The 57,671-nt window shown below is 63.9% G+C and carries 37 protein-coding genes and 3 rRNA genes (2 of these 40 running past the window's edge); 34 read left to right on the plus strand and 6 right to left on the minus strand.

Annotation, left to right across the window (positions count from 1 at the left end; translation table 11 throughout):
• Positions 1 to 2,143, plus strand: partial view of a phenylalanine--tRNA ligase subunit beta gene (gene pheT, locus FB389_RS00745; RefSeq protein WP_142110926.1) — the 3' portion only. It extends 446 nt beyond the left edge of the window; only the last 2,143 of its 2,589 coding nucleotides appear in the window; its start codon lies off the left edge, out of view; its stop codon occupies positions 2,141 to 2,143.
• Positions 2,144 to 2,314: 171 nt separating this feature from the next.
• On the plus strand, positions 2,315 to 6,718 hold the full coding sequence (locus FB389_RS00750) for a beta strand repeat-containing protein (protein ID WP_170207807.1): 4,404 nt from the start codon (positions 2,315 to 2,317) through the stop codon (positions 6,716 to 6,718).
• On the opposite strand, the gene FB389_RS00755 is transcribed toward FB389_RS00750, so the two are convergent.
• Positions 6,715 to 7,731 carry a quinone oxidoreductase family protein gene (locus FB389_RS00755; protein ID WP_142110928.1) on the minus strand — a complete coding sequence of 339 codons (1,017 nt, stop codon included), beginning with the start codon at positions 7,729 to 7,731 and terminating at the stop codon, positions 6,715 to 6,717. The genes FB389_RS00750 and FB389_RS00755 overlap by 4 nt on opposite strands.
• Positions 7,732 to 8,432: 701 nt before the next feature.
• Here FB389_RS00755 and argC point away from each other — a divergent pair.
• Genes argC through tyrS form a run of 9 tightly spaced genes read left to right on the plus strand, consistent with a single transcriptional unit; the run spans position 8,433 to position 18,491 of the window.
• Positions 8,433 to 9,497 carry an N-acetyl-gamma-glutamyl-phosphate reductase gene (argC, locus tag FB389_RS00760; protein WP_142110929.1) on the plus strand — a complete coding sequence of 355 codons (1,065 nt, stop codon included), beginning with the start codon at positions 8,433 to 8,435 and terminating at the stop codon, positions 9,495 to 9,497.
• On the plus strand, positions 9,494 to 10,717 hold the full coding sequence (argJ, locus tag FB389_RS00765) for a bifunctional glutamate N-acetyltransferase/amino-acid acetyltransferase ArgJ (protein ID WP_142110930.1): 1,224 nt from the start codon (positions 9,494 to 9,496) through the stop codon (positions 10,715 to 10,717). The genes argC and argJ overlap by 4 nt, the downstream gene beginning before the upstream one ends.
• On the plus strand, positions 10,714 to 11,715 hold the full coding sequence (argB, locus tag FB389_RS00770) for an acetylglutamate kinase (protein ID WP_142110931.1): 1,002 nt from the start codon (positions 10,714 to 10,716) through the stop codon (positions 11,713 to 11,715). Before argJ ends, argB begins: the two co-directional genes overlap by 4 nt.
• A complete protein-coding gene (locus FB389_RS00775) occupies positions 11,712 to 12,992 on the plus strand; it encodes an acetylornithine transaminase (protein ID WP_142110932.1) in 1,281 nt (426 codons plus the stop codon). The genes argB and FB389_RS00775 overlap by 4 nt, the downstream gene beginning before the upstream one ends.
• On the plus strand, positions 12,989 to 13,933 hold the full coding sequence (gene argF / locus FB389_RS00780) for an ornithine carbamoyltransferase (protein WP_142110933.1): 945 nt from the start codon (positions 12,989 to 12,991) through the stop codon (positions 13,931 to 13,933). Before FB389_RS00775 ends, argF begins: the two co-directional genes overlap by 4 nt.
• On the plus strand, positions 13,930 to 14,445 hold the full coding sequence (gene argR / locus FB389_RS00785) for an arginine repressor (RefSeq protein ID WP_142110934.1): 516 nt from the start codon (positions 13,930 to 13,932) through the stop codon (positions 14,443 to 14,445). Before argF ends, argR begins: the two co-directional genes overlap by 4 nt.
• Before the next feature lie 59 nt (positions 14,446 to 14,504).
• Positions 14,505 to 15,734: an argininosuccinate synthase gene (locus FB389_RS00790; protein ID WP_142110935.1), complete on the plus strand. Its 1,230-nt coding sequence runs from the start codon at positions 14,505 to 14,507 to the stop codon at positions 15,732 to 15,734.
• Positions 15,735 to 15,738: 4 nt separating this feature from the next.
• Entirely contained in the window at positions 15,739 to 17,157 is a 1,419-nt protein-coding gene (gene argH / locus FB389_RS00795) for an argininosuccinate lyase (protein WP_142110936.1), read from the plus strand.
• A gap of 53 nt (positions 17,158 to 17,210) precedes the next feature.
• Positions 17,211 to 18,491, plus strand: coding sequence for a tyrosine--tRNA ligase (tyrS, locus tag FB389_RS00800; RefSeq protein ID WP_281282009.1), 1,281 nt, complete (start codon positions 17,211 to 17,213; stop codon positions 18,489 to 18,491).
• A 141-nt stretch (positions 18,492 to 18,632) separates the two neighbouring features.
• Here the strand turns inward: tyrS and FB389_RS00805 are convergent, their stop codons facing one another.
• Together FB389_RS00805 and FB389_RS00810 are read right to left on the minus strand one after the other, a co-directional pair.
• Positions 18,633 to 22,010 (minus strand): hypothetical protein, encoded by a 3,378-nt coding sequence (locus tag FB389_RS00805; protein WP_142110938.1) that lies wholly within the window; start codon positions 22,008 to 22,010, stop codon positions 18,633 to 18,635.
• A gap of 176 nt (positions 22,011 to 22,186) precedes the next feature.
• Positions 22,187 to 25,951, minus strand: a complete 3,765-nt coding sequence (locus tag FB389_RS00810) for a hypothetical protein (protein WP_142110939.1) — start codon at positions 25,949 to 25,951, stop codon at positions 22,187 to 22,189.
• A 1,205-nt stretch (positions 25,952 to 27,156) separates the two neighbouring features.
• Here FB389_RS00810 and FB389_RS00815 point away from each other — a divergent pair.
• The 17 genes from FB389_RS00815 (at position 27,157) to FB389_RS00890 (ending at position 47,681) form a co-directional block, all read left to right on the plus strand.
• Positions 27,157 to 28,675, plus strand: a 16S ribosomal RNA gene (locus FB389_RS00815).
• Positions 28,676 to 29,053: 378 nt separating this feature from the next.
• Positions 29,054 to 32,172 (plus strand): 23S ribosomal RNA (locus FB389_RS00820).
• A 90-nt stretch (positions 32,173 to 32,262) separates the two neighbouring features.
• Positions 32,263 to 32,375, plus strand: a 5S ribosomal RNA gene (rrf, locus tag FB389_RS00825).
• The 16S, 23S and 5S rRNA genes sit together here, the layout of an rRNA operon.
• Before the next feature lie 152 nt (positions 32,376 to 32,527).
• Positions 32,528 to 34,006, plus strand: a complete 1,479-nt coding sequence (locus FB389_RS10630; RefSeq protein WP_142110940.1) for a beta strand repeat-containing protein — start codon at positions 32,528 to 32,530, stop codon at positions 34,004 to 34,006.
• Entirely contained in the window at positions 33,940 to 34,404 is a 465-nt protein-coding gene (locus FB389_RS10635) for a hypothetical protein (protein WP_142110941.1), read from the plus strand. Before FB389_RS10630 ends, FB389_RS10635 begins: the two co-directional genes overlap by 67 nt.
• Positions 34,405 to 34,411: 7 nt before the next feature.
• On the plus strand, positions 34,412 to 35,455 hold the full coding sequence (locus FB389_RS00840; protein WP_142110942.1) for an HAD-IIA family hydrolase: 1,044 nt from the start codon (positions 34,412 to 34,414) through the stop codon (positions 35,453 to 35,455).
• Positions 35,456 to 35,561: 106 nt separating this feature from the next.
• Complete coding sequence (locus FB389_RS10360; protein ID WP_170207809.1) at positions 35,562 to 35,714, plus strand: hypothetical protein; 153 nt, start codon at positions 35,562 to 35,564, stop codon at positions 35,712 to 35,714.
• Positions 35,704 to 36,588: a TlyA family RNA methyltransferase gene (locus FB389_RS00845; RefSeq protein ID WP_142110943.1), complete on the plus strand. Its 885-nt coding sequence runs from the start codon at positions 35,704 to 35,706 to the stop codon at positions 36,586 to 36,588. Before FB389_RS10360 ends, FB389_RS00845 begins: the two co-directional genes overlap by 11 nt.
• Positions 36,585 to 37,451 (plus strand): NAD kinase, encoded by an 867-nt coding sequence (locus FB389_RS00850; protein WP_142110944.1) that lies wholly within the window; start codon positions 36,585 to 36,587, stop codon positions 37,449 to 37,451. The genes FB389_RS00845 and FB389_RS00850 overlap by 4 nt, the downstream gene beginning before the upstream one ends.
• Positions 37,448 to 39,187: a DNA repair protein RecN gene (recN, locus tag FB389_RS00855; RefSeq protein ID WP_142110945.1), complete on the plus strand. Its 1,740-nt coding sequence runs from the start codon at positions 37,448 to 37,450 to the stop codon at positions 39,185 to 39,187. Before FB389_RS00850 ends, recN begins: the two co-directional genes overlap by 4 nt.
• Positions 39,184 to 40,368 carry a putative cytokinetic ring protein SteA gene (gene steA, locus FB389_RS00860; protein WP_142110946.1) on the plus strand — a complete coding sequence of 395 codons (1,185 nt, stop codon included), beginning with the start codon at positions 39,184 to 39,186 and terminating at the stop codon, positions 40,366 to 40,368. The genes recN and steA overlap by 4 nt, the downstream gene beginning before the upstream one ends.
• 52 nt (positions 40,369 to 40,420) lie before the next feature.
• The gene (locus tag FB389_RS00865) at positions 40,421 to 41,512 is read left to right on the plus strand and encodes a copper transporter (RefSeq protein ID WP_170207810.1); all 1,092 of its coding nucleotides are present in this window, start codon (positions 40,421 to 40,423) and stop codon (positions 41,510 to 41,512) included.
• Positions 41,509 to 42,366: a hypothetical protein gene (locus tag FB389_RS00870; RefSeq protein ID WP_142110948.1), complete on the plus strand. Its 858-nt coding sequence runs from the start codon at positions 41,509 to 41,511 to the stop codon at positions 42,364 to 42,366. The genes FB389_RS00865 and FB389_RS00870 overlap by 4 nt, the downstream gene beginning before the upstream one ends.
• Positions 42,367 to 42,388: 22 nt before the next feature.
• Positions 42,389 to 44,011 carry a murein biosynthesis integral membrane protein MurJ gene (murJ, locus tag FB389_RS00875; protein ID WP_170207811.1) on the plus strand — a complete coding sequence of 541 codons (1,623 nt, stop codon included), beginning with the start codon at positions 42,389 to 42,391 and terminating at the stop codon, positions 44,009 to 44,011.
• Positions 44,008 to 45,180 (plus strand): glycosyltransferase family 4 protein, encoded by a 1,173-nt coding sequence (locus FB389_RS00880; RefSeq protein ID WP_142110950.1) that lies wholly within the window; start codon positions 44,008 to 44,010, stop codon positions 45,178 to 45,180. Before murJ ends, FB389_RS00880 begins: the two co-directional genes overlap by 4 nt.
• Before the next feature lie 135 nt (positions 45,181 to 45,315).
• Positions 45,316 to 47,010, plus strand: a complete 1,695-nt coding sequence (locus FB389_RS00885) for a CTP synthase (protein WP_281282041.1) — start codon at positions 45,316 to 45,318, stop codon at positions 47,008 to 47,010.
• Positions 47,007 to 47,681, plus strand: a complete 675-nt coding sequence (locus FB389_RS00890; RefSeq protein ID WP_246043452.1) for an NUDIX domain-containing protein — start codon at positions 47,007 to 47,009, stop codon at positions 47,679 to 47,681. The genes FB389_RS00885 and FB389_RS00890 overlap by 4 nt, the downstream gene beginning before the upstream one ends.
• A gap of 58 nt (positions 47,682 to 47,739) precedes the next feature.
• Here the strand turns inward: FB389_RS00890 and FB389_RS00895 are convergent, their stop codons facing one another.
• Positions 47,740 to 48,678 (minus strand): COX15/CtaA family protein, encoded by a 939-nt coding sequence (locus FB389_RS00895; RefSeq protein WP_170207812.1) that lies wholly within the window; start codon positions 48,676 to 48,678, stop codon positions 47,740 to 47,742.
• 348 nt (positions 48,679 to 49,026) lie between these two features.
• Here FB389_RS00895 and FB389_RS00900 point away from each other — a divergent pair, with 348 nt between their 5' ends.
• From FB389_RS00900 to pflA, 3 genes are all read left to right on the plus strand, one after another.
• A complete protein-coding gene (locus tag FB389_RS00900; protein ID WP_142110952.1) occupies positions 49,027 to 51,135 on the plus strand; it encodes a pyruvate formate lyase family protein in 2,109 nt (702 codons plus the stop codon).
• Entirely contained in the window at positions 51,132 to 51,392 is a 261-nt protein-coding gene (gene grcA2 / locus FB389_RS10805) for an autonomous glycyl radical cofactor GrcA2 (RefSeq protein ID WP_281282010.1), read from the plus strand. The genes FB389_RS00900 and grcA2 overlap by 4 nt, the downstream gene beginning before the upstream one ends.
• A 246-nt stretch (positions 51,393 to 51,638) precedes the next feature.
• Positions 51,639 to 52,442, plus strand: coding sequence for a pyruvate formate-lyase-activating protein (gene pflA, locus FB389_RS00910; RefSeq protein WP_246043631.1), 804 nt, complete (start codon positions 51,639 to 51,641; stop codon positions 52,440 to 52,442).
• A gap of 69 nt (positions 52,443 to 52,511) precedes the next feature.
• Here the strand turns inward: pflA and FB389_RS00915 are convergent, their stop codons facing one another.
• Both FB389_RS00915 and FB389_RS00920 read right to left on the minus strand, forming a co-directional pair.
• Entirely contained in the window at positions 52,512 to 53,717 is a 1,206-nt protein-coding gene (locus FB389_RS00915; protein WP_142110953.1) for an HRDC domain-containing protein, read from the minus strand.
• Complete coding sequence (locus FB389_RS00920) at positions 53,714 to 54,316, minus strand: DUF3000 domain-containing protein (RefSeq protein ID WP_246043453.1); 603 nt, start codon at positions 54,314 to 54,316, stop codon at positions 53,714 to 53,716. The genes FB389_RS00915 and FB389_RS00920 overlap by 4 nt, the downstream gene beginning before the upstream one ends.
• Positions 54,317 to 54,499: 183 nt before the next feature.
• On the opposite strand from FB389_RS00920, the gene gndA reads away from it, so the two are divergent.
• The 3 genes in view from gndA to zapE are tightly spaced (at most 45 nt apart) and all read left to right on the plus strand, a layout consistent with a single transcriptional unit that may run on beyond the window.
• A complete protein-coding gene (gene gndA, locus FB389_RS00925) occupies positions 54,500 to 55,939 on the plus strand; it encodes an NADP-dependent phosphogluconate dehydrogenase (protein WP_142110954.1) in 1,440 nt (479 codons plus the stop codon).
• On the plus strand, positions 55,936 to 57,183 hold the full coding sequence (locus FB389_RS00930) for a carboxylate--amine ligase (protein WP_142110955.1): 1,248 nt from the start codon (positions 55,936 to 55,938) through the stop codon (positions 57,181 to 57,183). The genes gndA and FB389_RS00930 overlap by 4 nt, the downstream gene beginning before the upstream one ends.
• 45 nt (positions 57,184 to 57,228) lie before the next feature.
• Positions 57,229 to 57,671: the 5' portion of a cell division protein ZapE gene (gene zapE, locus FB389_RS00935; RefSeq protein WP_246043454.1), read on the plus strand. 610 nt of this gene lie beyond the right edge of the window; 443 of the gene's 1,053 nt are visible here — the first part of the coding sequence; the start codon lies at positions 57,229 to 57,231; its stop codon lies off the right edge, out of view.

Below are 57,671 nucleotides of genomic sequence, written 5' to 3' on the forward strand. Positions count from 1 at the left end.
CGTGTGGAGCCGGGGCGCGGAGCCATCCGATTCCGACCCCGCGCCCGGTTCGGACGCGCTGGGGCCGCTGGGACTGGCGGATGAGGTCCTGGAAATCAACGTCACCCCGGACCGCGGGTATTGCTTCTCGATGCGCGGGATTGCGCGTGAATACGCCCTCGCGACCGATCGCGCATTCGCAGATCCGGGCTTGGCCCAGGCGCCATTGCCGACTGCAACCGCAGACGGTTTCGACGTGCGCGTTCTCGATGATGCGCCGATTCACGCAACGGTTGGGTGCGACAGGTTCGTTACGCGGATTGTGCGCGGTATCGATCCCCACGCGCAGACGCCTGAATGGATGGCCAAGCGCCTCAAGCAAGCCGGGATGCGACCAATTTCGTTGGCTGTCGATGTCACCAACTACGTGATGCTGGACCTGGGGCAGCCGCTGCATGCCTACGATCTGGACCACGTAAGCTCGCCGATCGTTGTGCGCCGCGCGCTGCCCGGCGAGGTTCTTACAACTCTCGACGATGTCGCCCGCAAGCTCGATTCCGAAGACCTTCTCATAGCGGATTCCCCCGATGGCGACGAAGGGTCGAGAGTACTCGGGATCGCCGGAGTCATGGGGGGAGCGTCCAGCGAAGTCACGGACAATACCCGTGACATTCTGATCGAAGCGGCGCACTTTGACGCAGTTTCTGTGGCGCGTTCGTCGCGGCGTCACAAGATCCCTTCCGAAGCGGCAAAGCGCTTCGAGCGCGGTGTGGATCCGCAGCTGGCGCCGGTGGCCGCGCAGCGCGTGGTCGACCTACTTGTCGAGTATGGCGGCGGTGTGGCCGATAGCGCGGTCAGCGATTTGGACAACGTCGCCGCCACCGCGGTCATCGAAATGGCAGCATCCGAACCGCAACGACTTACCGGGGTGGCTTACACCCGGACGCAAATCACCTCGGTTCTGGCGGCGATCGGATGCTCGGTAGAAGGGGACCGGGACTCGTCCTCCGTGCTGCTCGTGACGCCTCCCTCGTGGCGTCCCGACCTTGCTACCCCCGCCGACCTGGTCGAAGAGATCGCCAGGATCGTCGGCTACGACGCGATCGAACCGGTACTCCCGACAGCGCCCGCGGGCCGCGGTCTCACGCCTGCGCAACGACTCCGCAGATCGGTGGCGCGCACGCTAGCGGAGCGTGGACTGACCGAGGTCCTGACGTATCCGTTCGTGGCCACCGAGGTGCACGATGTGCTGGGAGAGGACCCCGACGATGGGCGTCGGTCGGCGGTGCGCCTCGTTAACCCGTTGGCGGACGACCGGCCCGAACTGCGAACTTCCATCCTCGCCACGCTCGTGGAGGCCGCGAAACGCAACATCGGTCGCGGCATCGACGACCTGGCGATCTACGAATCGGGCCTGGTGTTCCTGCGGGGGACCAGCACCCTGGAGGCGCCTTCCTTGCCGGGGGCGGCGCGGCCAGGCGACGAATCGCTTGAGGCACTCGCGGCAGCCGTGCCCGCACAGCCGCGGCACGTAGCCGGGATCTTTGCGGGGAAAATCGAACGGGCCGGATGGTGGGGCCCAGGTCGGGTCGCCGACTGGACGGATGCGCTGGGCGCGGCCCTCGACGTTGTCGACGCGGCGGGGCTAGCAGTCCAGGTGTCAGCGGCCGAGATGGCACCGTTCCACCCGGGCCGTTGCGCCGCGCTGGCAATTGACGAGGCGACCGGCGCGGGTGCCACCATCGTTGGCTATGCGGGCGAGTTGCATCCGAAGGTGTTGGCGCGGCTCGGGCTGCCCGCGCGATGCGTAGCGTTCGAGATCGATCTCGATGCGCTGTGCGCGCAAGCCGATGACTCCGCGGTGCAGGCCGAACCCGTATCGACCTTCCCGGTCACCAAGGAAGATCTGGCCCTGGTGGTCCCGGAGGACCTGCCCGCGGAGGCCGTTGCGGCGGCACTGCGTGTGGGCGGCGGGGATCTGGTGGAGTCGGTGCGACTCTTCGATGTTTACCGCGGGGAGCAACTGGGCGAGGGCAAGAAATCACTCGCCTTTGCGCTGCGGCTGCGGGGCACCGATCGGACCCTGACGGCGGAAGATGCCGCCAGGGTGCGAAACTCCGCGATCAAGGCGGCAGGGGTCATCGGCGCGGAGTTGCGAGCCTAGGGAACCTAGGCCTCACCTCGATGCGGGCGTATAGCGCGTGCACTTCAAATCCATTGGTGGTGATGTCCGTACACTGTGGTGCATTGGGACGTTTGTCCCGCTTTCGCGCCGTGGTAAAGGAAGTTTCCGATGGGGTCACGAGTTAGTGCAAAGATAGCTGGTTTTCGTGGCGTGCGAGCAGCTGCGGTTGCTACCGCTCTCGCGATTGTGGCGACCGCGGGCGTTGTGCTTGCTCCCGCCGCGCAAGCGGCTGCGGTGGTAATTGACGACTTCAACGGATCGACGCTCGGCACTCGTAACGTAACCGCGTTGCCCGTCCCGGACACGTCCACAACCGCGCCCGGGACTTTCTCGCAAAGCGGGGGTTTCGGCACCGCCGTCATGGGTGGAAATGGAAACGGAATCGGGGGAGTGCAACTCACCTACGATTTCCCGGCGGGCAAGGACCTGACCAGCGGTGGCCTGAACAAGCAGTTCTACCTGGAGTTCCAGAGCATCCAACGCCTTCCCAACCCCACCAACTATTCGACGGCGCTGACGGTATCGATCAGCGCCCGTGACACCGCGGGCACGACCGGCACCTACAACACGGGAATCAACTCCGGTGTCGGCCAGAACGTGGCGCTGAACCTCGATTGCTCCGTGAACTCCGTCTGCTTCTCACCGCAACCGAACTTCGCCGCGATCAACCAGGTCACCGTGACGCTCAAGTTCCCGCAGAACAAGGAGTCGGTATCGACGACGACGGCGATCCTGGACGTCATCCGCACTACCCCGCTGGGCGGCGCCACGCCCGACGCCCCGGCGGTGAGCTTCGTCGTGCCGACGGCAACCCCGACCTACGGCACCCCCGCGACCCCCATCAGCGTCTCCATCCCGGTCTCGACCACGCAGACGATCACCGACCACCTCGCGGCCTCCGAGATATCCCTGACGACGACCGGCACGGTCAACACCACCGTCGGATCTGTGACGTGGAACTCGTCCACGAAGACCTACGCGGTGTCCCTGACCAACACGACCGGCAACGGGACCATTCAACTCAAGGTGCCCGCCGGCGCGATCGTTGATTCGTGGGACCAGGGGAACGCGGCTGCTCAATCGACGCCATTTGAATACCGCACGGTGACGCCTCCCGTGTTCATCGGACCGGCCAGCTTGATCCTGCTCAAGGGGCAGGCATCGACGGCGGCCGTGACGGCCACGAATAACGGCCCGTCTATCGAATACGCAGTGAGCGGCGGCTCGCTCCCGGAGGGGATCGCGCTCAATACGGCCACCGGCGCGCTGACGGGAACCCCGACCACGACGGGAATCTGGGCGGTTCAGTTCAGTGCCACGAACCTTGGCGGCATCACAACGGCTAACTGCGTCATCATGGTGTACCCCGCGCCGACGTTCACCTCGCCGGACACGGCCGACTTCGCCGTCGGCGCTCCTGGAAGCTTTGCTATCACGGCAACCGGGCAACCCGCCCCCACCCTCACGTTGGTGTCGGGGTCCGTTCCCGGCCTGACTTTCTCCCCGGGTTCCGGCGGCGCGACGCTATCCGGCACGGCGACCACCCCTGGGCTGTACACGCTCACTGTCAACGCCGCGAGTGCCGGCGGAGTCGCCACGCAAACGCTGGCGGTCAGCGTCACGAGCAAGGCTCAGTTCATCGCGCCGCCGGCGCAGGTGAGCGCGCAGGTGGGGGAACAGACGTCGATGCAGTTCCCATTCATCGGATACCCCAAGCCGACCCTGACGATTGGCGGCGACGGTTTGCCCGCCGGACTGACGGCCAGCGTCAGCGATAGTGCGGTCACCATCTCCGGCACCCCTGAAAGCTCCGGGGCGGGGATTCGCTCGGTGACGCTGTCGTTGACGAACAGTTCCGGTACGGCGACGCACTCCTTCCAACTCACCGTGGGTAGCCCCGCGGCGATCACCTCCGCAGCGGCCACGACGGTGACGGTGGGGCAATCGCTGAGTTTCCCCGTGACGGCGACGGGCGTGCCAACCCCCGTGGTGACCGTAACGAATCTGCCGATGGGCTTGACCTACAACTCCGGCACGGGAGTCATCGGCGGAGCGGTCGCGACCCCCGGCACCTACACCGTGACCGTCACCGCGTCCAACGCCTCCGGGCCCGCGGCAACGCAGACCCTGACGATCAGGGTGGTGCAGGGTCCGGCGTTCACCAGCCCGGCGGAGGCGCCGTTCCGCACCGGCACGGCGGGCAGCTTCACCGTGACCACCAGCGGCTACCCGGCCGCGGCGATTTCGTCAGCCGACCAACTGCCCGCCGGGCTCACTCTGACCGACAACGGCGATGGCACGGCCACGATATCCGGCACGCCGACGCAGTTCGGACTGTTCATTGTCATGCTCAGCGCCGACAACGGCGACTTCCCGAGCGCGTCGCAGTGGTTGGCGCTCACCATCAACAGAGCCCCGACCGTCACGGCCTCGGATCAAACCGCGCAGGTCGACAAGGCGACATCGTTCACTATCAACGCCAGCGGCTATCCGGTGCCGACGCTCACGGTGACAGGGCTGCCCGCGGGGCTGACTGCGTCGACCACGGGATACGGCGGGGTCACCGTGTCGGGGACGCCGGCCAACGGGACGGGAGGGGTGTACACCATCGACGTGACGGCGAGCAATAGCGTCGACTCGGTCTCCACCTCGCTGACCCTGACGGTGGAACAGCCGCCAGCATTCACCAGCGCTGACGGGGTCACGTTCACGCTCGGCCAGAGCGCTTCCTTCGCGGTCGCATCCACGGGATACCCGGCCGCCGCGCTCAGCATCAGTGGCACCCTGCCGCAAGGCGTGGACTTTGTCGATGCCGGTGACGGCAGCGCCACCATCGCGGGTGCGCCCAGTGAGGACGGCGTTTTCCCCATTACGATCACCGCCGACAACGGGATTGGTGACAAAGTCTCCCAATCGTTCACGCTAACGGTGTTCGGCGACGCGCCGTACACCGGTGATCTGAGCATCGTTGGAGACGGCACGGCGGGCGCGGAGCTGTCGGTGTCGTCGTCGATAGCCGGAACCCTCACGGGGTCGCAGGTTACGGGGCAGTGGCTGCGCGACGGGGTCGAAATCCCCGGCGCCACCGCGGCTACCTGGACGCCGACCAACGCGGATGCGGGCGCGACGATCACCTACCGGGCCTTCGTCGCGGCGCCGCAGCACGTGACGGCGACGGTGGATGCGCAAAACTCCGTGGCCGTGGTCGGGAACATCTCGGTCGGTGAGCTGACGGTGTCGGGCAGCGCGGTCGTGGACGGGGTGTTGCAGGCGAACCTCGCGGGCGTCGATCCGGCCGATGCCGACGTTACCTACGCGTGGAAGCGCGGGGAGACGACGGTTTCCACCGAGGCCGACTATTCGCCCGTAGCGCAGGACGTCGCGAACAGCCTGACGGTTACCGCAACGGTCACGGCCGCGCACTTCCACACCCGCACCGTCACGAAGAGCGTCGGGCCGGTTATTCTTGCCGACTTCCTTGCGGCACCGACCGTAGCAATCGTGGGAACCGTGCAGGTTGGTGACGTGCTTGAAGCCTCGGTAACCGATGCGGTTCCCGCCGCGACAGGGCTCTCGTACCAATGGTTGGCCGATGGCAAGGAAATCGCCGCCGCCGATGGTGCAACCCTGCAACTGAAAGCTGCCCAGAAGGGCGCGGCGGTCTCGGTGCGGATCACCGCAACTCGCCTGGGGTACGCCCAGGCGGTCGTTACCTCATCGGCTACCGCCGCGGTCGCGACGAATGAGGCACCGCGCATTGACTTCACAGCTAGTCGGTCGCAGTTGCGGCGCGGGCAAAGCGCCACCTTGACGTGGAAGGCAACGGACGCAGTGACCGTGCGGGCGACCGGTGCCTGGGCGGGTGCGCGCGGCGCCAGCGGTTCTGTGTCCGTTGCTCCCGTGGCGATCGGTAGCAACGTCTACCGAATCGCAGCGACCAACCACATCGGGACCACGACCGCGCAGGTGGTCATCGGTGTGCGCCGCAGCGCCGCAGCACTCAAAGTCAAGGTGTCGAAGCGAAGGGTCGTGACCGGGCGCAAGGCTTCCGTGCGGGTGTCGAACCTGGACGCGAACGAACACTTCACGGTGCGGATCGCGGGGCGGGTCGTCGGGAAGGGCCGGGCCAAGGCGAACGGCACGGCACGCATTACGGTGCGCGTTCCCAAGACAGCGAAGTCGGGCGCGAAGGTCGGACGCCGGGCCACCGTCAAAGTCGTAGGGGAGATTGCCGACCGCAAGGGGAAGGCAAAGATTGCGACCCTTCCCGCTTCGTCCGGCAAGAAGCTGCGCGTCTCGGTATCCAGCCCGTATGTTCGCGCCTCCTCACGGCAGACGGTGACGATCCGCAACCTTGCGCCGCGCGAGCGGGTTCGTGTGAGGGTCGGGGGAACCAAGGGATTCACCCGCACGGTTCGTGCCCGCAAATCCGGGACCGCGAAAGTGACCATCAAGAACGTCGGGATCTATTGGGGCAAGCGCACGGTGAAGGTCCGAGCCGTCAAGTCGAAGCGTACGGGTTCGGGGTCGTACACGGTCGTTTCGCGCTTCTAGCTCGGGTATGTGCCATCGAGGTGCGGCGCCACCGCGAGCAACACCTTTCCGGTGGTCTTGCGGGACTCCAGCGCCTCGTGAGCCTGCCTGGCGCGGGAGAGGGAGAACTCGTCGCCAATGCGTATCTCAAGGTCGCCGGATTCGATCCAGGTGAACACCTCGCAGGCGCGGCGAGCTAGCTCCGCGGGCGTCTCGATGTAATGCCACAGGCTTGGGCGCGTGATGTACAGCGAGCCGCCCGCGTTGAGGCGTTGCAGGTCGAAGGGTGGGACGGGCCCGGAGGATGCGCCGAATAGCACCATCATTCCGCGGGTCGCGAGGCTGGCCAGTGAGCCGTCGAATGTCGTCAAGCCGACGCCATCGAAGACCACCTGCACGCCCGCGCCGCTGGTGAGCGCGCGCACGGCAGCGGGCAGATCGGTGGCGATGTCCTCGAATTCGGAGTAAATGAGGGTGTTGGTGGCCCCGGCCTGCCGCGAAAGTTCGGCCTTTTTCGGCGTCGATGTGGTGGTGATGATAGTACGAGCGCCGAGTAGGCGTGCCATCTGTGTGGCCAGCAGGCCCACGCCTCCGGCCCCCGCGTGGATCAGTACGTCGTCGCCGGGCCCGACCGGGAATGTCGATGTCACCAGGTAGTGGGCGGTCAGGCCCTGCAACGCGGCCGCCGCCGCTTCGCGCAGCGTTATCTCGGCGGGGACGCGGATCGCGCGGTCGGCGCTGATCACCGCGTACTCGGCGTAGGACGATCCGCCGTCGACCCACGCGACGCGGTCACCTGTACTAAACCCGTCGACTCCGTCGCCCACGGATTCGACCACCCCGGCGCCCTCCGTGCCGGGAATGTGCGGGAAGGCCATGGGGTACAGCCCGGCGCGGCGGTAGGTATCGATGAAGTTGACCCCCGCGTAGGCCACGCGGACCAGCAACTGGCCGGGGGCGGCGGTGGGCCGGGGGCGGTCGGCGGGGAAAAGGACCTCGGGTCCTCCGGCGTGGATTGCTTCGATGGTATGCATGTCTCTAGCCAAGCACACTTGGCACCGCATGTCAGGGTTGGGTTCGTCCACGAATGCACGACCAATTTGCCCCGGGAGCGCGTGGCAGGTTCACTTGTTCGGCGAGTTCGAGGGCTCATCACGTATGAGCAGTGCTCGCCGTCGGTTCTGGACAATCCGTCTCTGCCGAATTCGACACTTGACGCATTCCTGAAGCGCCCGGCCCGCCACCGTGCCGCGTGGTACGCCCAACGGGTCGGCCCCCGGCGTGTTGCTAGGTGCGCGGTCGGCGCGCGTGGGGCTGTGGGATCTTGTCGAGTGCGGGGTTTTGGTTCGGGTGCGATGGTTTGTGCAGGGGTTCTGACTGAAAGGGGCGCGGTCGGCGCGTGTGGGGGTGCTCGTACTCGTCGAGTGCGGGGTTTTGGTTCGAGCGCGGTGGTTTGCGCAGGGGTTTTGACTGAAAGGGGCGCGGTCGGCGCTTGCGGGGGTGTCCGGGGTCGTCGAGTGCGGGGTTTTGGTTCGAGTGCGGTGGTTTGTGCAGGGGTTTTGACTGAAAGGGGCGCGCTCGGCGCGTGCGAGGGTGCCCGGGGACGTCGAGTGCGGGGCTTTCTGCGGGGGCGGTATCGATACGCCAGCTGTGCTGGCCACTCGCCCTGCGGAACCGGGCGCCGCTCGACCGGCGCGCCCAGTGACCCGACCGTTATGCGCCCTGGTGTATTGTTATGCGCATGAGCTATTCGGTAGCAGTCACTGGTGCGAGCGGTTACGCGGGCGGGGAATTCCTGCGGCTCGCCGCGGCCCACCCCGAACTTACGATCGGTGCTCTCACGGCGAACTCGAGCGCCGGCACGAAGCTGGGCGACCACCACCCCCACATTCGCTCGCTCGCCGACCGCGTCATCGAACCGACGACGCCGCAGCGACTGGCCGAACACGACATCGTGGTGCTCGCGCTCCCACACGGCACCTCCGGACCGATCGCCGACCAGCTGCCTGCTGACACCATCGTTGTCGACCTTGGGGCGGATCACCGGCTCGAACGCGCGGGGGACTGGCAGGAGTACTACGGCGGGGACCACCCCGGCACGTGGCCCTACGGGATGCCGGAGCTGATTCGCGCCGCCACCGCCAGCAAGCAACGCGAATCCCTCACCGGCGTGCGGCGGATCGCGGTGCCCGGCTGCAACGTCACCGCGGTTTCGCTGGGGTTGCAACCCGGCATCGCCACGGGGATAGCCGATCCCACCGATATCGTCGCCGTTCTGGCGGTCGGGTACTCCGGTGCAGGCAAGGCGGCGAAACCTAACCTCATGGCGGCCGAAGCATTGGGGAGCGCCGCGCCGTACGCGGTCGGCGGGACGCACCGGCACATTCCGGAGATTGCGCAGAATCTGCGTGCGGCGGGAGCCGCCGAAGTGTCGCTGTCTTTCACCCCGGTACTGGTTCCGATGAGCCGCGGGATTCTGGCGACTTCGACTGCGAAACTGGCCCCGGGCGCCGATCCTGTCACCACCGCGCAACTGCACGCGATATGGTCCGCGGCATACCAGGACGAACCGTTTGTTCAGGTGCTTCCCCCGGGGCAGTGGCCAACAACCGCCATGACGCTCGGCGCGAACACGGCCCTCACGCAGGTTGCCTTCGACCAGCGCGCCCAGCGGATCGTGACTGTCACAGCCATCGACAACCTGGTCAAGGGCACCGCCGGCGGCGCTATCCAGTCCCTAAACGTTGCGCTTGGCCTGCCCGAAACATTAGGACTCATGACGGACGGAGTAGCACCGTGACCGATTACTTAGGCGAAGCCGTCGCACGCACAGCCACCAACGGGCAGGGCCCGACCGCGGCCGCGGGTTTCCGCGCGGCTGGCGTCACCGCCGGCCTGAAGGCATCCGGCAGGCCCGATCTGGCTCTGATCGTCAATGACGGACCGCGCCACGCGGGCGCGGCGGTGTTTACCACCAACCGCGTCGTGGGAAACCCGGTGTTGTGGTCGCGCCAGGTAGTCAGCGACGGGACGATCCGCGCCGTTGTGTTGAACTCGGGCGGGGCGAACGTGTCGACTGGTCCCGAAGGATTCCAGGACACGCACGCGACGGCAGAACGGGTCGCCGGCGGACTCGGTATCGGGGCGGGCGACGTGGTGGTGTGCTCGACGGGCCTGATCGGCGAGAGACTGCCGATCGAAAAGCTGCTGGCGGGCGTCGACGACGCGATATCGAAGCTCCACCACGATGGCGGTCGCGATGCCGCCCAGGCAATCATGACCACCGACACCGTCGTCAAGGTTGCCCAGGTTAGCGTCAACACCGCGGAAGGAAAGTTCACCGTCGGCGGCATGGCCAAAGGCGCCGGGATGCTGGCACCGGCGTTGGCCACCATGCTGTGCGTCATCACCACGGACGCCGATATCGCGGCGGAGGCCTTGGACCGCACCCTGCGGGCCGCCACATCCGTGACGTTCGACCGCGTGGATTCCGACGGGTGCATGTCCACATCCGACACGGTCGTGCTGCTGGCCTCCGGCGCAGCCGGCGTGACGCCTGCGGAAGATGCGTTCCTTGACGCCGTGCGCACCGTATGCGCGTCGCTGGCGCGCCAACTCGTTGCCGATGCGGAAGGAGCGAGCCACGACATCGCCGTGCACGTGGAAGGAGCCAGCGACGAAGACGCGGCCGTTGCGGTCGCGCGATCCGTCACGCGGTCGAACCTGTTCAAGGCTGCGATCTTCGGCAACGATCCCAACTGGGGGAGGGTTCTCGCCCAGGCAGGAACAGTCCCGACAGAAGTAGCGCCCTTTGAGGCGGACAACATCGATGTATCGATCAACGGTGTCATGGTGTGTCGCGGCTCTCGTCCCTACGAAGAACGCGGCAAGGTCGACATGGCCGCCGCACGCGACGTGCATGTCACCGTGGATCTGCACGCCGGGGACGCGAACGCCACCATCTGGACCAACGACCTGACCCACGCCTACGTCGAAGAGAACAGCGCCTACTCAACATGAGCGAAAACACGAACGACACCGCGGACGACTTCGTATTCAACACCCGCACCGACCTGCGCCCCGACCAAAAGGCAGAGGTTCTCATAGAGGCGCTGCCGTGGCTCCAGCAGTTTCACGGCGCGCTTGTGGTCGTGAAGTACGGCGGCAATGCCATGGTCGATGATGAACTCAAGGCCGCATTCGCGCAGGACATGGTGTTCTTGCGGCAGGTCGGGCTCAAGCCGGTCGTGGTGCACGGCGGCGGCCCGCAGATTTCGGAAATGCTGACCCGGCTCGGCATCGAGTCGGAATTCCGCGGAGGTCTGCGCGTGACCACCCCCGAGGCGATGGACGTGGTGCGCATGGTCCTCACCGGCAAGGTGTCGCGCGAACTCGTGGGGTTGATCAACGCGCACGGCCCGTTCGCGGTGGGCATGTCTGGGGAGGACGGCGGGATGCTGCGGGCGCGGCGGCGCCGGGCGATCGTCGACGGCAAGTCGGTCGACGTCGGGCTGGTGGGCGACGTGGTTGAGGTCGATTCGCGGGCCGTGCAGGATTTGCTCGACGCAGGGCGCATCCCCGTGGTCTCCACGATCGCGCCGGATGTTGAGGACCCGACCCAGGTCCTGAACGTCAACGCCGACACGGCTGCGGCCGCGCTCGCGGTTGCCCTCGGGGCGCGTAAGATCATTGTCTTGACCGACGTCGAGGGGCTGTACCTGAACTGGCCCGACAAGTCGTCACTGGTTCGGCAGATCTCAACGGCCGCGCTCGCGGACCTGCTGCCTAGCCTGGAATCGGGCATGGTCCCGAAGATGGAGGCGTGCCTGCGCGCCGTCCATGGCGGTGTGCGGCAGGCGCACATCATCGACGGCCGGGTCGCGCACGCGGTCTTGCTGGAGGTTTTCACCCGACAGGGCGTCGGCACGATGGTGCTGCCCGAATCCGATGGTCGGCTCCAATCGCGGCACGGCATCGATACCACCGGGGCCCTGCGCACAGTTGAGGATTTGGTATGAGTAACAACGATGTCCAGGCGGCACATTGCGCACACGTAGCCAGCGTTGCGCAGTGGCAGGACCGTTACAACAGCGCGCTGTTGGGGGTCTTTGGGACGCCGCAGACCGTGCTGGTTCGCGGCGAGGGGCCGTGGGTGTTCGACGCGGACGGCGGGCGCTACCTGGACCTCTTGGGCGGCATCGCCGTCAACGCACTGGGGCACGCGCACCCCGCACTGACCGGCGCGGTGAGCGGCCAATTGTCGACGCTCGGGCACGTCTCGAATTTCTTCGCCACCCCGACGCAGATCTCCCTGGCGGAAAAGCTCTTGGAGATTTCGCAGGCACCCGCCGGGTCGCACGTGTTCTTCACCAATTCCGGCACCGAGGCCAACGAGGCCGCTTTCAAACTCGCGCGACGCAACAACGGCGATGGCACCCGCACCCGGATACTTGCCTTGACGCAGTCGTTCCACGGGCGCACCATGGGCGCGCTGGCACTGACATACAAGGACGCATACCGGGCACCCTTCGCCCCCCTTCCCGGCGGCGTCGAATTCATACCGGCGGGCGACTTGGGTGCGCTCCAGGAGGCGTTCGCGGATGGTGACAGCGTCGCGGCCGTGTTCCTTGAGGTCATCCAGGGCGAGGGGGGCGTGCGTCCGCTTCCCGCGCAATACTTGCGCGCCGTTCGCGACATCACCTCCGAACACGGCGCATTGATGGTTGTCGATGAGGTACAAACCGGCATCGGACGCACGGGTGCTTGGTTAGCGCATCAGAATCCCGCACTCGCGACCGGCATCACCCCGGACGTCGTGACCCTGGCCAAGGGGCTTGGCGGTGGCATCCCGATCGGTGCCATGATCACGTTCGGTGAGCGCATTTCCTCGCTTCTGAGCCCGGGGCAGCACGGCACAACATTCGGGGGCAACCCCGTTGCGTGCGCGGCCGGGCTGGCAACGCTGCACGTCATTGAGCGCGACGGCTTGCTCGATCACGTCAGCGAACTTGGGCGATGGTTGCAGGACGAGGTCGCCGCGCTGATCGCGCGGCGAGACTCCGTGGTCGCATCCGTGCGCGGGCAGGGTTTGCTTGTGGGGATCGAGCTGCGCGGACCATGGGCGCCCGCGGCCGTGGATCGGGCCCGAGAGGCCGGTTTCATCATCAACGCCGTAACCCCCACCACTATCAGGTTGGCGCCTGCGCTCATTATCACGCGCGACCAACTCGCATCATTCGTCGAATTCTTGGCAACCCTGGAGCCACACTCACTTTCGGAAGGATCGCATCAATGATTCGCCATTTCCTGCGCGACGACGACGTGACGCCGGCAGAGCAAAGAGAGATCCTCGAACTTGCGCTCGCGTTCCGGAGGGACCGGCACGTCCGCACCCCACTGGCGGGACCGCGTTCGGTGGCGGTCATCTTCGACAAGCCGACCCTGCGCACCCAGGTGTCCTTCACCACGGGGATCGCGGAATTGGGCGGATACCCGCTTCTCGTCGATGGCAACCTAGCGAAGATCGGCGCACGCGAATCGATTTCGGACGTCGCAAAGGTGCTGGGTCGGCAAGTTTCCGCCATCGTGTGGCGCACATTCCACCAGTCCGCACTCGAGGAAATGGCGGCGATCTGCGGGGTTCCGGTCGTCAATGCCCTGACGGACGATTTCCACCCGTGCCAAGTTCTGGCCGACCTGTCGACGCTGGCCGAGCACTGGGGCGGCGTCGATCGCCTGGCCGGCAAGACTCTCGCCTACGTCGGTGACGCGGCCAACAACATGGCCCATTCGTACCTGCTCGCCGGCGCGACGGCGGGCCTCCACGTGCGCATCGGCGGACCCGGCGGCTACCAGCCCGCCGGCGATATCGTGAAGGCGGCCTCAAGAATCGCCGCCGCCACGGGCGGATCCGTCACCGTGACCGAAGACGCCGTCGCCGCGGTGACCGGCGCTGACGCGGTTGCCACGGATACCTGGGTTTCCATGGGAAGGGAGGAGGAATACGAGCAGAGGTCTCGTCCGTTCATCCCGTTCCGCCTCGATGCTGCACTTTTGTCCAAGGCCGCGCCAAACGCCCTGGTGCTGCACTGCCTGCCCGCCTACCGTGGCCAGGAAATCACCGCCGAGGTCATCGATGGCCCGCAGTCAGTGGTGTGGGATGAGGCCGAATACCGATTGCACGCCCAAAAGGCGCTGCTGACCTTCCTGCTAGATCGATCGGCCGCAGCGGCGTGAGCCGAGACCAAGCCATCCCCGGCACCAGAGCCGCCCGCCACGGCCGCATCCGGCAGCTCTTGGCCCACGGCGAATACTCGTCCCAGGGGCAGATTGTGCAGGCCCTGGCCGATGAGGGCATGACGGTGACCCAGGCGACGCTGTCGCGGGATCTGGACGAGCTGAAGGCGTTGCGCGTGCGCGGGGCGCGCGGAAACCTTGCCTACCGGATCCCCGACCCGGCCGAGCGCGGACAGGACCGCAGCGAGGTCGTCGAGCAAATCGCGAACCGACTGGCGCGGGTCTGCACGGAGCTCTTGGTGTCGGCGCAGGCGGGCGGCAACCTTGTGGTGCTGCGCACGCCCCCGGGAGCGGCGCAGTACCTGGCCTCCGCGCTCGACGATTCGGTTTTCGCGGGCGTGCTGGGTACGGTCGCGGGGGACGACACCGTCATGGTCGTGGCCCAGGACGCGGAGGGGGCGAGGGACATCGCTCGCAAGCTGCTGGTCTTGGCCAACGGCCAGGACACCTAAGACGAGCCAAGTTTTTACGATTGACTATGCAAGACCAACACAAAAAGGAACGATGAAAGATGACTGAGCGGATCGTTTTGGCCTACTCCGGGGGCTTGGACACGTCAGTGGCTATTGGTTGGATCGGTGAGGCGACTGGCGCCGAGGTCGTGGCTGTGGCCGTCGACGTGGGCCAGGGCGGGGAGGACCTTGAGGTCGTCCGCCAGCGGGCGTTGGACTGCGGCGCGGTCGAGGCTTACGTCGCGGACGCCCGCGAGGAATTCGCCGCGGAATACTGCATGCCGGCGCTCGCGGCCAACGCGCTCTACATGGATCGCTACCCGCTGGTGTCCGCGCTGTCCCGACCCGTTATCGTCAAGCACCTGGTGCGCGCCGCGCGCCAGTTCGGTGCGACCACCGTTGCCCACGGCTGCACGGGCAAGGGCAATGACCAGGTCCGTTTCGAGGTGGCGACCACGTCGCTGGCCCCGGAACTCAAGACGATTGCACCGGTCCGCGACCTGGCACTGACCCGGGAAAAGGCGATCACTTACGCGGAGCAGAACAATCTTCCGATCGCCACGACCAAGAAGAACCCGTTCTCGATTGACCAGAACGTGTGGGGGCGCGCGGTGGAAACCGGGTTCCTGGAGGACATTTGGAACGGGCCGACCAAGGACGTATACAACTACACGGACGACCCGACGTTCCCGCCCGTCGAGGACGAGGTTACGATCCAGTTCGTGCGCGGTGTACCGGTTGCCATTGATGGGGTCGCGGTAACCCCACTGCAAGCAATTCAAGAGATGAACCGCCGCGCCGGAGCACAGGGCATCGGCCGCATCGACATCGTCGAGGATCGCCTGGTCGGTATCAAGTCGCGCGAAATCTATGAGGCCCCCGGGGCGATGGCACTGATTGCCGCCCACTCGGAGCTCGAGAACGTGACGGTCGAGCGCGAGCAGGCGCGTTTCAAGAAAATCGTCGACCAACGTTGGACCGAACTCGTCTACGACGGCATGTGGTTCTCGCCGCTCAAGAAGTCTCTCGACACGTTCATTGCCGACACGCAGAAGTACGTGACCGGTGAGGTTCGCATGACGCTGCACGGCGGCCGCGCGACCGTGACCGGCCGCAAGTCCGATGCAAGCCTGTACGACTTCAACCTGGCGACCTACGACGAAGGCGACTCGTTCGACCAGTCGCAGGCACGCGGTTTCATCGAGATCTACGGATTGTCGGCGAAGCTCGCCGCGGCACGCGATGAGAAATTCGGCAACGGTGTCGATTTTGGCGTAGGGAGCCTGTGATTTCATGACGAACGCTTCGGATTCCGCGGCATTGTGGGGCGGCCGGTTCGCGGGGGGGCCGTCCCGAGCGCTGGCCGCGCTGAGCAAATCAACGCATTTCGATTGGCGGCTCGCGGCGCTGGACATTGCCGGTTCCAAGGCTCATGCCCGCGTGCTGCGCAAGGCCGGTCTTCTCACCAGTGACGAACTGGACGCGATGGAAGCAGCGCTGGATTCGCTGGCTGGGGACGTGGAATCCGGGGCGTTCGTCCCGCTGGAATCGGATGAGGACGTGCACACCGCCCTGGAGCGGGGGCTGATCGAGCGCGCGGGCGCGGAACTGGGCGGCAAGCTGCGGGCCGGGCGCTCGCGCAACGATCAGATCGCTACCCTGATCCGCGCTTACCTGCGCGAACAGGCCAAGGAAATCGGGCACCTGACCCTCAACGTGGCTGATGCGCTGATCGGGCAGGCGGATCGGGCCGGTACCGCGATAATGCCGGGACGCACGCACTTGCAGCACGCGCAACCGATTTTGGTGGCGCACCAGCTCTTGGCGCACGTGTGGCCGCTGCTGCGCGACGTTGACAGGCTCCTCGACTGGGATGCGCGCGCCGGGCGTTCCCCCTACGGTTCGGGTGCCCTGGCGGGATCGTCCCTGGGCCTGGATCCGGAGGCTGTTGCGCTGGAACTCGGCTTCGACGGTCCCGTCGAGAACTCGATCGATGGAACGGCATCTCGCGATGTCGTCGCCGAATTCGCCTTCGTGTGCGCGATGCTCGCGATCGACCTTTCGCGCTTCGCCGAAGAGGTGATCATCTGGAATACCAAGGAGTTCGGTTTCATCACTTTGGCCGACGAGTTCTCAACGGGTTCCTCGATCATGCCCCAGAAGAAGAATCCGGACATCGCGGAACTCACCCGCGGCAAGGCCGGGCGCATCATCGGTGATCTGACGGGGCTCTTGGCAACGCTCAAGGCGCTGCCGCTGGCATACAACCGTGACCTGCAAGAGGACAAGGAACCGGTGTTCGATCAGGTCGATACGCTCGCCGTCTTGCTTCCGGCGATTGCGGGCATGATCGAAACCGCGACGCTAAACCTTGCGCGGATGGCCGAACTAGCCCCGCAGGGTTTTTCCCTCGCGACCGACATCGCGGAGTGGCTGGTAAAGGCCGGGGTTCCCTTCCGCAACGCCCATGAGATCTCGGGGGCGTGCGTGCGCGCGTGCGAACAGCGCGGAATCGAACTGTGGGATCTCAGCGATGACGACTTGGCAGCCATCGATCCGGCACTGACCCCGCAGGTCCGCGATGTGCTGAGCGTCGAGGGATCCGTTGCTTCCCGCGACGGCGTGGGCGGAACTGCGCCGTCGCGCGTCGCCGAACAACTGGAGCAGGCTCGCGACAAGGTTGTCGAGTACCGTGTATGGGTGAACGGTTAGGCGCGCCACCGACGGTGCGACCTGCGAAAAGATACGACGAAGGGGAATGGGTCGTGAGCGGCGACATTGTGGACGAACTTGAGTGGCGCGGATTGGTTGCGCAGGCGACCGACATGGACGCGCTGCGCGAGCGTTTGGCCGCGGGGCCGATCACGGTCTATGCGGGGTTCGATCCGACGGCACCGTCGCTGCACCACGGCCACCTGGTGCAGCTCGTATTGCTGCGTCACTTGCAGCGCGCCGGGCATCACGTCATCGCGCTCGTGGGCGGGGCAACGGGCCTGATCGGCGATCCGCGCCCGACAACGGAACGCGCGCTCAATACCCGCGAAACCGTCAAGGAATGGACCGAGCGACTCGGCAGGCAGATCTCGTCGTTCCTCGATTTCGGCGGCGAAAATCCTGCCCGGATGGCGAATAATCTCGATTGGACGGCGGACCTTACCGCGATCGATTTCCTGCGCGACATCGGCAAGCACTACCGGCTGGGAACAATGCTCGCGAAGGACATCGTTGCGCGGCGACTTGCCAGCGACGAGGGAATCAGCTTCACGGAGTTCAGCTACCAGATTCTGCAGGGCATGGACTTCCTGGAACTGAATCGGCGGTACGGCTGCGAGCTGCAAACCGGCGGCAGCGACCAGTGGGGGAATCTTCTGTCCGGCGTTGAACTGGTGCGCAAGGCGGACCAAAAGCGCGTCTTCGCGATGACGACGCCGCTGATTACCAAGTCGGACGGGACCAAGTTCGGCAAGACCTCCGGTGGGGCAGTCTGGCTGGACCCCTCGATGATGTCGCCGTACGCCTTTTACCAGTTCTGGTTCAACACTGCCGATCAAGACGTGATCGGATGGCTCAAGACGTTCACGTTCCGCAGTCGCGACGAGATCGCGGAGCTCGAAAAGGCGATGGTAGACAGTCCGTTCGCGCGGGCGGCGCAGCGGGCGCTTGCCCACGACGTCACCGCGCTGGTGCACGGCGAAGAGGCCACCAATCAGGCAATTTTGGCCGCGCAGGCGTTGTTTGGTCGCGGAGACATCGCCGAACTTGACGAATCGACCTTGCTCGCGGCGGTGGCCGAGCTGCCTCATGCGTCGGTCCGCGTGCCAACGCCGCTGGTTGACGCGCTGGTTGCGGTTGGGATCGTCAAGGGCAAGAACGAGGCCCGCCGCGCGCTTTCCGAGGGCGGCATCTACATCAACAACGTCAAGGTCGAAGGCGGTCCGGACGCGGTCCTGGATTCCGCGCAATTCTTGCATGGCAAGGTAGCGCTAGTGCGCCGCGGAAAGAAGTCGTTGGCGGCGCTTCACCGCGATGATTCGCCGGCCACCTAGGTTCTCCTGAAGGTCCCCGCCGGCGGCTCTAGGCGGGGCGCCTTACGCACCTGAGTGGAGCGCCGGGCGTCGCTCTGCCGGGTCCCGCGCGAGTTCGCCGGTCAAGTCCGCTGGCGGACTTGACCGGCGAACCGCCTTACCCTATCGCTTCACCCTCTTCGCCGCAGACTTCACGACCTTGGTGGTGTAGCCGGATTTCTTCCCGGTGACGCGCACCTGGATCTTCTTGCCGCGCTGCTTGGCCTGGACGCGCAGCGTCTTCTTGGTGGCTCCCTTGATGCGCTTGCCGTTCGCGTACCACCGGTAGCTCAATTTGACGGGTGCGGGGCCCCATGCCTTGCTGACCGCCTTGATCTTCTTGCCCACGCGCGCCGAGCCGCGCACCTTGACCTTCTGCGAGACGAGTTCGCCCCGCAGGACCTTCGCGGTGGCGGCGGACGTCCGCACGACGGTGACCAGCCCAGCCTTCGTCCCGGAGACGCGAACCGACACTGCCTTGCCCACGTGCGCGGCGCGCGGCACAAACGTTGCGGCATTAGCTCCCGGCACGGGCACGCCGTTGGCAAGCCATTGGTAGGACAGCTGCACCCCGGTCGGGGTCCAAGATCCCGCCTTAGCACTAAGCGGACGTCCGACCTGTGCCTTCCCGGATATCGCGGGGACGGTGCCGGCTATCTTGACCGCCGGGTGATCGTCGTCATTGCCGCCGGCGGGCGGGTTGTCGTCGCCGCCGCCGGGGGCGGCGGTGACGGCGGCGGTCGGAATCGAGGTAAGCCTGGCAGGTTCGTAGCCGGACTTCGATCCGGTGACCACCACGGTGATCGTCTTGCCCAGCTGGGCGGAGGTGAGGACCAGGCTGTCGGTCGTGGCCCCGGCAATCGCGTCGCCATCGGCCTGCCATTCGTAGGTGAGCGCGGCTCCGGCCGTCCAGGTGCCGGGCTCGGCAACCAGGGTCGAGCCAACCTGGGCCCTTCCGGACACCACCGGAACCGCGCCAGCAACAGTGCGCGGGTACGCGGCTAGCATACCGAGAACCCACCACGATCCCTGCTCCTGGTTACCCACGTCGGACGGGCCCTGGGCATAGTAAAACTCGCCCAAGACATCGCCGGGGGTGTGGACATCCAGGAAGTGCGCGATCGTCGCCAGGCGGTCTTCGCGAGCGAGCTTGCGTGCGGTCATCAGCTCCCAACCCACGCCCTTACCGATCACGGCGTATCGTTCGTAGTACCACACAGCCGGTGGATCGGCAGGCTCCCAGGTGTTTTCCTCCGTATCCATCAGCAGCATCCGATCGACCTGGCTGTCGGTGGTGTTAGTCCATTCGATAGATCCGTGCTCCAGGTAGGCATCGTAGGTGTCCGCCATGATGCTCCAGTCCAGGGCGTACCAGTCGGCGGCCACCGGGGCGAAGTTCACCCATGAGTAGCCGGGAATGAGGGTCCGCTCGGAGTAGTCCTTGCCGGCATCCCAGATCAGTTCGCCGTAAATGGTCTTCCGCTGGCCTCCCACGGTGACCTGCGTGATCAGGTTTTGCTTGATCCCCTGCTCCAGCCACGCTGACTTCTGCGCCCAGTTCTCGGCCCGCGTGCTTTGCCCCGGCAGGTCGGCGGCCAGCTTGGACAGTTCGTGCAATGCCTGCGAGGCGAACACATTCGTCATCAGATCGAACGTCGGGATGTGGTAGTGCCGACGGGAGTGTTCGAAGTCCTTGTTGAACATGAGTTGCAGATCGCTATCGAGGTAACCCGCGGTGAGGTAGTAGTCGGCCCAAGACGCAATTGTCGGATACGTGTCAGCGAAGAACTGGGAGTCCTGCGGGTTGTTCTGCACATATCGCGCCCACGCGTCGATAAGCATGTAATTCCCGTCGGGCTGATCCGTCATCATTTCCCCGGAGTACACCAAAGACAGCGCCTGGTACCCCATTTGCGAGCCGACTCCGTATACCCGGACGGAGTCTGCCGCCGATGACGGTGCGGAGACGGAAATCTTCAGTGTCCCATTGCCTCCACGACCCACGGTGGGGAACCGGAACCGGTGCCAGGAACCCGCTGCGGAAAGCTCAGCGGCAGGGATGGAGGCGGCGCTCGTTCTTCCAACGGAGTCGGTCACGGCCACCTGCACCTCGCCGGATGCGCCCGCTGCGGCGCCGAGGTAGAGGTCGAGCCCGCTGATCGATCCCGAAGCTGATATGGTTCCCTCCACGCTGGCGGCGGATCCGGCGCTTCCCACCAGGTCGGTCGCGGGCGCCGTGAACGCGGGCAACGATGTGGGCACGGACGACGCATTCAATGCGAATCCGAGGCTGTGGCTTTCCGCGTGCCAGCCGCCGTAGGCGGTCGTGTCGTAGTTCCATCCGGCGCCAACCGCACTCGCCACGCTTGCCGCTCCGTACCACACGACTTGCTTGCTCGCATCAGGCACCGTTGCGCGCGGCACGATCCAGTAAGTGGCGCCGACCGTCAGGGCAGCGCCCTGATTGACGACGAGCGGCACGTTGACCCACGTGCGTGATGTCCGCGCGTGCGCAAGATCGGCGGTCCCGATGGCTACGGTCGTGCCGGCGTTGGTGTAATCAGTCTGGATGCTGACGGTCACCTGTCCGTTAGGGGCGGCCGATGTCAGCGGCAACCACACGTTGGACAGCGAATTGTCTCCGAGCCGGAACGACTGAGCTGCCTGATGCGTTTCTCCCTGTATCTGGAAAAGCGCCTTCGCTGCGTCGACCTGAGTCTGGCCTTCGGCGACGGGCAAGCCGTGGACCGTATACACCTTAAACAAGCCGCGTCCGGGGATCGGTCCCGATCCCCACCCGCCGTCGTAGTTATAGGTGCGCTGGACGCCGCTGCCACCCTGCTGCGCACCCCACAACTGCATGACGGTGTCGGGTTCCGCACTCGATTGGACCAAAACGTAGTACGTTGACCCGGCCGGCAGCGTCGCGGGGGAGTCGAATGCGAAGGTCTGCCAGCTCGGTGTGCCGTCCGCACTGTACGAGTCCGCGGACGGCCTGGTCGCCGACGCGAGCACGGGAGCATCCCAATTGGCGGCAGCGCGGATGGTGACGGTCGTCGTACCTGCCGCATTGCTCAATGCCTTGAGTCCGAGTTCCACCTTCGTCACTGCGGAACCGTCCGCGACGAATGCCATTGCCGCGCCGTGGTTCGGGCCATTGATCTTCAGCAGTGCCGTGGAGCTGGCCAGGTCGCTGTATGACGCGATGGGCGCAGCGGGATTTCCGGCGGACAGCGGCAGCGCTGCCTTTGCCTGGTACGCCTCTGCAGGCAGGTAGCGCGGGGGCCGCGCCAGTTCCTTCTCGGTTCCGTATCCGATGAGGTACTGCAGAATCGAACGCGCCGATTCGGTCTGCCCGGCAGCCAACATGGCATTTGCCTGGATGGCGGAATCGCGCACAAACATACCCTCATACGCTCCAGTCAGTGAAGTGGGCGTGTAACCGGAGGGCTCGAGGCGGTCCGACAGGCTGGCGTACGTGCCATCGAGCATGTCGGACATCCGTGACGCCAGGGCGCGATCTTCGGTGAGATTTAGTGCGTCGCCGAATGCACTCGCCGGGGCAACAGCTCCCAGAGTAATTGCGGCCGCAGCGACACCCGCGACGGCACGACTGTACCGCCGCGCGAGGGATGGGATAGGGGACATCGGTATACCTCGATGCTTGTTCATAGTTGTTACCGGCGTGCCTTCTTGGCCGCAGAGACCCTGACAATGTCGGCGTAGCCGGGCTTCTTGCCGACGACCCGAACGGTGATCTTCTTGCCGTGCTGCTTGGCCTTGATGCGCAGCGTCTTCTTTGTGGCGCCCTTGATGCGTTTCTTATTCGCGTACCAGCGGTAGGTGAGCTTGACGGGTTTGGGTGCCCACGCTCGTGTCACAGCCTTGACCTTCTTACCCACGCGAGCCTTCCCGCGAATGGTGACCTTGCGTGATGTCAGTTTGCCCTTGGCAACCCTGGCCGTCTGGCTCGATTCGCGGCTCACCGGCCGCGCGCCAGCGAGCACGCCGGTCACAGTAACGGAAATTCGTTTGTTGACCTGTCCGGGAGCCAAGACGAGGCTGGACCTTGTCGCGCCCCTGACCGCGTGCCCGTCTTGGTACCACTGATAGGTGAACGTGATACCGGTCGGGGCCCATTTTCCGGTCTGTGCGGTTAGGGTCTCGCCGACCTGCGCGGTTCCGGCGATAGTGGGGATCGATCCGCTGATCTCCTTGCTAGGGGTTGTGGGCGGTGCGCTGACGGCGGGCGTTTGCGTGGACTGGAGCGTGAGTGGGGTAAAACCATCCTTGCTGCCGGTAACTTCGACACGGATCTTCTTTCCCGTGTGGTTAGCGGTCAGCAGCAATTGCGATGACGTCGCCCCGGCGATGGGGGACTCGTCCGCAAACCACTGGAACGCGAGATCCGCACCCTGCGTCCAAGTGCCCGCAACCGCTGTCAAAGTCTCGCCGACCTGCGCGGTTCCGGCGATAGTGGGGATCGATCCGGCGACAGCGGTTGGGCCGACGGGTTCGGTCGCGGCCGACTCCCTGATGAGATGGTCGTGCCCTGCGAGTGAACCCACAATGCGTATGCTCACACGCTTGCCGATGGCCGCGGCCGGTATCACCAGACTCGACGACGTGGCACCTGGGATCGCGACGCCGTCGGCGTACCACTGATAGGCGAGGTTGACACCGCTGGGCCCCCACGCGCCGGAGTCAGCGGTGAGGGTTTGCCCGAGCGCCGGGATGCCCTCGATGGTCGGGGTTGCGCCGGTGACGGAAGCGCGCGGATACGCTGCCAGCGCCCCCCAAATCCACCACGAGGTCTGCTCCTGGTTGCCGGCGTCCTTAGGGCGGCCATCTGGGTAGAACGATTCCTGCAACAAGCCGCTGGGAGTCTTGGCCACGACAAAGTCCGTGACAACGGGGAGGCGCTGCTGCTCGACGGCGCCCCCGATCTTCTTGATCATCGCGAACTCCCAGCCGAGCCCCTTGCCAATCACTTCGGCAGCGTCATTGCAGGTGCCGCCGGAATCGGGGCCGGCGCTTGAGCACGCATTGAGCATCTGCCATGCGCCGCCGTCCGGCTTTTGCCACGTGTAGGAGCCCTCCTCGAGGTAGGCCTCGTAGGTGTTCGCCATAATCTGCAGGTCGAGGTCGTACCAGCCGGCGGCGATCGGCGCGAGGTTGACCCACGTGAAACCGTCATAGGCGCTGAGCGCCCCCAGCTTTTGGGGATTCGCGCCGTCCGCGACCGCGTAGAGTTCGCGGTAGATCTTCTTGGATTCGCCGTTGACCGTCCTGGTGACGATCAGGTTGTCCTCTATGCCCTGGGTGATCTTTTTCGACCACCCATCCCAATCGGCAGCGGCAGCCTCCTTGCCTGGCACATCGCGCGCCACGATGGCAAGATCGTGCAGTGCCTGAGAAGCAAAGACGTTGGTGATGAGGTCGTACGCGGGGAAGTGCACCTTCTTGCGGGAATGCTCCAGCAGGGGGTTGAACAAGAGGTTCAGCGGTTTGTCTGTCTTCGGGTTTATAGAGTCGTTCCAATACTCGTCGGTGAGGTAATAGTCTGCCCACGACGAAACGATGGGAAAGGTCTCGTTGCGGAATGCGACGTCGTTGGGGAACGCCTCGATGTAACGCGCCCACGCGAGTAGATACATGTAGTTGCCATCAGGCTGGTTCTCCATGCTCTCGCCTTCATACACCAAGGAGAGCGCGTTGAAGGCGATGGTGGCATCCTGCGTCGTGGCGGTGCTCGCCGCGTCTAATGTGAGCTCGATAGCTGCGCCTTGCCCAGCCTGGTTAACGCCGAACACCTCGATGGAGCCTGCCGACGACTTCGGCGCCGCAATAGTGACCTTGTAGTGATCGTTTCCGCGGACCCCCACGGTCGGAAACTCGACGCGGTGCCACGCACCGCTGGTCGTCAGGTCGCTTGCAGCGATGACGGCTGTGCGCGACCATGATGCGTCGTCCTCGATGGTCACCTGGATCTCTCCGGTTGCACCGGTCCCTTTAGCGAGATACACGTCGAGTCCGCTCAGGGGGGAGCCCACGGCCAGCGTCTGGGTGAGGGAATCTGCCTGCCCAACCCGGGCAACGATGTGCGATGGCTTCGGTGCAGTCTCGGCTTGTTGACCATCGGAATTGATAGCGAAGGCCAGTGTCTTGTTGGATTCGGACCACTTCGAGTTCTCGTAATTCCACATGGCGCCCGGGGCCGCTACTACGTGACTTGATCCATCCACCGCTATTCGAGCCGATGAATTGGTGGATTCGACATGCAAATAGTAGGTGCTTCCGGCAGTGACGCAATCCTTGTCGGTGACGGTTAGTGGAACTGATGTCCAGGCGGCGTTGGGCTCAGTACCGAGTGCGGAACCGGCGAGTATGCCGTAGGCCACCTCGCCGCCATCGCGCGACGTGCGGATTGAGACGCGGGCCGTGCCTGTCTCACCGGCATCTGCCCATGCATGGAGGGCCACGGATGAAAGCGTCGAGTCCGTGAGTGTGAAGGGCTGCGCGACCCGGTTGCCGGAACTGACTCGAAACGCCGACCCATCGAAATCGAGTTGAGATTGGGCGCCTTCTACGCTGCCGCCAGAGGGAGTGAAAATGCGGAATGCGCCGCGGTCTTGGGTGCTACGCCAGCCGCTGTCGAAGTTGAGCGAGCTTGACGAGGCCGTCGAGCCGCCAACTGAACCCCAATACTGTACGTCGCCGGCCGCTGCCGCTGCGGCTTGGATCACGAGATAGTAGGTGCGTCCAATCACGAGGTGTTCCGCTGCGGGGAAACTGAAGGAGACCCAGGAGGGCGCCGAGCCGCTGGGGGCCACGCTGGCCTCCGACTCAGCGACCGTCGAAGTGTCGTCCGAGTAGGCGCTGCGCAAGCTAACTGCGACTTTGGCTTCGGAAGGGCCCAGGTTAAGTAGAGCGAATTCAGCTTTGCTGATGTTGTTATCCGTTGCGACAAACGACTGCGACGCGCCATGGCTTGGCGCATTGAGTTTGAAAAGGGCTGTGTCAGTGGATTCGTACCGGAGCGTCGGAATGTCGGGGTTTCCGCTTGGCACTGGGACGGCTGCTCGGATCTGGAACTGTTCGTTCGGCAAGTAGCGAGGTGCTCGTTCGAGTCCCTTCACAGCGCCGTATGAGGCGATGTATTGCAGGACTGAGCGGGCTTTGTCTGTTTCCCCGGCCGATTGCATTGCCATGGCCTGTATTGAGGAGTCCCGCACGAACATCCCTTCGTAGCCGCCGTTGACCGAGGTCGGAGCGTACCCGCTGGGACGGACTCGGTCCGACAGGGATTGGTATGTCTTGTCGATGATGTTCGCAAGAGCGCCGACTCCCGGGCGCCCGTCCGACAAGGATCCGCCGGGTATGCCCTCCCATCCGGATGCGGGGGCGGCCACGAGCGTGACCAGGAGTGCTGATGAAGTCATGGCGGCTGCGAGGCGCGCACCAAAACGGCGTGTGAAGTGTGCCACGGGAATTGTCCTTCTCGGTCTACTCATTCCGCCGGAGCGGGTGACAACGTTGTCAGTGAGTTGGACGAAACCATAGTCCGCCGCTGAGGGGCGCGTCAACGCGCGGAAACGTTTCGGTGATGATGTTCGTGACACTATTCACCTGAATTTGCGGTGAGATTCAACTGAGAACTTATTTAGGGTGGTTGGCGCGCCCCGAGTGCTTCCGCGTGCCACGGGTGGCTAGCTGCGGCGTCAGCATTCACTAAGGGGGCAGGCTGGCCAACGCCGGCCACACCATTCGGCCATGCGCGCTTTGTCGCGACGGCCACCCTCGGCTCCGTTGTGATGGACCTGCGTGTTTTGTCTTTCCCGATCGCGAGTTTGCAGGCGTCGACGTCGTGGTCGTGATGACCCACGCCCGAAGCCGCGCCTGCACTCGTTCTCGGCCCCGCGCCCGTTCGCGCACTGGCCCGGGTTGCGAGTCGATCCTTGCAGGCCGCATCTCCCCGCAACTCGGAGAACGCCGCGGGGGTCGATAGCGCCATGCCTGGCAACCCGGAAGCGCCCAGCGGCGCAAATTAGACCGACGGGATCGAAACGAACTGTATGCCGCGCCGTGCCTTGCTGAGCAAGGTCACGCGCGGCCCGTAGTCGAACGGCGTGGATGCGGTTGCGGGCAGCGAACGTGCGTGGTGGGTGGGTTTGCGTTCTGTGTTGGGGGTGTGTATTGTTTTATCTCGTTGCCCCGGGAGGTTGGCGGGTGGGAACGTTGATTTATCAGGGTTTCTGGCCGTTTTTTGGTGGTGATGTGACCGGTTTGTTGGCGTGTTTTTTGCGTTGATGGGCTAGCTGTTCGTGTCTTGTGGGTGCGGATGGTTCTTGCTGGTTTTGCCTGGTGGTTTGACTGGGTGGGGTTGGTGGGGTAGGGTTGTTAGGTTGCCTCGTGGCTGGTTGGGACTGTTTGGTTCTGGTTGGTTGTGGGTGTGGTGGTTGTTTGAGAACTCAATAGTGTGTTTGATAGTTGATGCCATGATGGTTGGATGGCTGGGCTGCTTTTGTGGTGGTTTGGTTGTTTGATTGTCTTTTGTTTGTCCTGGCGCTCTTTTTGGGGTGTTGGGTTTTTTGGAGCTTTGGTTCCTTCGTATTGTTGTTACACCTGTGGGTGTGGCGATTTGTTTTTTACGGAGAGTTTGATCCTGGCTCAGGACGAACGCTGGCGGCGTGCTTAACACATGCAAGTCGAACGATGAAGGAAAGCTTGCTTTCTGGATTAGTGGCGAACGGGTGAGTAACACGTGAGCAACCTGCCTTTCACTTTGGGATAACAGTTGGAAACGGCTGCTAATACCAGATATGACCTTCTTCCGCATGGTTGGGGGTGGAAAGTTTTTCGGTGGAAGATGGGCTCGCGGCCTATCAGCTTGTTGGTGGGGTAATGGCCTACCAAGGCTTCGACGGGTAGCCGGCCTGAGAGGGCGACCGGCCACACTGGGACTGAGACACGGCCCAGACTCCTACGGGAGGCAGCAGTGGGGAATATTGCACAATGGGGGAAACCCTGATGCAGCGACGCCGCGTGAGGGATGACGGCCTTCGGGTTGTAAACCTCTTTCAGTAGGGAAGAAGCGTAAGTGACGGTACCTGCAGAAGAAGCGCCGGCTAACTACGTGCCAGCAGCCGCGGTAATACGTAGGGCGCAAGCGTTGTCCGGAATTATTGGGCGTAAAGAGCTCGTAGGTGGTTTGTCGCGTCTGGTGTGAAATCTCACGGCTCAACCGTGAGCTTGCATTGGGTACGGGCAGACTAGAGTGCGGTAGGGGAGACTGGAATTCCTGGTGTAGCGGTGGAATGCGCAGATATCAGGAGGAACACCGATGGCGAAGGCAGGTCTCTGGGCCGCTACTGACGCTGAGGAGCGAAAGCATGGGGAGCGAACAGGATTAGATACCCTGGTAGTCCATGCCGTAAACGTTGGGCACTAGGTGTGGGGCTCTTTCCACGAGTTCTGCGCCGTAGCTAACGCATTAAGTGCCCCGCCTGGGGAGTACGGCCGCAAGGCTAAAACTCAAAGGAATTGACGGGGGCCCGCACAAGCGGCGGAGCATGCGGATTAATTCGATGCAACGCGAAGAACCTTACCAAGGCTTGACATACACCGGAATCGCTCAGAGATGGGTGCGTCTTCGGACTGGTGTACAGGTGGTGCATGGTTGTCGTCAGCTCGTGTCGTGAGATGTTGGGTTAAGTCCCGCAACGAGCGCAACCCTTGTCCTATGTTGCCAGCGGGTTATGCCGGGGACTCATGGGAGACTGCCGGGGTCAACTCGGAGGAAGGTGGGGATGACGTCAAATCATCATGCCCCTTATGTCTTGGGCTTCACGCATGCTACAATGGCCGGTACAAACCGTTGCGATCTCGTGAGGGGGAGCGAATCGGAAAAAGCCGGTCTCAGTTCGGATTGGGGTCTGCAACTCGACCCCATGAAGTCGGAGTCGCTAGTAATCGCAGATCAGCAACGCTGCGGTGAATACGTTCCCGGGCCTTGTACACACCGCCCGTCAAGTCACGAAAGTCGGTAACACCCGAAGCCGGTGGCCTAACCCTTGTGGGGGGAGCCGTCGAAGGTGGGACTGGCGATTGGGACTAAGTCGTAACAAGGTAGCCGTACCGGAAGGTGCGGCTGGATCACCTCCTTTCTAAGGAGCTTTTGATCGCCCCGGTTTTTGGGGTGGTGGCTATCTTTCGGTGCCGAGTGTGTGCCGGGGTAGTTGCTCATTGGGTGGAACATCAACTATTGCTGTTATCGCGTTGTTCGAGTTTCTAGTACCGGTCCTCATTTTGGTGGGGGTTGTGGAGGGTGCTTGGGTGGTGTGGTGGTGGTGTGGACACACTATTGGGTCCTGAGGCAATCACGTGTGGTTGTTTCTTGGCGGCGTGTTGGTCTTGCTTCCTTTGTTTTTGGGGGTGGGGCTGGTTGGTTCGTTGGTTGTTTGAGAACTGTATAGTGGACGCGAGCATCTTGTTTTTGTGTGATCGAGTTTGATGACATGTTTTGTTGTTGTTTTCTTGGTTTTGTTGAAGTTTTTAAGAGCACAGGGTGGATGCCTTGGCACTAGGAGCCGATGAAGGACGTTGTAGCCTGCGATAAGCCTCGGGGAGTTGGCAAACGAACTGTGATCCGAGGGTGTCCGAATGGGGGAACCCAGCTAGGGTTATGCCTAGTTACCCTTACCTGAATATATAGGGTAAGTGGAGGGAACGTCGGGAAGTGAAACATCTCAGTACCGGCAGGAAGAGATATTCCGTGAGTAGTGGCGAGCGAAAGCGGATCAGGCCAAACCATGCGCGTGTCAAGTTGTCAGGCGTTGCGTGTGTGGGGTTGTGGGACTTGATTGGGTGATCTGACAGTTACCCGTGGAGTGAGAAAGTCGTGTTGATAGTTGAACGGTATTGAAAGGCCGACCATAGAGGGTGGTAGTCCCGTAAACGAAATCTCATGGCCTCCTTTTGAGGATCCCAAGTAGCACCGGGCCCGTGAAATCTGGTGTGAATCTGCACAGACCACTGTGTAAGCCTAAATACTACCTAGTGACCGATAGCGGACTAGTACCGTGAGGGAAAGGTGAAAAGTACCCCGGGAGGGGAGTGAAATAGTACCTGAAACCGTGTGCTTACAATCCGTCGGAGCCTTCTTAGTTGGGGTGACGGCGTGCCTTTTGAAGAATGAGCCTGCGAGTTAGTGCTCAGTGGCGAGGTTAACCCGTGTGGGGAAGCCGTAGCGAAAGCGAGTCCGAATAGGGCGTTATAGTCGCTGGGTCTAGACCCGAAGCGGAGTGATCTATCCATGGGCAGGTTGAAGCGCGGGTAAGACCGCGTGGAGGACCGAACCCACCTAGGTTGAAAACTGGGGGGATGACCTGTGGATAGGGGTGAAAGGCCAATCAAACTCCGTGATAGCTGGTTCTCCCCGAAATGCATTTAGGTGCAGCGTCACGTGTTTCTTACCGGAGGTAGAGCTACTGGATGGCTAATGGGCCTCACCAGGTTACTGACGTCAGCCAAACTCCGAATGCCGGTAAGTGAGAACGTGGCAGTGAGACTGCGGGGGATAAGCTTCGTAGTCGAGAGGGAAACAGCCCAGATCACCGGCTAAGGCCCCTAAGCGTGTGCTAAGTGGGAAAGGATGTGGAGTTGCATAGACAACCAGGAGGTTGGCTTAGAAGCAGCCACCCTTGAAAGAGTGCGTAATAGCTCACTGGTCAAGTGATTCCGCGCCGATAATGTAGCGGGGCTCAAGTACACCGCCGAAGCCGTGACATTCACGCGTATGCTAGGCCTTTGTGGTCCAGGTGCGTGGATGGGTAGGGGAGCGTCGTGTGGGCAGTGAAGCTGCGGGGTAACCCAGTGGTGGAGCCTACACGAGTGAGAATGCAGGCATGAGTAGCGAAAGACGGGTGAGAAACCCGTCCGCCGGATGACCAAGGGTTCCAGGGTCAAGCTAATCTTCCCTGGGTAAGTCGGGACCTAAGGCGAGGCCGACAGGCGTAGTCGATGGACAAGCAGTTGATATTCTGCTACCGGCGAAGAACCGCCCATACCAAGGCTTGTGATACTAACCACCTCACCGCGTCAGGTACTTCCCTTCGGGGTTGTTCTTGTTGTGGTGGGCTGGGAACTGAACTTGTAGTAGGTAAACGTGTTAACAGTGGTGACGCAGGAAGGTAGTCCGTGCCTGGCGATGGTTGACCAGGTCTAAGGTTGTAGGGCGAATGGTAGGCAAATCCGCCATTCATGTGCCTGAGAACTGATGGGGAGCCCCATTGGGGGGTGAAGCGGGTGATCCTATGCTGCCTAGAAAAGCCGCGACGTGAGGTTCTAGCCGCCCGTACCCTAAACCGACACAGGTGGTCAGGTAGAGAATACTAAGGCGATCGAGAGAATCGTGGTTAAGGAACTCGGCAAAATGCCCCCGTAACTTCGGGAGAAGGGGGGCCCGGACCGTTACCATCCATGCGGTGGGAAGCGGGTAAGGGCCGCAGAGACCAGGGAGAAGCGACTGTTTACTAAAAACACAGGTCCGTGCGAAGTCGCAAGACGATGTATACGGACTGACGCCTGCCCGGTGCTGGAAGGTTAAGAGGACCGGTTAGCTCTCTTGAGAGCGAAGCTGAGAATTTAAGCCCCAGTAAACGGCGGTGGTAACTATAACCATCCTAAGGTAGCGAAATTCCTTGTCGGGTAAGTTCCGACCTGCACGAATGGCGTAACGACTTCTCTACTGTCTCAACCACGAACTCGGCGAAATTGCATTACGAGTAAAGATGCTCGTTACGCGCAGCAGGACGGAAAGACCCCGGGACCTTTACTATAGCTTGGTATTGGTGTTCGGTCCGGTTTGTGTAGGATAGGTGGGAGACTATGAAGCGGCCACGCCAGTGGTTGTGGAGTCAATGTTGAAATACCACTCTGATCGGGCTGGGCTCCTAACCTCGGACCATGATCTGGTTCAGGGACAGTGCCTGGTGGGTAGTTTAACTGGGGCGGTTGCCTCCCAAAGAGTAACGGAGGCGCTCAAAGGTTCCCTCAGCCTGGTTGGCAATCAGGTGTTGAGTGTAAGTGCACAAGGGAGCTTGACTGTGAGACTGACAGGTCGAGCAGGGACGAAAGTCGGAACTAGTGATCCGGCCACGGCAAGTGGAAGCGTGGTCGCTCAACGGATAAAAGGTACCCCGGGGATAACAGGCTGATCTTGCCCAAGAGTCCATATCGACGGCATGGTTTGGCACCTCGATGTCGGCTCGTCGCATCCTGGGGCTGGAGTAGGTCCCAAGGGTTGGGCTGTTCGCCCATTAAAGCGGTACGCGAGCTGGGTTTAGAACGTCGTGAGACAGTTCGGTCCCTATCCGCTGCGCGCGTAGGAAACTTGAGAAGGGCTGTCCCTAGTACGAGAGGACCGGGACGGACGAACCTCTGGTATGCCAGTTGTCACGCCAGTGGCACGGCTGGTTAGCTACGTTCGGAAGGGATAACCGCTGAAAGCATCTAAGCGGGAAGCCTGCTTCAAGATAAGGTTTCCACACCAGTAATGGTGGAAGGCACCCAGCTAGACCACTGGGTAGATAGGCCGGACGTGGAAGCAGGGACTAACGACCTGTGGAGCTGACCGGTACTAATCAGCCAACAACCTCAACACAACACAAAACAAACGTAAGCGTCCACTATACGGTTCCCAGAGAACCACCAAACCAAACACAAACATGGTTTGCTACACTCTGACAAATGTTACGGCGGTCATAGCGAAGGGGAAACGCCCGGCCCCATTCCGAACCCGGAAGCTAAGCCCTTCAGCGCCGATGGTACTGCCCCTAGGGGTGGGAGAGCAGGACACCGCCGAACACTAACCAAACACGAAGGCCCACCACACACTGGTGGGCCTTCGCGCATCCCACAACAAAACACACCACCCACGACAGGCACCAACATGGCAGATAGAAATTTTGAGCACCGAGATGAATCGCGTGATCGCGGTTCATCTAAGGGCGGACGCCGTGACGGATCACGTCGGGACGGGGAACGTCGGGACGGGGAACGTCGGGACGTTGGCCGCGGGTTCGAGCGCCGCGATGGAGAGCGTCGGGATAATAACCGTGGGTTCGACCGTCGGGACGGGGACCGTAGGGATAGCAACCGTGGGTTCGAGCGTCGCGATGGGGAACGTCGGGACGGGGAACGTCGGGATAGCAACCGTGGGTTCGACCGTCGGGACGGGGACCGTAGGGATAGCAACCGTGGGTTCGAGCGTCGCGATGGGGAACGTCGGGACGGGGAACGTCGGGATAACAACCGCGGGTTTGAGCGTCGCGATGGGGAACGTCGGGATAGCAACCGCGGGTTTGAGCGTCGCGATGGGGAACGTCGGGATAGCAACCGTGGGTTTGAGCGTCGCGATGGGGAACGTCGGGACGGTGGCCGCGGGTTTGAGCGTCGCGATGGGGACCGCAGGGACAACAAGCGCGGGTTCGAGCGTCGCGATGGGGAACGTCGGGACGGTGGCCGCGGGTTTGAGCGTCGCGATGGGGACCGCAGGGACAACAAGCGCGGGTTCGAGCGTCGCGATGGGGAACGTCGGGACGGTGGCCGCGGGTTTGAGCGTCGCGATGGAGAGCGTCGGGATAACAACCGCGGGTTCGAGCGTCGCGATGGGGAACGCCGGGACGGTGGCCGCGGGTTCGAGCGTCGGGACGGTGGCCGCGGGTTTGAGCGTCGCGATGGGGAACGTCGGGATAGCAACCGTGGGTTTGAGCGTCGCGATGGGGAACGTCGGGACGGTGGCCGCGGGTTCGAGCGTCGCGATGGGGACCGCAGGGACAACAACCGTGGGTTCGAGCGTCGCGATGGAGAGCGTCGGGACGGTGGTCGCGGGTTCGAACGCCGGGACGGGGACCGCAGGGACAACAACCGCGGGTTCGACCGCCGCGATGGGGACCGCCGGGACAGCAACCGCGGGTTCGACCGCCGCGATGGGGACCGCCGGGACAGCAACCGCGGGTTCGACCGCCGCGATGGGGACCGCCGGGACAGCAACCGCGGGTTCGACCGTCGGGACGGGGAACGATCGTTCGGCGGGCCAGAACTTGACCCGGAATTTACTATTCGAATGCTTGACCGTGATGCACGTGAGCGCCTGCGCGCTCTATCCAAGGAGGGCGCAGAATTTGTCGGCGCACACCTGGCGGCGGCGGGAGCACTCGTCGATATCGATCCCGAACGCGCGTACCTGCATGCCCAGGCGGCCGTGGGGAAAGCGGGGCGGGTGGACATTGCGCGTGAGGCGCTCGGTATTGCCGCGTATCGAACGGGGCGTTACGCTGAAGCTATCCGCGAGCTGCGCACTTTCCAACGAATTTCAGGCTCCGTCGAACACCTGCCTATCATTGCCGACAGCGAACGCGGCCGCGGCATGCCAGATCGCGCGATCAAACTCTGGGGTTCGGAAGAGGCCGGACGGTTGCGCCCGGACGCGCTGATCGAACTCGGGATCGTGGTCGCTGGTGCGCGTGGCGACCAGGGGCAGTACGACGCCGGCCTGGCTATCCTCAGCGATTTTGCGCACGCACGTAAGCTGCCGACACAGTACGCCGTGCGAATCGCGGAGGCTCGCGCTGGTTTGCTGCGTCTCGCGGGCCGCACCGACGAAGCCGAGCAAATCGAAGCCAAGTTCGAGCTCGATCGGCTCGCAGCGGAAGATGACGAAGAGATCATCGTCTTCGAGGTGCCCGCGGATGATGATGAAATCGATGCGGGAGCGGCTGAGCCGGACCCCGTATCAATCGAGGACGAGGCACCTGCCGACCAATCGGCCGGGACGGCTGATGAGGGCGGAGCCTGCGAAGACCCGGCCAGGGAAGACGACGAGACGGAGTAGCTGAAACGTGCGGTGGACTGAATTCGACCTTGACGGCGGCCTGGTAGCGATCGATCGGCCAATCGCTGACGTGTGCGACATAGCGTTGATCGACCTTGACGGTGTCGCGTATCGCGGGCACGAACCGGTCGAGGATGCGGCACGCGGCATCGGTTACCTGCGCGAGCAGGGAGCGTCGACGATATTCATCACGAACAACGCCTCGCGCCTACCGCAGGACGTGGCCGCGCAGCTTTCTTCGCTCGACATCCCCACCAGGGCTGACGAAGTACTCACGGCCGCGCAGGCCTGCGCCAGATTGCTTGGCACCGTTGTCGAACCGGGTTCCAACATTCTTGTAATCGGGGCCGAGGGCTTGCGGGTGGCCGTCAGCGAGGCCGGGTACCGCGTCGTCGACAGCGCCGACGACGCGCCGGCGGCTGTTGCACAGGGATTCGGGCCCGAACTCGGATGGAAAGACCTGGCCGAGGCGGCCTACGCTATCGCCAGCGGCGTTCCCCACGTCGCGAGCAACCTTGACCTGTCTTTACCGACCGCGCGCGGGTTCGCTCCCGGGAACGGGTCGTTGGTGCGCGCCGTTCAGTCCGCAACCGGTGTGGTTCCTCTGTCCGCAGGCAAGCCTTCTCCCGCGATGTACGACATGGCGGTTAAGGCGGTCGGCGCGCGCCGACCGCTGGTAATTGGCGACCGCCTCGACACTGACTTGGCCGGGGCTAGGTCGGGCGGATACCTGGGGCTGCTGGTGCTCACGGGTGTATCGACTGGGCGCGAAGCCATACTCGCACCACCCGAACTGCGCCCGCACTTAATTGTCGGCACCCTTGCCGAACTGGCTGGACCGCACCCCGCACCACAGCTAGGCGCCAACGGTTGGTGGGAACTTGGTGCGTCTGCCGCGCGAGTCATTGACGGCGTCCTAGAAGTATCGGGGGCGGCTCCTGGCAAGGAGGTCGAGTTGATTCGCGCCTGCGCCAGCGCTGCTTGGGACGCCAGCGATCATGGAATCGACGTTGATCCGGCCTCGGTTCCCGATATTAGGCCAACCCGGTAGCTACCGGTGGCTGCGTGGCTCGCATGCCTGTGGAAAACACCGCATTTTTCAGCGCGTGGCGGTAGCGTGTGAGACAGAAGCGTTCGTCGACACGATAGGAAGACCATTGACCGCATCGGACCGGACGTCCCGGGCCGCAATTGGCGAGGCCCTCGACGAGTTCGACAAACTGGATATTCGGGACCATGCCCCCCGGTATGAGGCGATCTACGAGGACTTGACCCGGATCCTGCAGGGCGAGACCGGCCGTGAGCAGTAGCGAGCGGCTCGACGTAGCCATCGTCTCGCGGGGCCTAGCGCACTCGCGCACGCGAGCCGCGGATCTGGTCAAAGAGGGGCACGTTCGGGTCGATGGGGAGGTTGCCACCAAGCGGTCGCTGAGCGTTTCACCCGAGACGGTGATCGAGGTCGCTGCCGGGTCCGACCACTGGGTGTCTCGCGCCGCGCAAAAGCTCGCAGGCTATTTTGCATCGCGGCCGCGGGCCGCGGGGCGCGTCGACGACCGCAATTGCCTCGATATCGGTGCATCCACGGGGGGATTCACTCAGGTTCTGCTGGAACACGGCGCGCGCCGCGTGGTCGCATTGGATGTGGGACATTCGCAATTGGACCCGCGTATCGCGACGGACCCGCGGGTGACCGTCCTAGAAGGCGTCAATGCGCGATTCCTCGACAAATCTCAGGTGGTGGTGACCCCGGACATCATTGTCATCGACGTCTCTTTCATCTCACTGCGATACATCCTGCCGGGGCTGGCGGCGGTGGCCGCTGCGGGCGCCTCAATCGTTGCTCTGGTCAAGCCGCAGTTCGAGGTCGGGAAGGAAGCCCTTGGCGCGGGGGGAATTGTGCGCCGCGCCGCGGACCGCAGGTGGGCTGTCGAATCCGTGCTGGCTAGCGCGTTTGATAGCGCAATGAATCCGGTCAACATCGCGCGCAGCACAATCGATGGGGCGAACGGGAACGCGGAGTACTTCGTTGAATTTGAACTGGGCTCATGGGCTGTATCCGGGCGCGAGCGGGACACCGCGATGGCCCTCGTGGATGCGGCATTTCCCGACACAGATCGCGCGCAGTCGCCGTCCGCAACTTCGGCCTACCAGACGCCGTCACGACAAGGAGCTTCCCAAGAATGACTCGAAAGATGATGGTCATCACCCACCGCGGACGGCCCGAGGCCGTTCAGGCCGAGGCGCAGACGGTACTGGAGTTGCGGCGTTCGGGAATCGAGCCGGTGCTGGACTTAGACGCCGATATGGCAGAGATTGACGCGGTGATAGTGCTGGGTGGGGACGGCACCATACTGCGCGCGGCCGAACTGACGTGGGGGACCACGATCCCCATCTTGGGCGTCAACTTAGGGCATATGGGGTTCTTGGCAGAGGCCGAGATGACCGACCTTGCCTCATCGGTAAAACGCCTTGTCGAGGGGGCATTCTCCGTCGAGGCACGCGCGTGCCTCGACGTGTCGATCTCCACCCCGGGCGACGAACCTACGTATCGCGGTTGGGCGCTCAACGAAGCTACCATCGAAAAATCGAACCGGCGCCTCATGATCGAGGTTGCGGTCGACGTCGATGACAGGCCCCTGACCGCGTACGCCACCGACGGAATTATCTGCGCGACGCCTACCGGATCCACCGCCCACGCCTTTTCGGCGGGGGGGCCCGTTCTGTGGCCAGATCTGGAGGCAGTGCTTGTCGTTCCGCTCGCGGCGCATGCGTTGTTTTCGCGGCCGTTCGTCATCGGGCCACAATCCACCGTTGGCATCACGATTATTTCGGCCGCCCAAAGCAACGCGATCATCACAATGGACGGGAGAAGAACCCTCGACCTTGCGCCGCGCACGCGTATCGAAACCAAGGTGTCGGAGCACAAGATTTACATGGCGCGGCTATCGACGGCCGCTTTCGCGGATCGCCTCGTCAACAAGTTTTCGCTTCCTGTCACCGGGTGGCGGGGGCAGCACCGGGACAGCAACTCAGGTGAGAACGCATGATCCGCGAGCTCAGGATCGTGGATCTGGGTGTGATCGCGGATGCTAGCCTCGAACCCGGCCCGAATCTGACCGTTATCACCGGAGAAACCGGTGCTGGCAAGACGATGCTGCTGCGCGGCATCGACCTGATCCGAGGCGCGCGTATCGACACCGGACTGATCCGTGCGGGAGCCAAGGAAATCGTTGTCGAGTGCGACATTGAAATGGCGGATCCGCAGGCAGCCACCCGCGTTGAGGAAGCCGGGGGCCGGTGCGAAGAAGACGGTTCCGCTCTGATAGTTAGGCAACTGAAGGAATCCGGTAGATCGCGCTACCTCGTGGGCGGACGTAGCGTGCCGCGGGCCGTGATCGCGCAAGTAGTTGACAACGAGTTGGCGGTTCACGGGCAATCCGATCAGTTGCGCCTTCGCGATGCGGTGACGCAGCGACGCACGATTGATGACTTCGCCGCGAACGCCCTGCTCGCGCCGATGAACAGGTACACGGACGCCTGGGAGGAACGTAATCGCATCGATGCCGAGTTAGCCGAAGTGGTCGCGCACGCCGACGAACGCGCGCGCGAGGCAGACATGCTTCGCTTCGGCCTGGAACTCATTGAACGAATCGATCCGCAGCCCGGCGAAGACCAACACCTGGCGGAATTGGCGAATCGGCTAGCAAACGTCGAGGATCTGCGCATCGCGGCATCGGGTGCCCTGCTGGCGCTCCAGGGCAACGATCTGGACGACACCGGGGCGATTGGCCGACTGCAGGCAGCCGGTGAGTCGCTCGCACGCGGGGGACGCGACGACAGGGAACTCGACGCTCTGCAAAAGCGACTCACTGACCTCACCTTCGCCATCGCGGATATCGGTTCCGATCTCACGCGGTACATAGATTCGTTGGAGGCAGACCCGGCGCGCCTCGAGCAGGTCGAAGAACGCCGCGCCGAGCTTGCCAAACTGACCCGCACCTACGGCGAGGACATCGCCCACGTCCTTTCCTGGGCGCAGTCGGCGGTCGCGCGCCTCGCGGACGTGGGCGACGACGGCGAGAGGGTGGCCGTTTTGCGGCGCCGACGCGATGAACTCACCGCGATCCTGCAGGATGCGGCGGCAGACCTGCGCCGCATCCGTACCGATGCTGCCGCCCGCCTGTCGAAGAATGTCACCGCGGAGCTTGGCGCACTGTCCCTGCCGCACGCGGTCTTTACGATTTCTGTCACCGAAACCGAGGAATTTCATCGGCACGGGGCCGACGAGGTCGAAATCCTCTTTGCCGCTCATCACCAGGCGCCGCTGCGACCGTTGTCCGTGGCCGCGTCCGGCGGGGAGCTTTCCAGGGTGATGCTTGCCATCGAGGTCGCGGCGGCAACTACCGGCCCCGCAGCAAATCTGCGACGCAAGAAGGACCAGCCGCCGAAGCGACGCACCACCCTTGTTTTTGACGAGATCGACGCCGGGGTCGGTGGCAAGACTGCCACCAGCATCGGCCGTAGGCTCGCGCAACTGGCCAAGTTCCATCAGGTCATCGTCATAACGCACCTGGCGCAGGTCGCGGTGTTTGCCGACACCCATTTGGTCGTCGAAAAGTCCGAGAACAAGTCTTCCGTGACGACTTCGGTTCGCCACATCACCAAAGACGATCGCGTCACAGAGATCGCCCGGATGCTATCCGGGGAGAAAGAATCGGATGTGGCCAGGGCGCACGCCGCTGAGCTACTTTCCAGCGCTCGCGTGGAAGAATTGCGCGAGTGAACTGGACTCGGCGCAAGGCGGCTCAAGCATCATTGCCGCACGGAAAGAACGGTGCCGCGCGGGTCGACGGCCGCACAAAGGACCTCGTGCGCCGGCTCAAGCCCGGCGACGTTGCGATCATCGACCATGTCGACATAGATAGGGTTGCGGCCGAAGGGCTGGTGGCGGCGCATCCGGCGGCCGTGCTCAACGCCGCGAAGTCGATTTCGGGCAGGTACCCGAATCTCGGTCCCTCCATCATCGTCGAGGCAGGCATCCCGCTTATCGATAATCTTGGTGGGGACGTCATGAATATCCGCGAGGGGGCGACGGTGACCATCGACGCAAACGCGGTGACGGTCAACGGGGAACTCGTCGCTGAAGGCGAAATCCAAGACGAGGATTCGATTGCGGACAAGTTGGCGGGGGCTCGCGATGGTTTATCGACGCAACTCGAACTGTTTGCGGCGAACACAATGGAGTACCTCGAAAAGGAACGCCACCTGCTGTTCGAGGGCGTGGGCGTGCCGCAGGTGCGCACCCCAATCAAGGACAGGCATGCGCTCATCGTGGTTCGCGGGTATCACTACCGCGAAGATTTGATTGCGCTCCAGTCGTACGTGAAGGAATACCGCCCCGTCCTGGTTGGTGTCGATGGCGGCGCCGATGCGATCCTTGAGCAGGGGTGGAAGCCGGACCTCATCGTGGGCGACATGGATTCGGTCTCGGATGCGGCCCTGCGAAGCGGTGCGGAACTTGTCGTCCACGCGTATCGCGATGGCCGCGCGCCGGGGCTCGAACGCGTCAAGAGCCTGGGATTGGATTCGGTCATATTCCCCGCCATCGGCACGAGCGAGGACGTAGCGATGCTGCTGGTGGACGACATGGGTGCGGACGTGATAGTCGCCGTTGGAACGCACGCGACCTTGGTGGAGTTCCTGGACAAGGGGCGCGCAGGCATGGCCTCGACGTTTCTGACGCGCCTGCGCGTCGGCAGCAAACTGATCGACGCCAAGGGCGTTTCGCGGCTGTACCGCCACCGCATTTCGAACCTGCAGATCATCATTTTGGTACTTGCCGGGCTATTCGCAGTGGGCGCGTCCCTGGCCGCGACCAGCGCCGGAAGCGTTCTTTGGGAACTGCTCGGTGCACAGTTGGACGACATCTCGTCATGGATCGTGAGCATCTTCGCTGGTGGCTAGCCTGCCGGATGCACATCAACCAAGGCCCTGACCACACAATGGGAGAATCACCGTGATCGACTTCCGATACCACCTGGTATCACTAATCGCAGTCTTCTTGGCGCTCGCCACCGGCGTCATCTTGGGCGCGGGACCGCTCAAAGAAGCCATCGGCGACCAACTGAGCGGGCAGGTATCCCAATTGCGAACCGACAAGCAGCAGATGCGCGAGGAATTGGACGAGGCCAACGCCGACGTCGCTGGCGCATCCGCGTACCTGCTCGGCGTCCAGGACACGCTGCTCGCAGGCCAGCTCAACGGCCGACGGGTCGCGATTGTGAGCGTGGGGCAGCTTCCCACCGACCAGCGCGATGCGCTCACCGCCTCGGTGACGGCGGCCGGCGGGACAGTGGATGCGGCGGTCGTCCTCAAGGACGGTTGGTTCTCATCGCAACTTGCCGACGCGCGGGACTCCTATGCGGAAAACCTCGAGGGCTACTTGGCGGGATCGACGGGAGGCGGCTACGACGAGATTCTTGCGCGTTCGCTCGTGGTTGCATTCTCCTCGGCCGCGGACCAGGTCGGAAGCGGGTTCGCGCCACAGGCCACCCTCGTGCGCGACATACTCGTATCGGGTGAACTGATCGAGGTCACCCAGGCGCCCACACGACCGGTTGACGATTACATTCTTGTGCAGGCTGAACCCGACTCGGCAACGGCGGAAAACGACTCCGACGCCACCAAGGAGATCCAGGCGCAAAACGGTGTCCTGGCTACCACGGCGCGGGCCATATCGCTCAGCGCGGAGGCCGCGGTGGTCGTCGGAGAGCACGCTTCGGCGCTCAGCGTCGTGGCAACCATTCGCGCGGACGAATCGACGGCTAAGACCGTCTCCACGGTGGTGGGGGGAGGCTCGGCACTAGGAAATATACTTACCGTGCAGGCGCTGTCGGCGGCCGTGGCGGGCGACGTGGGACATTACGCGACCAACTCGACCGACCAGGGTCCCGCCGCGGACAAGCTTGCGGAACCATCGCGGGCGTGGATGAGTCAAATAGTTCAGGCGCAGTCGTCGTCTTCCACCGGGGCAAGCGCGCAAAACTCCGCGTGGAATGAGCACGCCGCTCAACGCGTGGCCAACGCCGGTGCGGGTTTCGCCGCGTGAGCAAGGGCCGAACGCTAGCGGCCGCTCTCGGCGCCGCAGCCACGGGCGCTGCATGCGCATGGGGAACCCGGGCGATCATCGCACAAAGAGCGCGGACGAGCGCTCCGCTTGCCCGCGCCCTGCGCAGGGAGAACTATCGCGGAGAGCAGGTGACGCTGGCCGAAGGGCCGGCGCTCGCCGTTGCCCTCACCGCCGCACAGGCCGTCAACGCGCGCATGCGGCGCGACCCCGGCGCGGCCGCATGCGCCCCGGTCGTGGCCGCCGCCGGCCTGCTCGGGGCCCTCGACGACTTCGCCGACCCGGATCCGAAACGGGCCCGCGGCCTTCGCGGACACCTGCGCGCGCTGCGCGCGGGCACCGTCACCACGGGCGCCGTGAAGCTCGTCGGGATAGCGCTCGCCGCGGGGGGCGGGGCGCTCGTTCTGGAAAAATCACGATCGCAGGCGAACCCGGCCGCCCGTTGTGTCCGCGTCGCCACCGACACGGCACTGATCGCCGCGACCACGAACCTAGTCAATCTCTTCGACTTGCGTCCCGGACGCGCTGTGAAGGCAGCCTCACTTTTGGTGGCGCCGCTGGGCGCACAGTCGCTGGTGGTGTTGGGACCGATCGCCGCTGTCGCGGTCGACGATGTGCGGGGGCGGTCGATGGCGGGCGATGCGGGGGCGAACGCCCTGGGAGCATCGGTCGCAATGACCTGGGCGCGGCACCTGCCCACCGGCGTCAAGGTTGCCCTCACCATCGTCGTGGTCGGTCTCAACCTCGCCAGTGAAAGGGTCTCGTTCAGCGCCGTGATCGATGCCAACCCGGTACTGGCGTGGATCGACGCCCTGGGCCGCGCGAGCGCACGCTAGCAATTCGACAGGACAAGTCATTGTGAGGAAACGGCCACTGGTTGCGTCCATCGCGGGCGGCGCGCTGACGATGACGCTCGCGACGCTGGTCGTTAGGATCCTGGGGCTTATCCGCTGGGGTACGCAGGCAGGGCAAGTCGGCTCCGTGGGCGTGGCCGAGGCTTACGCGGCAGCCAACCTGGTCCCCAACGTACTCTTCGAGGTCGTAGCTGGTGGGGCGCTCGCGGGCGCGTTGGTGCCGCTGCTCACCGCGCATATCGTCGCTGGGGCGATGCGCAAATTCGATGCGACGATCAGCGCGATTCTCACCTGGACCGTGTGCCTGCTCGCGGCGCTCGGTGTCCTCTTGGCGGTCGGCGCACCGTGGATCGTGCAGCTCATACCGCGGGTTAGCGACCCGGACCTCTACGCGCTCACGGTGCTGTTCTTGCGGGTGTTCTCGGTGCAATTGCCCCTGTATGGGGTTTCCATCGTGCTCACCGGCGCGTTGCAGGCGAAGAAGCTCTTTGCCTGGCCCGCCATGGCTCCCGGGCTGTCCTCGTTGGTGGTGATCGCCACCTATGTCCTGTTTGGGCACATGGCCGGCGGCACCCAGGGGAACGTCGGTGTGGTTCCGCACGCGGCTGTGCAGGTATTGGCGTGGGGGACCACCGCTGGGGTGGCCGCGCTGAGCCTGCCGCTGCTCATTCCTGTGCGCGCAGCCGGGATATCGTTGCGCCCGCGGTGGCGGCTGAGCGCCACCGATCGGCGCCGGTTGGCGAAGTTCGCCGCTGCGGGGCTGGCCGGACTTCTATTCCAACAGTGCGCGGTGGTCGTGACGATGGTCGTGCTCAACGCCGCGGGGATTGCCGGCGCGTACCCGACCTGGCAGTACGCACAGGCGGTGATCATGGTCGTCTACGGGGTCCTGATCGTCCCCGTTGCCACCGCTGCCTTCCCCGCGCTTTCCCGCTCTTGGGCGGGGAAAGATCGCGACGAGTTCGCCCTTGCCGGCGCGGCGGGCCTGCGCATGATCGCTGCGATCGCCGTCGTGGGCGCGACGACCATGGTCGCCGCCGCCGAACCCGTGCAGGCCTTCTTCGGATTCACCCGCGGGGGAGTTGCCGGGATGTCGCAAGCCGTGGCCTGGTCGGGGATCAGCCTGGTTCCTTTGGCCCTCAACTTCTATCTTGGCCGGGTGTTACTGGCCGCGCATCGGACACGTGCCAGCGGCATCGGCACCGCATCCGGGTGGGCGGCGGCGGGATGCTTGGTGGTCGTTGCCGGCGTCGTGGGCGGAGCCGAGGGAGCGTCGGCGGGTGGCGCCGCGGACGTCTTGACTCGGGTGGCCATGGCAACCGCCGCCGGCCAGGTCGTGGGTGCCATTGTTCTAGGCGGCATGGTCCGCCGCTTGCTTGGCTCGCCCATGTTCGCGGGTTCGTGGCGTGGGATACTTACCGTAGTCGCGGTCACCGGGACCCTCGCGGCGCTGGCGCGGTTGTGTGGCCCGTCGGCCGCCTCATTGTCGATTACTTCGGGGCTGATGTGGTCCGCGCTGTACGCGTCGGTCATCGGCGTCGCGGCGGCTGCGGTGATCGCCCTTTGGTGCCGAGACGACGTGAAAGTGCTTCTCCGAAGCGAACCGGAAGGACACGATGGCCCATGAACAAGCGGGTGCTTTTCGTCGCGGCAGTGGCTAGCGGCGGGGTCGTCGATCAAGTTATCGCCGCCGTGCGTGCGGTAAGCGAGGCCGGGTCGCGCGCCGCCGTGTGGGCACCGCAGAGCACGCTCGACAAGCTCGCTGGTTTGCCTGCCGATGTGGACACGCGCGTCCTTGACATCGGCGAACGCCCGGCGCTTTCGGATCGCCGCGCGCGCGAATCGCTGCGCACTGCGTTCGAGTCGTTCGATGTCATCCACGCGCACGGCGCGCGAGCCGGGGCGCTCAGTGCGCTGGCCCGACCGCGCGGCGCCCGGCCGCGTGCGCGGTTGGTCGTGACGCTACACAATCGGCCCGTGGGTGGACGCACGGTGCGCGCGATCGGCGCGGCGCTCATCGGTGTGTGCGCGGCGCGCTGCGATGCCGTGCTGTGCGTGAGCCCGGACCTAGTTCGCAGCGTGCGGTTGTGGGGAGCGGGGCGCATCGCACTTGCGACATTGAGGGGAAGACGCGACCCGATTTTCGATCTAGCAGTCGTTTGCGCGCCGTCCGATCACACCGCCGCGCCCGCATCGGTCCACGACGCGGAGCGCCGCAGGGACGCGGCACGGTACATCCTGGGAATGCCATTTTCGCGACCGACAATCGTGACGGTCGCCAGGCTGGCGCCGCAAAAGGGGCTCGCGGTGGCGATCGAGGCCGCCGCGCACCTGCGGGCTGCCGGTTGCTTGGGCGAGACCTGGCAGTGGTTGATCGTCGGTGATGGCCCGCTGCTTGACGATTTGCAGGCACGCGCGACCGTAGCGGGCGTAGGCGAGCAGGTGCAGTTCCTGGGGCGGCGGATGGATGTCCCCACCATCATCCATGCCGCCGATCTCGTGGTTGTTCCCTCCGTCTGGGAGGGGCAATCGATCGCGCTCATGGAAGCGATTCAGGCGGCCGCTCCGATCATCGCGACGAAGGCCGGAGGCAACGCGTACACGCTCGGCGGCGCCGGTCGCCTGGTTGTCCCGGGCGACCCTGCGGCCCTGGCCGACATGATTGCCGCCCTGTGGCGCTCACCCGAGACCCGCCGGGAATTGCGCGCACGCGCGATTGCGCGGTCCCGTGGCCTCGCGGGGCCGGCAGATCTGGCCCGTCAACTCGCTTCCGTCTACAGTGGGGGAAAGAACTGAGTCGCGGGGCTGCCGCGCTTAGTTCTCCCGCAACTGATACAGTGGAGTTCCGTGGCTAACGACTCGCAAAGCACTAACAGGTCCACCAAACTCGATGAGGTCTTGGGCCTAGTCCCGGGGCAGACCCAACGGGTTATTTCCTCAGCAAACCGCGGTGATCACATCACTCGCCAGGTTTTCGTCACGGGCGGCGTTGCCTCGTCCCTCGGCAAGGGATTGACTGCCTCCTCGCTCGGCCGCCTGCTTCGGTCGCGTGGCCTGCGCGTGACCATGCAGAAGCTCGACCCCTATCTCAACGTCGATCCCGGGACAATGAACCCGTTCCAGCACGGGGAGGTGTTCGTCACCGACGACGGCGCCGAAACCGACCTGGATATCGGTCACTACGAGCGGTTCTTGAACGTCAACCTCGGCGCTTCGGCCAACGTGACCACCGGGCAGGTCTATTCCAACGTGATCGCCAAGGAACGGCGAGGAGAGTACCTGGGTGACACCGTCCAGGTCATCCCGCACATCACCGATGCGATCAAGGAAAGAATGCGCGCGCAGGCGGGCGGCGACGTTGACGTCATCGTCACCGAGATCGGCGGAACCGTCGGTGACATCGAGTCGCAGCCGTTCCTGGAAGCCGCGCGGCAGGTCCGTCACGAGCTGGGGCGCGAAAACGTGTTCTTCCTGCACGTTTCGCTGGTCCCGTACATCGGCCCCTCGGGAGAATTGAAGACGAAGCCGACCCAGCACTCGGTCGCGGCGCTGAGGTCCATCGGCATCCAGCCGGATGCGATTGTCCTGCGCGCCGACCGGGACGTTCCCGAATCCACGAAGAATAAGATCGCGCTGATGTGCGACGTCGATCAAGAGGCCGTCGTGACGGCCAAGGATGCCCCGAGCATCTACGACATTCCCCGCGTCCTGCACGCGGAGGGCCTCGATGCGTACGTAGTGCGGCGCTTGGATCTGCCCTTCCACGACGTCGATTGGGATGGCTGGCGGCAACTGCTAGAGCGCGTGCATTTCCCCGAACGAACCGTCGAAGTCGCGCTCGTGGGAAAGTACATCGATCTGCCCGATGCATACCTTTCGGTCACCGAGGCGCTGCGGGCAGGCGGATTCGCGCACAACACCAAAGTCAACATTCGGTGGGTGCCGTCGGACGAATGCCAGACCCTTTCCGGCGCACAGGCTACGTTGGGTGGCGTCGATGCGATCTTGATTCCCGGTGGTTTTGGCGTGCGCGGTGTGGACGGCAAGATTGGGGCGGCCCGCTGGGCGCGCGAGAACAACATTCCAACGCTGGGCATCTGCCTGGGTATGCAAGTGATGGTCATGGAATATGCAAGAAACGTTCTCGGGCTAGAGGGGGCCTCGTCCTCTGAATTTGATCCGGATACGAAGTATCCGGTCATTGCCACGATGGAGGAACAACTACAGATCGTTGATGGGGAAGGCGACCTGGGGGGCACCATGCGCCTCGGGGCGTACGACGCGGTGCTGGCGGCGGATTCGGTGGTGGCCAAGACCTACGGATCCACGACGGTTTCCGAGCGCCACCGCCACCGCTACGAAGTGAACAACAACTTCCGCGCCGACCTGACCGCGGCGGGGCTGAGCATTTGTGGGACCTCGCCGGACGGCGATCTCGTGGAGTTTATCGAGCTCCCGCACAGCGTCCACCCCTACTACGTCGCGACCCAGGCGCACCCCGAGTTCAAGTCTCGCCCCACGCATGCGCACCCGTTGTTCGCGGGCCTAATCAAGGCGGCGCTGGATGGTCAGGGGCTGCTGCTTGACGACGATGAGGTCGAGTCGCTGGCGGATGAACAGCTGTGAGCGCAAGCGTTGACTTGGTTGGTGGGGGAACCGCCGATTTAAGGGACGAGGTCCATCACGCACCTGTCTTGGAGCGCGACCTGATTTATCGCGGGCACGTTTGGAACCTGGTGAGCGACGTGATCGATCTGGGTGAGGGCGGGCGCGTGCGCCGCGACGTTGTCGACCACCCGGGCGCCGTGGCGATCGTCGCGTTAGATGAGCAGGACCGGATGCTTGTCATCCAGCAGTATCGGCACCCCGCGCAGCGAAAGCTGTGGGAGATTCCCGCCGGGCTGATGGATCACCCCGGCGAGGATCCGCTCGCCGCCGCCCGCCGCGAGCTCATGGAAGAGGCTGACGTATCCGCCGATATGTGGCATGTCCTAGTCGATATGTACACCTCGCCCGGTGGTTCCACGGAACCGATACGGGTGTTCCTGGCGCGCGGGTTGTCCGAGGTGCCCGTTGCGGACCGATACCAGCGCGGCGAAGAGGAATTGGGGATGGCGCGCGGCTGGGTCGGCCTTGCTGACGCGGCCGCCGCTATCTTGCGCGGGGACATACACAATCCATCGATCACTGTGGGCGTGCTGGCGGCCGTCGCGTCGCGCGCTGGCGGTTGGGCGTCGCTGCGCCCCGCCGACGCGCCCTGGCCGGAGCAGATTCGCACGCGGTTGGTCGCCGGCTGACCGCTCGGCTGATTGGTCGGTTGCTCGCCTGCCGCGCGATTGGCCGACGGCCTGCCGACTACGCGCGAGTTCGGGTCGCGGTCACCGCGAAGATGGCGGCCGCCGTCAGCAGGGCGGCCAGCGCCATGTGGACGGCGACCAGCCCCCAGGGTAGTCCCGTGAAATACTGGGTGTAGCCGACGGCTCCCTCGACCAGGACAATTACCCAGATCGCCGCCACCGATTTCCGCAGTGGCCCGTGTGGAGCGGCCGGGCCGCGCAACAACCGGATGCTCAGCATCGCCAGCGCAATAATAAGGATCCAGACAGTCCCGGCGTGGGCGCGAGCCATCGCTGCCGGGTCCAGCGCGAACCGATACGCCACCTCGTCGTCGCCCGAGTGCGGGCCCGAACCGGTGACAATGACGCCCAGGCACACGACCACGCCCAGCCAGGTGGCCACGGCTCGGGTGATTCGGGCGGTGACGATGTCCACGGTCGCCACCGGCCTGCCATCACCCTCGTTGTGGCGCGCAACCAGGTACGCCGAGAAGGCGACAAGGGCGATCGAGATGAACATGTGGAATCCCACGATCGCCGGGTTGAGGTGGGCGAGCACCGTGATGCCGCCGATGATGGCCTGCGCCAGCACACCAATGAGGGGAACCAGGCCGAGCATTCGGTACGCGCGGGTGCGCGTCGAATCGGTCCACACCGCCAGCAGGACGGCGAGGGCGATCGCGACAAGAACCCCTGAGATCGTTCGGTTCCCGAATTCAACGAACGGGTGATAGGTCGTGGCCTGGTGCGCAACTGGCGTGAATTGCCCGGGTTCGCACATCGGCCAGGTGGAGCATCCCAGTCCGGAACCAGTCAGGCGGACGAGGCCACCGGTGACGATGATGAGCATTTGCCCCATGAGGTTCGCCCACACGAATACCCGGCCGTGGCGTTGAAACCAGCGCACGGGGGAGGGGTGAACAGGGCGCTCATTCGGGGCAGCTATCTTGGCAGTCACGCCTCTCATGGTATCGGCATGACCTGCGTTGTCCGGCCGCAGTTCGCCCCCAACCGGGGCATAAGGGACATTCGGTGCTGCCCGGAGTGCTGGCGGTTCGAGGGCTCACGCGCGCAAAGCGTGCGCACGGCCGGCGGTCCGACTGGGACCAACGGCCTAATTTTGCGCCTTACCCCTAGCAAACTGTTGGAAATTCAAGCATGATTGAAGAGGGACCCGCGGAAATGTGACCCATATCGCATTGCCATTACGTCCTATTCGGGCCATTGGTCCCACGGTGAATGTCGCCGGTGGACGGTAGCGTTGCTACCAGATCACATCCGATCTACCGAACCCAAGGAGAGGGTCATGACCATTACGTCAGTACCGTCCGAGCAAGGCTCCGCTACGAGCGATGCCTGGCGCGGCTTTGTAGGTGGCATCTGGCAGGAGACTGTCGATGTGCGGGACTTTATCCAACTGAACTACACGCCGTACACGGGGGACGCTTCGTTCCTTGCGGGTGCTACAGCAAAGACCCTCGCGGTGTGGGACTACCTCGAGAAGAACTACCTGTCGGTGGAGCGCGAGCGTCGTGTTTACGACGTGGACACGCACATCCCGGCGGATATCGACGCATTCCCCGCTGGTTACATCAGCAAAGACGATGACGTTATCGTGGGTCTGCAAACCGATGTGCCGCTGAAGCGCGCGATGATGCCGAACGGCGGCTGGCGCATGGTCGAGACCGCCATCAAGGAGGCCGGTAAGGAGCCCGACCCCGAGGTCAAGAAGATCTTCACGCAGTACCGGAAGACTCACAACGACGCGGTCTTCGATATCTACACCCCCCGTATCCGCGCCGCTCGGTCGTCGCACATCATCACGGGTCTGCCGGACGCGTACGGCCGCGGTCGAATCATCGGTGACTACCGCCGCGTCGCGCTGTACGGCATCGACTTCCTCATCGCCGAAAAGCTCAAGGACAAGGACAAGGTTGCCGACCAGCCGTTCAGCGAGCACTGGGCACGGTACCGCGAAGAGCACTCGGAGCAGATCAAGGCGCTGAAGAAGCTCAAGCACCTCGGCGAGCAGTACGGATTTGATCTTTCCCGCCCCGCCTCCACGTTCAAGGAAGCGGTCCAGTGGACCTACTTCGGATACCTGGCCTCGGTCAAGAGCCAAGACGGTGCCGCCATGAGCATCGGCCGACTGTCTGCGTTCTTCGACATCTACTCGGAGCGTGACTTCAAGGAAGGCACCCTCACCGAGGAAGAAGCACAAGAGATCATCGACGCGCTGGTGCTGAAGCTTCGCATCGTTCGCTTCCTGCGGACCATCGACTACGACCAGATCTTCTCTGGCGACCCCTACTGGGCGACCTGGTCGGACGCCGGTTTCGGCGAGGATGGCCGTCCGCTCGTGACGAAGACCTCGTTCCGACTCCTCCAGACGCTCCGCAACCTGGGTCCGGCCCCCGAACCGAACATCACGATTTTCTGGGACCCCAACCTTCCCGAGGGCTACAAGGACTTCTGCGCGGCCATCTCGATCGAGACGTCGGCTCTCCAGTACGAGTCTGACCCGCAGATCCGCGAGCACTGGGGCGATGACGCGGCTATCGCTTGCTGCGTTTCCCCGATGCGAGTCGGAAAGCAGATGCAGTTCTTCGGGGCGCGCGTCAACTCCGCGAAGGCGTTGCTCTACGCGATCAACGGCGGCCGCGACGAGATGAGCGGCAAGCAGATCGTGACTGGCTTCGAGCCGGTCAAGGGCGATGGGCCGCTCGACTTTGATGATGTTTGGCAAAAGTACGAGGACATGCTCGACTGGGTCGTTGGCACCTACGTTGAGGCACTCAACATCATTCACTACTGCCACGACAAGTACGCCTACGAGTCCGTCGAGATGGCGTTGCACGACGACGAAATCGTTCGCACGATGGGTTGCGGCATCGCGGGACTCTCGATTGTCGCCGACTCGCTGTCTGCCATCAAGTACGCCAAGGTCACGCCCGTGCGCGACGAGACCGGTCTTGTCGTTGACTACATCACGGAGGGTGACTTCCCCGTGTATGGAAACGACGATGACCGCGCCGATGAGATCGCGGCCACCGTGGTCCACACCGTGATGGCGAAGATTCGCGCCATCAAGCTGTACCGCGACGCGGTACCGACGCAGTCGGTGCTGACGATCACGTCAAATGTCGTCTACGGCAAGGCCACGGGCGCGTTCCCGTCCGGTCACGAAAAGGGCACGCCCTTCTCCCCGGGTGCCAACCCCGAGAACGGCATGGACACGCACGGCATGGTCGCGTCGATGCTGTCGGTCGGCAAGCTCGACTACAACGACGCACTGGACGGCATTTCGCTGACCAACACGATCACCCCGACCGGACTGGGTCGGGACAAGGGCGAACAGGTCGCAAACCTGGTCGGAATTTTGGACGCTGGCTTCACCGGCACCGAGGAGGCATGAGAACAATGGCAACAAAGACCTATGCAGAGCGTGTGGCCGACATGAAGGCGAAGAAGGAGCAGGACGGCGGAGGCCAGGGCCTATACCACGCCAACATCAACGTGCTCAACAAGGAAACCCTTGAGGACGCAATCGAGCACCCCGAGAAGTACCCGAACCTGACGGTGCGCGTCTCGGGTTACGCGGTGAACTTCGTCAAGCTCACTAAAGAGCAGCAACTGGACGTTCTCTCGCGGACGTTCCACCACTCCGCGTGAGCCGCATAGACTCATAGCAGGAACCTGCGATGGCCGCTAGCGCGCTTACAGGGCGCTAGCGGCCATCGTGCTACGCAAGGAACACATGAGGGCGGCTTGTGCCCACGGGAAAGGTGACGACTGATGGCATACGACATGCAGGGCGCTTCGGACGGAAGCTCGATCTACCTCGGAATGCCATTCGACCTGGACCCGGACGCACCCGAACGGCGCGATCAGGACTTTGAGGCGCCGCAACGCCGGACCATGGGCGCCGGGACAACGGGTCTTGCCGTGACCGATGTCGACCACAAGGACCGCCTCAACATGATGCGAACCGGCCAACTCGGGTCGGTGCACTCCTGGGAGCTAGTTACAGCCGTGGACGGCCCGGGCACTCGCATGACGGTCTTCATGGCAGGATGCCCGCTGCGCTGCCTGTATTGCCACAATCCGGATACCTTCAAGATGAAGGACGGCGAACCCGTTACGGCCGACACTCTCATCAAGAAGCTCAAGCGATACCGCCCGGTTTTCAAGGCCACCGGGGGCGGGGTGACGCTTTCTGGCGGCGAGGTGTTGATGCAACCCCGGTTCGCCGCCACCATCCTCAAGGGCGCGCACGATCTGGGCATCCACACATGCATCGACACCTCCGGTTACCTGGGCGCGAACTGCACCGACGAGATGCTGCAGAACATTGACCTGGTCCTGCTGGACGTGAAATCGGGCATCCCCGAGACCTATAAGGCAACCACCGGCCGGGAATTGCAGCCAACGATCGATTTTGGGGACCGGCTCGCGGCCGCGGGCATCGAGGTGTGGGCGCGGTTTGTGCTGGTCCCCGGCCTGACGGATGCCTACGACAACGTCGAAGCGGTTGCCGACATCATCGCGCGGTGGCCAGATAACGTGTCCCGCGTCGAGGTACTTCCCTTCCACCAAATGGGGCGCGACAAGTGGGAATCTCTCGGATACAAGTACCAGCTTGAGGACACCGAACCCCCCGAGCCGGAACTCGTGGAGCGAGTACGCGACCAGTTCCGGGCGCGCGGCTTCTACGTGAAATAGGCGCCAGGTGAGGCGACTACCGGGTTCGGTTCCGGCGATAGCAACGGCTCGCGCGAAGATCTAATTGGGCTAGAGGTTTTTCGCGATGATCGGGCCAGCCTGCTCGATCTGCCAGGGACGCGCCCCGCGCGCAGCCAGGAACTCGGGAACGAGGTCGGCTCCAATCGATTCGTCCCAGCACAGCCTTCTAAGCGTATCCGGCTGCAAGAGGTTCTCTACCGGCAGGTTCAGTTCCTCGGCGCGAGCAATCACGGCCGGTCGGACGGATTCCCAACGCTCGGCCGCATGCGGGGCGCGTTCGGCCCAGGTGCGCGGTGGCGGCGGAGCATCCGAAGCGGGGCCGCGGCTCGATGGCAGGGCATCTTCTGGCAGGGCCAGCGCGCGCCCAATCACTTCAAGCCACAATGGAGCCCGCGTGCGGGCCGCCTTCGTCGTGAACTCCCGGATGCGCAGCAGGTCCGGCACCGTTCGAGGTTGCTTGATGGCGGCGGCGACGATTGCGCGATCGGGCAGAATCCTCCCGGCGGCGACGTCTTGCCTGCGCGCGATTGAGTCTCGCGCCTCCCACAGTTCCCGTGCGACGCCGAGCGCTCGTCGGCCCTTGACATCGGTGATGCGCGAGGTTCGCCGCCACGGCTCGGGGCGCTGTTCGTGGGGTGGGGCCGCCAACTCGTGCGCAAATTCCTGATACGCCCACTCCAGCTTGCCCGCCGCGGCGAGCCGCTTTGCAAGTTCGTCACGCAACTCGATGAGGACCTCGACATCGAGCGCTGCATACACCAGCCAAGAATCCGGCAGCGGGCGGGTGGACCAGTCTGCCGCCGAGTGTTCTTTGGCAAGCGAGAGCCCGAGCAGATCGGCAACGACCGCGGCGAGGCCTACCCGCGGCATTCCCAAGAGGCGGGCGGCGAGCTCCGTATCGAAAATGCGGCGGGGCTCGATTCCCTGTTCGCGCAGCGGCCACAGGTCCTGTGTAGCTGCGTGGAAAACCCATTCGGCGTCGCCTGCGGCGTCGGTGAAGGAGTGCAAATCCGGGAGAGCGATCGGATCGAGCAAGACGGTGCCGGCTCCCGCTCTGCGCATCTGGACCAGGTAGTTATGCTGGCCGTAGCGGTAGCCGGAGGCCCGCTCAGCGTCGATCGCGATCGGGCCGGTGCCTGCGGCAAAGTCGGCTACCGCACCGCGCAACTGATGGGGGAGAGTAAGGACCGGCGGTACGCCGTCGGCGGGCGCGGTCAGCGGTGTAAGGCGCGGTTCGGCGGCGGTTTCGCTCATGACTTCACCACCGAGATCCGTTCCCGGCCGGGTTCCAATCCGGCACACATACACAATAATTCCGTCCAGGCCGTCAGGTGGGAACTGAAGTCATCGCCCTGCGGCGTCCACGACGCCCGCAGTTCAACCTCCACGGATTCGTGGGGGTCGTCAAGCACCCCGAAGCTGTGGGAGAGCGCGCGGGTCACCGTGCCTGCCCGCATGTGGTTCTCCGCCCCGCACATTTCCAGGGCATCATCGAGCCAATCCCACATGACCTGCGGGAGCAACGGATCCGCCGCCAGCTCCGGGTCCATGGTGGAACGGGCGAGCACCACAATCCGGAAGGACCCTCCCCACGACCCGTTGCCGTCGGGGTCGTGAAGCAGTACAAATCTGCCATCGCCGTGGTGTCTGTCTGCTGGACGCCCCGGACCGTGCACAACCCCGTCTGGCAGAATGTCTTGGACATCGCCGCTCAGCGCGACGGCAAACGGGGCAATGAGTTGCGGAGCACGGATCTCGGCTAGCTCTATCTCAGGCCGCGCCGCTGCCCCACGCAATGAATGCAGAGCCGCCATGAACTCTGCAGGCGTTTCGCGTGGCTGTGGTTCCCTCACTTTCTCAGCATAGGGTGTGCGGTCGCGTGGGTTGCGTAGGCGCGCGGATGCGAGGCGGTTGGGTCGCGGTGCGTGATTTTGCCGCCGGGCGGACTACGCTTGTGGGGGTGTTTCCGCCGTGGCGCTGCGACCGGCGCCCTTGGCGGGTGGAATCTGCACGATCAACGAGGGGAAGTAAACGGAATGGCTGAATTGGCACAGATCGGTGTGACCGGTCTTGCGGTCATGGGGCGCAACCTTGCGCGTAACATCGCACGACACGGATACCGGGTCGCCGTCCACAACCGGTCCTATGGGCGCACCGAGTCCCTCATCGCCGATCACGGCGACGAGGGAACATTCATTGCGTCCAAGGAAACCGCTGATTTTGTTGCGTCGATCGAACGGCCACGCAAGATCATCGTCATGGTGAAAGCTGGCGCTGCCACTGATGCCGTAATCGAAGACCTGCTCCCGCACCTGGATGAGGGCGACATCATCATCGATGCCGGAAACGCGCACTTCCCCGACACCATTCGGCGCGAGCACGACCTCGCGCAAAAGGGAATCCACTTCGTCGGCATGGGAGTTTCGGGTGGTGAGGAGGGTGCCCTCAACGGGCCTTCCATCATGCCGGGTGGAGCCAAGGAGTCGTACACGACGCTGGGGCCGATCCTCGAGGACATCTCCGCGAAGGTTGATGGTGTTCCTTGCGCGACGTATGTGGGTCCAGACGGCGCGGGGCACTTCGTCAAGATGGTCCATAACGGCATCGAGTACGCAGACATGCAGCTGATCGCCGAGGCGTACGACCTGCTGCGCCAGGGTCTCGGCCTCGAGGCGCCGGCCATCGGTGACATCTTTGCGCAGTGGAACAGCGGTGATCTGGAATCGTTCTTGATTGAGATCACCGCCGAAGTCTTGGGGCACACCGACGCCAAGACTGGCCGGCCGTTCGTAGACATCGTGCTCGACCAAGCCGAGCAGAAGGGGACCGGTCGCTGGACGGTTCAGAACGCCCTCGACTTGGGCGTTCCGATCACCGGCATCGCGGAAGCGACTTTCGCGCGGGCGCTTTCGGGGTCGGTCCCCCAACGCGTGGCCGCGCAGGCGGCGTTGCCCGCCAACGCGGGGCAGTGGGATATCTCAGACCGCGACGCGTTTATCGAGGACGTCCGCCGCGCACTCTACGCGTCAAAGGTGGTCGCATACTCCCAAGGGTTCGATCAGATCGCTGCCGCGTCGGCCGAACACGACTGGAACATCGATCGCGGTGCGATGGCGCGGATTTGGCGGGGCGGATGCATCATCCGTGCCAAATTCCTGAACCGCATCACCGAGGCGTACGAGCGCCAGCCGGAGCTACCGCTGCTGTTGGCCGATGAGTACTTCGCGAAGGTCGTCGGCGATGGCCTGGAATCGTGGCGCCGTATCGTTGCGCTTGCTGCCTCGAACGGGGTCCCCGTACCGGCCTTCTCCTCATCGCTGTCGTACTACGACGGCGTGCGCGCAAATCGCCTGCCCGCCAACCTGATCCAGGCGCAGCGGGACTTCTTCGGTGCGCACACCTATCACCGCACGGATGCCCCGGGCGTCTACCACACCGAGTGGTCGGGCGACCGTAGCGAGACGCAGGAGTCATGATGCAGGCGAGTGCGGCGCCGGTACAGCCGGTTATCTTGGGCGCGGACATTGGCGTGTATGCGCTTGCGCGCGCCTTTCACGCGCAATATGCCGTGAAGTCGATAGTCGTCAGCGGCGCCGTGCTCGGCCCCATCGCCAATTCGAAGATCATCGACAATCGGGTCGTCGCCGATGGGCACGATCCGCGGCAATTGGTGGATGAACTACTGGCTGTTGCCGACCAGCACGCGGGCGCTCCGCTGCTGCTGCTCGCGAACAGCGACTGGTTGGTGCGGCAGGTCGTCGAGCACCGCGACGAATTGGCGCCGCACTATCACCTGCCGTTTCTCAGCTCAGAACTCTTGGACCTGCTGAGCGACAAGGCAAGCTTTACGGAGGTGGCCAGGCGGCACGGTATCCCGGTGCCGGGCACCGTGGTGCAGGATTTCGGCGTGCCCGCGACGCAGTGGGTGCGCGCCGATGTTCCGTTCGACTTCCCGGTGATTGCGAAGGCGGCCAGTAGCGCCGACTACCAAGAGGTGGAGTTCCCCGGAAAAGCAAAGGTCTTCGAGATCGGGTCGCAAGCGGAGCTCGATGATCTTTGGGCGCGGCTGCGAGCCGCCGGATACGCGGGGAAGTTTGTGGTCCAGGATCTTATTCCGGGTGATGATACGGGTATGCGGTCGATCACGGCATACGTGGACTCGCATGGCAAGGCGACGCTCCTGTGCTCCGCCCACGTCCTGCTTGAGGAACACACCCCGTCAGGACTGGGTAACCCCGCGGCGATGTTCACGACCGAAATCCCGCAGATTCTTGAGCCCGCGCGCCGGATGCTTGAAGCAATCGGGTACCGCGGATTCGCAAACTTCGACGTCAAACTCGATCCGCGTGACGGGCAGTACCGCTTCTTCGAGGTGAACCCACGAATCGGGCGCAACAACTACTACGTGACAGCGGCGGGAGCCAACCCGGCCAGGTTCGTCGTGGAAGACCTTGTGAACCGCCAAGCGGTTGAACCGGTGACGGTGACTAACCAAGTTCTGTATTCGATCGTGCCGGTTAGGTTGCTTTTGCGGTACATCGTCGACCCGCAGCTGCGGTCTACGGTGTCCTCTCTGGCTCGGTCTGGTCACGTGGCCCGCCCCCTGTGGTACCGCGCCGACCGCAGTTTCAAGCGCGGGCGATACGTTGGGCTTGCGCTGATCAACCAGGTCAGAAAGTTCCGCAGGCACTATCCGCAGGTATCGACCACGGGATTCTGACGTCCACAGTGGCGTTGCTCTCGACATTACGAGTAGATTTGGCACGTGACTTTGGTCCCATTTGAGTCGTTGACGACGCGGCACCCCGCCGTTCCTGCCTCCCGGTTGATCGCTGAATTGGTTCCGCCCGCACACTTTCGCGGCGAGAATTTCGGGACGTATGTGGCGAGCCCTAACCACCCGTCGCAGGCAGCGGCTCGTGACCGCCTGACGCAATTGGCAAAGTCCCTGAGCGTGCCGCAGCGAAGGGGCATTGGCGCCCTATTCGGGCGTAAGCATGCAACGCCAGCGTTCTACCTCGACGGGGGTTTTGGCGTCGGTAAGACGCACCTGCTCGCCTCGCTCGCCCACGAAGTGGGTACGGGAGGCGCCGCATTCGGAACATTCGTGGAGTACACGAACCTGGTCGGCGCGCTGGGCTTCGCGGCCACCGTCGAAGCGCTGAGCGCATATCGGGTCGTGTGCATCGATGAGTTTGAGCTCGATGA

The organism is Rarobacter incanus (assembly GCF_006715765.1).
GTDB lineage: Bacteria > Actinomycetota > Actinomycetes > Actinomycetales > Cellulomonadaceae > Rarobacter > Rarobacter incanus.

Bases quoted from the DNA above. Each gene is read 5' to 3' on its own strand.
- recN (WP_142110945.1), top strand. From the start codon at position 37,448: ATGATCCGCGAGCTCAGGATCGTGGATCTGGGTGTGATCGCGGATGCT.
- grcA2 (WP_281282010.1), top strand. From the start codon at position 51,132: ATGAGAACAATGGCAACAAAGACCTATGCAGAGCGTGTGGCCGACATG.
- FB389_RS00900 (WP_142110952.1), top strand. From the start codon at position 49,027: ATGACCATTACGTCAGTACCGTCCGAGCAAGGCTCCGCTACGAGCGAT.
- FB389_RS00880 (WP_142110950.1), top strand. From the start codon at position 44,008: ATGAACAAGCGGGTGCTTTTCGTCGCGGCAGTGGCTAGCGGCGGGGTC.
- argH (WP_142110936.1), top strand. From the start codon at position 15,739: ATGACGAACGCTTCGGATTCCGCGGCATTGTGGGGCGGCCGGTTCGCG.
- FB389_RS10635 (WP_142110941.1), top strand. From the start codon at position 33,940: ATGCCAGATCGCGCGATCAAACTCTGGGGTTCGGAAGAGGCCGGACGG.
- FB389_RS00790 (WP_142110935.1), top strand. From the start codon at position 14,505: ATGACTGAGCGGATCGTTTTGGCCTACTCCGGGGGCTTGGACACGTCA.
- FB389_RS00930 (WP_142110955.1), top strand. From the start codon at position 55,936: ATGATGCAGGCGAGTGCGGCGCCGGTACAGCCGGTTATCTTGGGCGCG.
- FB389_RS00850 (WP_142110944.1), top strand. From the start codon at position 36,585: ATGACTCGAAAGATGATGGTCATCACCCACCGCGGACGGCCCGAGGCC.
- FB389_RS00810 (WP_142110939.1), bottom strand. From the start codon at position 25,951: ATGACTTCATCAGCACTCCTGGTCACGCTCGTGGCCGCCCCCGCATCC.
- FB389_RS00915 (WP_142110953.1), bottom strand. From the start codon at position 53,717: ATGAGCGAAACCGCCGCCGAACCGCGCCTTACACCGCTGACCGCGCCC.
- FB389_RS00775 (WP_142110932.1), top strand. From the start codon at position 11,712: ATGAGTAACAACGATGTCCAGGCGGCACATTGCGCACACGTAGCCAGC.
- pflA (WP_246043631.1), top strand. From the start codon at position 51,639: ATGGGCGCCGGGACAACGGGTCTTGCCGTGACCGATGTCGACCACAAG.
- argC (WP_142110929.1), top strand. From the start codon at position 8,433: ATGCGCATGAGCTATTCGGTAGCAGTCACTGGTGCGAGCGGTTACGCG.
- gndA (WP_142110954.1), top strand. From the start codon at position 54,500: ATGGCTGAATTGGCACAGATCGGTGTGACCGGTCTTGCGGTCATGGGG.
- argF (WP_142110933.1), top strand. From the start codon at position 12,989: ATGATTCGCCATTTCCTGCGCGACGACGACGTGACGCCGGCAGAGCAA.
- FB389_RS00755 (WP_142110928.1), bottom strand. From the start codon at position 7,731: ATGCATACCATCGAAGCAATCCACGCCGGAGGACCCGAGGTCCTTTTC.
- FB389_RS00805 (WP_142110938.1), bottom strand. From the start codon at position 22,010: ATGTCCGACATGCTCGATGGCACGTACGCCAGCCTGTCGGACCGCCTC.
- argB (WP_142110931.1), top strand. From the start codon at position 10,714: ATGAGCGAAAACACGAACGACACCGCGGACGACTTCGTATTCAACACC.